This is a genomic window from Bacillus cereus group sp. BfR-BA-01382 (genome assembly GCF_022663475.1).
Lineage (GTDB): Bacteria > Bacillota > Bacilli > Bacillales > Bacillaceae_G > Bacillus_A > Bacillus_A thuringiensis_S.
This window is the reverse complement of the sequence record NZ_JAKUFQ010000003.1, coordinates 56,758-114,050: the sequence shown is the minus strand read 5'-3', so window position 1 is coordinate 114,050 and position 57,293 is coordinate 56,758. Positions and strand designations below refer to the sequence as shown.

Genomic DNA, 57,293 nt, shown 5'->3' with positions numbered 1-57,293 from the left:
TCGTTGTGAATCGTCATGCTAAAGCAGCTACTAATCCTAAATATTTATACTGGTTAAAAAAGACAGCTTTAGAGCGTTTGATTGCCGAAAAAAAAGCAATTAAAGAAGGATTACACTTTTCTAGAAACCCACGTTTTAGCCAACAACAATCTGATGTCCTTATACGTTTAGGCGATTATTTTTTCCACATCCCTCCTACGAAAGAAGATTTTCGAATTCTACCGCATCTTGGTCATCTTGAATCCTCCTATCGAAATCCGAAAACAACCTTATCTTTAACAGTAGCAAAAAAAACACTTCAAGATTATATTGGGCCTGAAGCATTGAAACAAGAAAAAAAATTAAGTGAACCGGTTCCATGGTATAGTCGTACTTATACAAAAAAATAAAACAGTTTGGCCAAGTGTAGGCCAAACTGTTTTATTTTTTCTCTTCTTTAATTTTAATATTTGCTTGTTTATAAAAAGCTACTTTTTCTGTATTATAAGACTTTGTGAACTCATTAAATTTATCTTTTTCTGACTCAATATCCTTATAAGATTGATTTACTACTTTTACTTTTTCACTAATATCTTTTAATTTAGTACCTTTATCTTGTAACATTGTATATAACTCTTTTTCTTGTTTTAAAGATTTATTATAGCTGTCATACATTTTATTAAATGAATCGTGTCGTTTCTCATACATGCTTTTCACTTTATCAGCTTGATCTTTCAACTTATTATCTTCAATTTTCTTCACATACTTATCAGCTGACTTCACTTCTTCTTGCGCTTTATTTAAGGCCTCTTTTTCTTTTGTAAGTACTTTTTCTCGTTCAGTTGTATTCTTTGCTGCTTGATTCAGTTTTTCTTTAACAGTTTGATTATTATCTTTTCCTTCTTGCACAATCTGGTTATATAATTCTTGTCCTTCTTTCTCTAAAGTCTCAAGTTTTTTTGCATCTTCAAACATTGTTTTTTCTTGTTTAGCAGCGTTTTCAAACGCTACATATAATTCTTCTTCTGGTTTCGGTCCAAAACAACCGGCTAATAAAGTCATTGATAATGCAGTTATAATTGCTAATTTACTATATTTCAACATCTCTTCCTCCTACTTATAAACGACCATCGTGTAATATAAAAAAGTTATAAAATATGTAATTGTTCTATACACTCGCATCTTTTTTACGAAGATCATTAATATTGTTTGTACAAATTATTACTTAATATTACATTATTCTTTTTGAAGTATTTAGCAGTTCCATATCCATCTTTAAGTATAGTACTTCGTGTTCTTTAAAATCTGTTCACACTATGTATTACCTTAATGGCCACAGAATTTCACCTCAGTCTTAATAAGACTATAATAGTTCACCTGATAAAAGGTGATTGTTCCGCTCTCACGTCTATCATTCCCTTTCCAGCTTTCTATCAAATAATCTCTTTGTTCATTTTACACAGTACAATCGATATCTCGCAACAACTTACAAATATTCTTTTCATTTCCTAAAAAGGAAAAGTGTAGAGCTTGCTTTCCTCTACACTTTTAAAATAAAACACATTGTGCAAATTGCATTGACACTACCATCATAATTATATGCTTATTTCATATATTTTTAAAGACTTTTATTACAAAAGCAGCGTTTTTTTGTAATAAAAGTCAAAAAAATGTTACAAATAAAACTTCTTCCTATCAAATATCTTCAAATCAAAGCTTCACTCATTTTCTTGCAAATTTCTATACTGGTACAATTGATTTTGCGACTTTCTCAACAGTTCTTCAAACGTTTTTCCTTCTACTGGATAGCTAGCTGCTCCAAATAAAAGAGTGACACTGAGTAAATCACCTTCTATTTCACTTTCAATATTTTTCATTAATCTGTTTGTTATTGTTGATGTTTCATGACCATTATCAATTGCTACAATAACATACTTATTTTCATCCCACTTTGTAACAACATCTCCCTTCCGAATTGACTTTACAATGGTACTCTCTAATTTTTGTACTAACACTCCCAATTTTTTTTCTTGCAACGTGTCTTTTAATCCTTCCCATTCTTTTACAGAAAGAATGTAAACTGTAATATTACGGGAAGCTCTTTCAGATAAAGCGGCTACTTTCCCAAAAAAATCAACAACAAAATCGTTGCTTGCCATTCCTCCTACTTCTTCATTCATACGCTTGTTCGCTCTTTTATCGTACCAATGTCCAAAATAATAACTTAGTATCATTTGCAATATATAAATAATAAAGACGGTATAAAATGATCGTGAATCCAGTTTTGCAATTACATCCTGAAGTGCAATCCATTCTGTAACTGCCACTGTATTTCCAAATAATAATCCACTAATTTTCCCTTTATGTTTCATACTTCTCCCCCTTTTATACCAATATATGTTTCTATATCAATAATGTTTTTCTACCAAATAAAAAATGTACATATCCAATGTACATTTCTGCTTAAGCTTGTATACCTTTTCTACTCTATTTCATATATATAATATATAACTTTTATAGAAAGGAGTAATCTATATGCTACAAAAAGAGAATCTATCAGATGCTATGCGGTTACTAGCTGGTTTTCTATTATCATTAAAATTATTATTTACCTCTTTCGGCATACACTTTATTACAAACGATCAAATTGACGCTATTGTTAATGTTGTTTCATTTTTATTTATTCTATACTTTGGCTACAAAAATAACTATGTAGGAAAAAAAGGAATAGAGCAAAAGAAAATACTCAAAAAACACAACCTTCACTAAAAAAAGGAACCTTTTGTACAGGTTCCTTTTTATTATTGACGCACAACAACTTCATTTGTTTGCAGTGGACCATATGATATCTCTTTATCTTGAAATGTATATGTAGCCTGAAAGAATGCTTGTTTAAGAGCTTTATCTTTATTAGCTTTTATTTTACAACGTAGTTCCACCTTTTCATTCGGTAACAAATCATCAATTCGCCACCTTACAAGCTGGAATAAAAACTCACTTATCCCCTTATCAACTTTTAAAGAATTAGGAATATAAGCAAAGTAATCTCGAATCATATGACTTACAATAACTCTCGAAATCATTTCTACCCCTTTATTTTCCACTTCAATTCTCATAATAAGTATGTCGTTTACATCGTAGGTCAATTCATACGAAAATTGTTCTGTATACATACTACCAATTTTTAATGTAACGGCTACTTGAGGAAATTCATTTTCCTTTTTCGATCCGTCAATCCACAATACTGGTTGTAGCGGTATTGAATACTTTCCTGTATCCGAAATTCGTCCCCATATTTTCATAATATATATTCACCTCATTTCAGATGTATCATACACACAATGAATTCCCCAAATTACTAAAGCTTACTACAAGCAATGTTTAATATTTCTCTTCCTTTTATCCTATTCGACAATATGAAGAAAAAACCATTTTTCATCTATTAACAGAAGGTGTTCTTAATGAAATTTTTTTACAATTTACTTTATGGCAATATTCAATATGGCTCACTCGTTCTCTACTCATACGAAAGAATATTTTGACGGAAGAAAAAGTTTGCCTTATAGTCAAATTTGACTATAATATTCTTTATGGCATATCAGTGCACTTATGGAAAAGAAATTAAAATCACCTATACATTTAAATTTTTTATCCACTGCACTCAAAACTTAATATAGTTTACTTATTTCTAAAGGAGGGTTATATTTGGAAACTCAACCATTAAAAAAAGACGCCAACAAGACAAAATTTGTTGTTGCTGGTTTACTGCTTGGTATATTAATGGCCGCAATGGACAATACAATCGTTGCAACCGCAATGGCAACAATTGTTGGAGACTTAGGAGGATTTGATAAGTTTGTTTGGGTCACATCAGCTTATATGGTAGCAACAATGGCAGGGATGCCTATCTTCGGGAAACTTTCTGATATGTACGGGCGGAAACGTTTTTATATTGGTGGCCTCATTCTTTTCTTATTCGGTTCTGCGCTCTGCGGAACAGCTTCAAGTATTGAGCAATTAAGTATTTATAGAGCTATTCAAGGTATCGGTGGTGGTGCCCTTATGCCTATCGCCTTCACAATTATGTACGATATCTTCCCACCAGAAAAACGTGGGAAGATGACAGGACTATTCGGTGCTGTTTTCGGGACCTCTAGTGTATTCGGTCCTTTATTAGGCGCTTATATTACAGACTATATAAGTTGGCATTGGGTCTTCTATATCAATATTCCATTAGGACTTATCTCCTTTTTCTTCATTACTAAATACTACAGTGAGTCTCTAGAATTTAGAAAACAAAAAATTGATTGGGCTGGTGCTATTACACTTGTCATAAGTATCGTTTGCTTAATGTTCGCATTAGAACTTGGTGGTAAGGAATATGCCTGGAATTCCACTGTAATTATTGGCTTATTTACAACAGTAGTTATTACGCTTATTATTTTCTTCTTTGTAGAACGAAAAGCAACCGAGCCTATTATTTCGTTCCATCTATTTAAAAAACCTTTATTCGCAGCTAGTCAAGGAGTTGCCTTTTTCTATGGTGCCGCTTTTATTATCTGTACAGTTTATATTCCAATCTTCATTCAAGGCGTTCTTGGAGGTTCCGCCTCTAATGCCGGATTAATTTTAACACCAATGATGGTTGGTTCTGTAATTGGAAGTCAAACAGGAGGACAATTAGCTTCTCGAACAAGCTATCGTAACATTATGATGGTATCTGGCGTCTTCTTCGTTCTTGGTATTTATTTATTAAGTACTTTAACAATGGATACACCTCGTTTACTCGTAACACTATTTATGATTCTCGCTGGGCTTGGTGTTGGCTTCTCATTCTCAGTATTAAGTATGTCTTCTATTCACAAATTAGAAATGCGAGACCGTGGTTCGGCAACATCAACAAACTCATTCTTCCGATCACTCGGTATGACTCTTGGTGTAACGATTTTCGGTACAATTCAAAATCATATTTTTACAGATAAACTAAACTCTGTGTTCCCCCCTGAACTAGCAAAATTAGCTCCAAAAGGTGGAGACACAAGTTTCTTATTATCGCCAGGCGCTACCGCAAAAATTCCTGCTGAAATATTAGCGGGTATTAAAGAAGCTCTCGCTACATCTATTGCGAACACATTCTTCTGGGCACTTATTCCGGCTGTACTAAGTATTATTTGTATTTTACTTATGGGAAATGAACGCCTCTTTACAGGCCCTAAAAAGAAAGAAAAACAAAAGCAAGTCAGTTAATATAAAAAAGAAGCGGCATATCCCTTTATGAAAAAGGATATGCCGTTTATAATATGTATAAAGTTAATCTTTAATCAGTGGCGGTTTTGTTCATCCCCCACTGATTATTAATTGAACCAATCGGGCTTTTACGGACAGCCCGCCCCCCACCTAACTTCTTTGGTTCCGCTGAATTTTTGGATGGGTGTCTTACTGCCCGTTAATGCCGGATAAAGTTTTTATATACAGGAGTTGAGACAGCATGAGCATGAAATTAGTCATTCTCGGCTTGCTACTCGAAGGAGATAAACATCCATATGAAGTGCAGCATATTATGAAAGAACGACAAATGGATTGTTACATTAAATATGCTAAAGGATCACTTTATTACGCCTTCGAGCAATTAGAAAAGCAAGGCGCAATTCATATTACAAATGTAATTAGAGACACAAATCGACCTGACAAAACGATTTTTCATATAACAGAAGAAGGCAAAAAACTATTCCACACTTTACTATTAAAACAATTCGAAGCAAAAAACCAAATATATAAACCTATTTATTCAGCCTTATCTTTCGCTCACTTTAGCAATGATCACGAATTAGTTCCTATTTTAGAAAAAAAGAAAAACGATACTCTTCAATATTTATATACTATGCAAACGATATATGATTGTAATAAAGGAAAAGTTCCACGTGCACAACTATATATTTTACAAAGTGTAATTGAGCATATTACAGTTGAACTACAATGGCTAAACACCCTCCTTAAAGATGCTATAGCAGGCCGGCTTTCAGAAGTTGCTATAGATGAAAATTGAGCTATGAAAGAAGACATCCCTACTTCTTTCATAGCTCAATTTCTCTTTTTATAATGTAATATTATTAGTTACTTCAGAATGTAAAAGTCAGAATAATAAGAAATAAAAACTTTGGAATTTTCTTATTTTAAAACAGTAGACAAAATTCCAAAAATTGTGTTAGAATTTGTTTCAATATCATATCGCTTGTTAAATTCCTTTCAAAAGGAAAATAGGTACACGAAAGTTTCGTTTCGTGTTTAAAAGGGAAGCTTGGTGAAACTCCAACACGGTCCCGCCACTGTAAATGCTGAGATTTCTTTTTAGTGCCACTGTGAAAACGGGAAGGTGAAAGAAATTATATGAAGCATAAGTCAGGAGACCTGCCTGTTTTAACAACACTGATAGATTCACGGATGATGATGAGGTGTTAAAACAAAAAGGAAGGCTTATTTTCTATGTCTTTGTACTTTTTGTTATAGGTATTTCCTAGTAAACGGAAATGCTTACTTTCAATTAGGGAGGAATTTAAAATGGCAATTCAAACAAGTAACTTAGGTTATCCACGTATCGGACTACAACGAGAGTGGAAAAAAACATTGGAAGCTTTTTGGTCCAATAAAATCGATGAAGAACAATTTTTAACAACAATGAAAGAAATTCGCCTTCAACACGTAAAAGTACAGCAAGAAAAAGGGATTGAACTCATTCCAATTGGCGACTTTACATATTATGATCACGTTTTGGATACTGCTTATATGCTAGGATTTATCCCATCACGTTTTTCTGAGTTTACATCTTACCTTGATGTATATTTCGCAATGGCGCGTGGCTCTAAAGATCACGTAGCTTCTGAAATGACAAAATGGTTTAACACAAACTATCATTATATCGTTCCTGAATATGAAGAGGGATTACAAATCTCTTTAAAAGATAATCGTCCACTTCGCTTATACGAAGAGGCAAAACAAGAATTAGGAGTAGATGGAAAACCTGTTATTTTAGGACCATATACTTTCTTAAAATTAGCTAAAGGTTATACACAAGAACAATTCGCTACGATTTTAAAACAATTAGTTGCACCATACGTACAACTGCTTTCAGAACTACATGCAGCTGGTGCACAAGTCATTCAAGTTGATGAACCGATTTTCGCTTCTTTAACGAAAGAAGAAGTTCAACAAGCAAAAGAAATTTATGAAGCTATTCGTAAAGAAGTTCCAAATGCGAACCTTCTTTTACAAACATATTTTGATAGTGTAGAAGAAAACTATGAAGAAATTATTACATTCCCTGTATCCGGTATTGGATTAGATTTCGTTCATGGTAAAGAAGGTAATCTACATGCTATTTCAAAATATGGATTCCCAGCTGATAAAACTTTAGCTGTCGGTTGTATAGATGGCCGTAACATTTGGAGAGCTGACCTTGATGAAGTTCTTACGTTATTTACAACGCTACAAAAACAAGTCCAAACGAAAGACTTCATTGTTCAGCCTTCTTGTAGCTTATTGCATACACCAATCGATAAAACAGAAGAAACTCACTTATCGACTGAGCTATTTGATGCGTTAGCATTTGCAAATCAAAAATTAGAAGAGTTAGTTCTTATTCATTCTGCTCTCACTAAAGGTACAGAAAGTATTAGTAATGAGCTGGAAACATATCGAAATGTACATCATACAATTCGTTCATCTGCTGTACGTAACCGTGAAGATGTCAAAGCAGCACGAACAGCACTAAAAGAAGAAGATTTTTCACGTCCTCTTCCATTTGAAAAGCGATACGAATTACAACAAGTTGCCCTAGAGTTACCATTGTTACCAACAACAACTATCGGTAGCTTCCCGCAAACAACTGAAGTTCGTCAAACGCGAAAAGAATGGCGTAACGGTGTTATTTCAAATGAACAATATGAAAAATTTATTGAAAAAGAGACAGAAAAATGGATTCGTTACCAAGAAGAAATTGGTCTTGATGTCCTTGTACATGGTGAGTTTGAAAGAACTGACATGGTCGAATATTTCGGTGAGCGTCTTGCTGGTTTCTCATTCACTAAAAACGGTTGGGTACAATCATACGGTTCCCGCTGCGTAAAACCACCTGTTATTTATGGTGATGTAGCCTTTATTAACGGAATGACTATTAAGGAAACTGTTTATGCACAAAGCTTAACAGAGAAAGTTGTAAAAGGAATGTTAACTGGACCTGTTACAATTTTAAATTGGTCCTTCGTTCGAAATGACATTCCAAGAAAAGAAGTTTCGTATCAAATTGCATTAGCTCTTCGTCACGAAATTGAACTACTTGAATCTTCCGGAATTCGAGTAATCCAAGTCGATGAGCCAGCACTTCGTGAAGGAATGCCACTAAAAGAAAAAGATTGGGACGCTTATATTACATGGGCAGTTCAATCCTTCCTTTTAGCAACTTCTTCTGTAGCAAATGAAACACAAATTCATACTCATATGTGTTACAGTAACTTCGAAGATATTGTTGATGCGATTCGCGCATTAGATGCAGATGTGATTTCTATCGAAACATCAAGAAGTCACGGTGAATTTATTGATACATTAAAACATACAACATATGAAAAAGGCATCGGTCTAGGTGTATATGATATTCATAGCCCACGTGTACCGAGTAAAGATGAAATGTATAAAATCGTAGAACAATCTTTAGAAGTATGCGATCCTAAATATTTCTGGATTAATCCTGATTGTGGTTTAAAAACGAGAAGAACAGAAGAAGTTATTCCAGCTTTAGAGCACATGGTGCAAGCAGCAAAAGATGCTCGCTCCCTGCTAAAAACAAACGCATAACGAAAATGGGTTATCCTTATTGAGGATAACCCATTTTTTATTCTTTACTTTCAAAAAAGAATTCGTATTGTATTTTATATAATTCATCATCCGTTGGCTCTTCAAGAGGAATTGCTTGTAAGACCACTGTATACTCACCATTTGGAATAGGTATTTGAAATTTATTTGAAAGAATACTCGTTATAACGATACTTTCATTTTCAACTGTAAAAGGAACCGTAATCGTTCTAATCACTTCTTCTTTTTCAATATGTTTCCCTGGGGTCACTTTCACTTCACAAGTATAATCAGAAAGTGCTTCAAAAATAACAGTTCCCTCTGCCTCAGCATAACCTCTTTCAAAATCTTCATCCGTCCAGTCTACATAAGGCTGCTCACCGTCATAGTTCATCAACATTAATTGCGAATAAGAAATTGTTAACTCCATAGTTCCCGTTCTCCTTCATTATGAAATGTACAACTACTACTTCACTTCAAATTTCACACGCGTACCATCTGGATATTTATCTAACTTATTCCCTACCCAAGAGCCTGCTCCGCGGTTATCCGCCGGACTTATATATTCAATATGTGCTCCTTTTCCGCCTTCCTTGCACATCGCCATTGGCCATTCATCACGATCATACCCTTTTTTTGAAGGATATGGTGCTAACGACAATTTCCTTCTATCTGCAGCACCACCACGATCGATTGTACAAACTTCTGAATGCCCTTCTTTTATAGCATCCGTAATATGTTTTCCTGTCTCTGGATAACGTTCTTTCGGAAATTCTAACACTTGATCATACGTATTCGTTTTCTTTACACTTGTTTCCTCTGGCACAAGTACTTCATAAACTGCTACTAAAATAGACAGAATTGCGATAATTGAAATGATAATACCTTTTAATTGCTTCATGTATACCTCCATGTTTCTACCAGTTTCTTTTTTCCTCCGTTATTATAACAAACTTCTCCTGTATATGTTTTCAGACATTATTTTAGTTATTCCTTGCCATTCCGCCAAAAACTTTCATTTTTTCACTAATGCTGTAGAAAACTAATAGCCTTCCGACATTCTTTTTCAAAGGAAGTCCTCATAAAAGATTGAAATGATATATACGATACTTTTTGGGGAGGAAATATCATGGAAGCTACCTATAAAACGAAAGATGTCACGAATAAAACAGGCATCCCAAAACATATAGTCCGCAAATATAGTCAACTGTTAGAGGAACATGGCTATATGATTTCTAAAACAGCTGATGCTCGTATTTATAAACTTGATGATTTAAAACTATTGAAATCTATACATGAAAGAGCTGCTACATTACAAGAAGATATTTCAGAAACGATACCGATTATTTTAAAAGAAAAAGAGGCCCCACCTGTACCAGTTATACAAGATAAGCAAGAGATACAACCGAAAGAAAAGGAAGATGGACGTAACTTTGAGGAATTCATGTTGAAACTTGAAATGCTAGCTCAATTAAATGAAGCAATTATTCATCAAAATTCTACTCTAATTACACAAAATCGTTTAAAGGATGAGAAACTAGATGAATTGATGCAACAAGTTTATGTAAAAGAAGGCTCTCAAGAAAAAATGCTTCAAGAGTTAGTCGAGCACGCCGCTCAAACAGATGCATTACAAAAAGAAAAGATGGACTTATTAATGAATCATATGTATAAACGAGAATCCAAACAGGAAGAAAAAATGAATAAACTTGTTAGTCAAATTTATAACAAGGACAGTAATCGTGATGCACAGCTTATGCAAGTTATTCGAGAAATTCAAGAAACAAAAAGAATGGTTGCTGCCTCAAAAGAGCAAAGTGTCTTTCAAACATTTAAAAGTTTATTTAGCCGAGCAAAACAAGAAAAAACAAATGAATAAGCAATATAAAATAAAAAGTTACCTTCCATCGGTAACTTTTATTCCTTATTTTGTACAGCTGGTAATATAATAATTGCTTCAGTGCCTTTTCCACTTTCACTCTTATATTCCAATGTACCATTATGCGCTTGTAAAATACTAAATGTTACCATAAGCCCTAATCCTGTCCCTTTTTCTTTTAAAGAATAATATGGTTGCCCCAGCCTTGCTAACTGTTCTTTCGTCATACCAACACCACTATCTTTAACTCTTATTATGATTGTTTCGTCTTTTTGAATGGCTGTTACTTTTAAATATCCTTTATTTCCTTGAATTGCTTCAATACCATTTTTAACAACATTCATAATAGCTTGCTTCAACTTTGTCTTATCACCAATCGTATAAAGACTTTCTGAAATTTCAACTTGTAAATATACACCTTGCATCGCTGCAAATGACGACATGAGAGTGGTCATTTCTATTAATTGGGCTGATAAACAAATGTGTTCTTTTTTCTCAATTTGCGGCCTTGCTAAATTCAAGTAATCTGAAATAATTTGTTCCGCCCGATCCAATTCAGCTAATACGAGGCGCATATAATCCTTATTCTTCACATCTTCCGTACTTTCTAACAATTGGATAAATCCACGAACAACAGTAAGTGGATTTCGAACTTCATGTGCCACACTTGCTGCTAACTCACTTACAATATTAAGCTTTTCTGATTTTTGCATCTCTGTACGTAGCAATGCATTTTCGTTTAAATATTCAGTTAAATACACCTGAAATACCATTGTCATGACCATGATAAGCGAGGCAAATATAAATCCGCTATATATTTGCGAAATATACGGTGTAAATCCTGTTTCCAAAAGAACATTAATCATGCCTAATACTAAAGAAACAAGCACATAAAATGATGAAATCATAAATGCTAAAATTAATTTCTTATCCCTTGAAAAAAGAGACCATTTCTTTGATAAAAACAGCGGAACTATCAATAAAAATATTACTTCTAAAACTGGAAGAAAGCTCATTCCCTTTAGTAACCATTCATATGCAACAAAAATAACCGCTGGGATTAAACCAACAATCCCACCATATAAAAAACCACTGACAATTGGAATGGGGTGAAAGTTATACCCACACACATTGCCAAAACAAATAGAGTATGTCATGGAGAGAACGAGCGTAACGCTAGATAAAAACATAATAAAGTAACGATTTGGCTTCGGAGGCATTTCTTGATAGCGATTTAAACGAATCGCTTCATATAAAAATAGTGGCAAAATTATGATGGCAATTTGAATCAATAAATCACGGATAAGCTCCATAACCTCTCATCCCCTATATGTATTTTGATATGATTATATCATTTTATAGGTGTATTTGTTTTAAAATTTTGATTTTTCTTAACATATTTGTTAATTCTTTGTTAACAACTCATCATAATTGTTACAGATTTTCGAAATGATTGTAAACCCTGTACCAAATTTCCTTCGTGCAGTATACAATGAATACGGATTACAAAGAAAATATAAAAATACTTTTTTAGACGGACAACTATAGCAAAATACAGCATATAATCCATACTATCTATGTTTACAAATAAGTGATCATTACTTTAGTAGGAGGAAGATAAATATGGCGGGTACTACGCTTGTTTTAAAAGAAGAAAATTTGGTTGTTCTAGAAAATGTTGAAAAATCAGTATATGAAGAATTACAGCATAAAGCAGGAGATGAAAATTGCACATGTGCTGTAAACGAATCAGTTGTTCACCTTGGCAAGGTATCCTCTGTACTCTGGAATGAAGATGAAATAGATTGGGAATACGGATATTAAAAAGTCGCTTATAGCGGCTTTTTTCTCTTTTCTCTCTCTTTCTAAATTACATATAAAAAGCGCGATCATAGAAAATATGATAAAATGAACTTAATTTTCAAACGGAAGAAAGGGAGATACAATGGAACAATTCATTAACCCTAGAGTGAAGGACATCCAAATTTCTGGAATCCGTCAATTCTCTAACATGATTCAAAACTATGATAATTTGATTTCTTTAACAATCGGACAACCCGATTTCCCTACACCTTCTCTCGTAAAAGAAGCTGCAAAACGGGCTATTACAGAAAACTATACAAGCTATACACATAACGCTGGTTTACTAGAATTACGCAAGGCAGCTTGTAACTTCGTAAAAGATAACTACGATTTACATTACTCACCTGAAAACGAAACCATCGTTACAATCGGTGCTAGCGAAGCAATTGATGTTACATTTCGAACGATTTTAGAGCCAGGAACAGAAGTAATTTTACCTGCTCCTATTTATCCAGGTTACGAACCTATTATTCGATTATGCGGTGCAACACCTATTTTTGTAGATGTTCGTAAAACTGGATTCCGTTTAACAGCTGAAGCGCTTAAAAATGCTATTACAGAAAAAACAAGATGTATCGTACTACCGTATCCTTCTAACCCGACCGGTGTAACTTTATCAACAGAAGAACTAAAAGATATTGTAGATGTTTTAAAAGACAAAAATATTTTCGTCCTTTCAGATGAAATTTATAGCGAGCTGGTATATGAACAAAAGCACACATCTATCGCTCATTTCCCAGAAATGCGTGAAAAGACAATTGTCATTAACGGTTTATCTAAATCACATTCTATGACTGGCTGGCGTGTTGGACTTTTATTTGCACCAAGCTATTTAGCTGGACACATATTAAAAGTTCATCAATACAATGTAACGTGTGCTACTTCAATCGCTCAATACGCTGCAATTGAAGCATTAACAGCAGCTAAAGACGCACCCAAAATGATGCGCCACCAATATAAAAAACGCCGTGATTACGTATATAATAGACTCACTCAAATGGGATTAACAGTTGAAAAGCCAACAGGTGCATTTTACTTATTCCCATATGTTGGTCATTTGACATCTTCATCATTTGATTTTGCACTTGATCTTGTCAAAGAAGCTGGACTAGCTGTAGTTCCTGGAACAGCATTCTCTGAATACGGTGAAGGCTACCTTCGCTTGTCCTATGCGTATAGTATTGAAACTTTAAAAGAAGGCTGCGACCGATTAGAAGCCTTTCTAAAGAAAAAAGCTAAGAGTTAAACTCTTAGCTTTTTTATGCATAATGATCACAAGTTTGACGTTTTAGTAATTTATGAGGAATAATGATACACTTTGCAGTGGATTCTGCATTCTCTACTTTATCAACTAAAGCTTTTGCTCCCTCATATCCCAGCTGATAAATATTCACATCAACTGTCGAAAGTGGAGGGCTCGCAATTTCTGATAATAAAGCATTATTAAAGCTTACAATAGAAACATCCTTCGGTACAACGAATCCTTTTTTAGAAAGAGCACTTAACACACCAAGTCCAATTAAGTCATCCGTTGCCATAATTGCCGTCGGCGGTTGCTGCAGTCCCATTAATTCCTCAACCGCTTGTTGACCACTTTCCCTCGAAAAATCAAAATGTAAAATATATTCTTTTGGTAATACAATGTCTGCTAATTTCAAGGCATCACTCATACCAGCTAAACGATCTCTCGTTACAAGTAAATCTGAACCACCACCAATGAACGCGATTTGCTTATGCCCTAATGAAATTAAATATTCTGCCACTTCTCTTGCAGCTGTATAATTGTCATTATCTACATATGTAATTTCATCTTTTCGATCATATGGTTTTCCTATTAAAACAAACGGGAAATTTTGTTCATGTAAATATTGAATAATCCGATCATTCTCTCTTGAATATAAAAGAATAATGCCACCAATTTGGCGTCCCTGTACCATCTTTACAACACCATTAAAAATTTCTTCTTCCGTTTCACCTGTCGACATGTAAAGCGCATAACCTTCTACGTGTGCAAATGAACTAATCCCTCTTATAACTTCTGGGAAAAATGGATTTTGAAAAGCTTTACTTGCAGAACTTGGCATAACAAGACCAAGTGTTTTCGTCGTTTGGTTCGCAAGATTTCTCGCATTTAAATTAGGATGATACCCTAATTCACTCATTACTTTCCTAACACGGCGCTTTGTCTTTTCACTTATACTTGGATTATCAGCAATTACACGAGAAACTGTTGATGGTGCAACATTCGCTTGCTTCGCCACATCTTTAATTGTAACTGTCATAAAAATCCCCCTCCTCTCATTTCTCTGCCATTTTTCATATATTTTATCTCGCACTCATTGCAAGTCATAAACTTTTATTTCTTATATCTTGCAAAACTAATCCTATTCTCCCTCTTCATGTATTGTAAGGGATATAGCTATTTTTTCCTATACTATAATATACTATTTATTTGACATCTTTTCACATGTGATGTCAAATCTCTTTTCATCTCCCTATAAAGTTATTTATAGGGAGATGAAAAGAAAAATGGGACGTAATGTCCCATTTTTCATCCTTTCGTACCTCCAGCTGTTAAACCGGAAACAAAATATTTTTGTAGTGATAGGAATAAAATTGAAATCGGGATCGCAATTAACACAGAACCCGCTGCAAACGTTGTAAATTCATTACCGAATTTCTTCGCAACCATTTCATATAATCCAACTGCCAAAGTATAATTTTCTGGTGTTCGCAAAATAATACTCGCTAAAATGAAATCTGTAAATGGACCAATGAAAGTAAATAACGCTACAACCGCTACGATTGGCTTTGCAAGTGGCATAATGATTTGCCAGAAAATACGGAAATGCCCTGCTCCATCCATTCGAGCTGATTCATCCAACTCTTTCGGAATCGTATCAAAATACCCTTTCATAAGCCATGTATTCATCGGAATTGCTCCGCCCACATAAATTAAAATTAATGCAAGATGTGTATCAAGTAATCCTGTTAACTGAGCTAATATATATAGTGCGATTAACGCTGCAAAATTCGGGATCATTTGCAAAATTAAAAATGTTAATAAACCATTCTTTCTTCCAACAAAACGATATCTCGAAAATGCATAAGCAGTAAAACTAATGGCTAGTACAGAGAAAATCATCGTCATTACGCTAACTTTCAAAGTATTTTTATACCAAAGTAAGTAATTACTTGAATCGAGATCAAGTAGCTTGCGATAATGATCTAATGTGGCATTTTTCGGAATAATACTTGACCCAGATAAACTATCCCCTGGATTAAACGATGAGCCAATTATCCATAGTAATGGATAGAAAATAATCGCACACATTATGAAGATAACTAAATAACTTAATGAAAGACGTAGCATCTTTTGTCGTTTAATATTCATTTACATCATATCCTCTTCTTGGAATGATTTTGTTCTCTTAAATTGCCATAACGCAACTGTAATAACAATTAACGATAAAATCATTGTAAGAGCTGCTGCTTTTCCGTACTGAGCCGAAGTCATCGTTAACTTATAGATCCATGAAATTAAAATATCCGTTCCACCTGCATTTTGTCCAGACACAGCAGGTCCTCCGTTATTAAATAGATAAATAATACTAAAATTATTAAAGTTAAACGTATATTGCGTAATTAATATTGGCGCTGTTGCATATAACACAAGTGGCAATGTAATTTTGCGGAACTGTTGCCAAGCAGTTGCTCCATCTACTGTAGCCGCTTCATATAATTCTCCTGGAATCGATTGCAATATACCTGTTGTCATTGCAAAGACGAACGGGAAACCAAGCCATGTTTGAATCATAATTAAAGCAATCTTTGACCAAAACGGGTCTGTCATCCAAGCAATCTTTTCAATCCCGAATAAAGCTAATACTTGGTTATTAATTGCTCCAAATGTTTCATTAAACATACCAGCAAATACAAGAATAGATACGAATGCTGGAACAGCCCACGGTAAAATAAAGATTGTTCGAATAATTGCCTTACCTTTAATACCAGGCTGATTTACGATAATCGCTAAAAAAATACCAAGTGCAACTTGTAATGTTGTTGCAACGAATGTCCAAATGACAGTCCAAGAAAATACACTTAAAAATGTATCTCTCCACATCGGTAATGTGAAAATATCAATAAAGTTTTTAAAACCCACCCAATCTACTAATTTAGCTGGAGGAGAATGATATAAATCATAGTTTGTAAATCCAATTAAAATTACGAAGATGATTGGAAATACGACAACAAAGATAAGTAGTAGAAAACCTGGTGAAACCATTAAATAAGGAAAGCCTTGATCTAACAAATTACGGTATTGCTCTTTTACAGAATTTAACGGTGTTCCTATATCACGTTTCTTTCCATTTTGATATGCATCATATAAGTTAAATGCATATATGCCGAGCCCAAACGCGATAACGATAAGTGCCAAGATCCCTTCTACTAATAGAAAGACAGAATGGTCACGTGGAACTTCTGTACCGAGCGTTACAATGCCCCATAATCCCATATTTAATAAATCAGCAAAGGCTACAATAAATGAACCTGTTAATACTAGAAAAATAAGACCTTTTACAAATTGTTTATTATATATTTGGCCCATGCCCGGAATGATTGATAACACGGTTGCCATTTTCCTATGCTTTGAATGGTTTAACCCCTTTGCAGGTTCCATAGATGTTTGCATGTTCCTTCCCCCTTTTTTCTTCCCACATGGAAGGGAGAGAATTCGTGCCCCTCATATTAGAGGCACGAATTTCACCTTATTTTTTCTTACTATGATTTGCCTCAATATTACCTTTAATTTGTTTCACTGCACTATCAAGTGCGGATTTTGGTGCTTCTTTATCTGATACAACTAATTGAAGCGCATCCCCAGCTGGTTTCCAAACTTCCTGCATTTCTGGAATATTCGGCATTGGAATTCCATTTTCCGATTGCGTCGCAACCGCTTTTGCAGCCTCATTTTCTTTAATGATTGGATCTTCCATTACTGATTTTACTGGTGGAATTTCTTTCGTTTTCTCAAAGCGAATTTTAGCATTTTCTTCATTTGTAACCCACTCAGTAAATTTTGTAGCTAAATCATTTTGTTTAGAGAAGCTTGTTACATGCCATCCTTTTACACCAACGAACGTTTTCATCGGTTGACCATTTGGTAATTTCGGCATTGGAGCAACACCATAATCTATTCCAGCCTTTTCCATCGCTTGGAATGCCCATGGACCATTCATAATAGATGCTGCTTTTCCTTCATTAAACAATCCATCTGCAGCTGAACCACCAGATTCACCGATAATACCTTTCGGGAATAACTTTTCTTTGTACCATTTTTGAATATATTCAGCACCTTGTACCGCACCGCTATTATTTAATCCAATATCATTTGCATTTGGCTTTCCATCTTTTTCACCAAATACATAACCACCCATACCTGCCATAAATGCATTAGCAAAGTAGAAGTTATCTCCTAATGCTAAAAATCCGTATTTTCCATCTTTCGTAAAGTCTTTTGAGAAGTTAAACAGTTCATCCATCGTTTCGGGTGCTTTTTGCATCATTTTTTTATTATAAATAAAGATTGGTGTTTCAATCGCTTTTGGTAAACCGTATATTTTTCCGTTATATGTTTGTGCTTCTATTGATAAATCTGTAAATTTACTTTTTACTGTATCATCTACTTTCACTTCTGAAAGTAGCCCTTCTGTTACCGCATTACCAATATGATCATGTGGCAATGTTACAACATCTGGCCCTGTGCCAGCTGGACCGTCGAGACGAAGTTTTTCTATTTGTTTCGTCATCTGAACCTCTTCAACTTTTACTTTCACATTATATTTCTTTTCAAAACTTTTCACCGCTGGCTCTAGACCCACACCTTTTTTCTCATCTTCCCAAACAAGAAGGTCATAGTCTTTTTTCGCTTTACTTTCCTCTTTTTTCCCTGAATCTTTCGGTCCACATGCAGATAACATACCAATAGATAATGCTGAAACCGTTAATAATGATAATGCTTTCTTCATCCCAAAAACCTCCCTAAATTGTCTATGTACCTCAGTAACTGAAAACGTTTGCATTTAATAGTTTAATTGAAGCGCAAACAATATCCCAAGTCTATGAAAACGTTTGCGCTATTTGTCTATCATTATACATTCTTTTATTCATTTTGCAAATATTAATTTAAAAATTATGTCATTATACTCTTTATACATTGACTTTATATGAAATGAATACTACTCTTATAAGCAATATTAAAGCTACGAGAAAGGCAATCGTTTGCAATATAGGCTTTATTATTACACTTAAGGGAATACTATGTATAGAGATATTGAAGGGGGATTTTCTATATGTTTAAAGAAGCCATTTATCATAGGCCGAAAGATAATTATGCATACGCTTATGATGAACAAACAATTCACATCCGAGTACGTACTAAGAGAGATGATATTCAAAGCGCCGATCTTATTTACGGTGATCCTTACGAATGGAAAGACGGGAAATGGATATCATCAAGTACACCCATGAAAAAAACGGGTTCTACTGCATTATTTGATTATTGGTCCATTTCAATCGAACCCAAATTTAAGCGCTTACGTTATGGGTTTGAATTAAAATCTGAAACAGACACTCTTATTTATACAGAGCGAGGATTCTTTTCTAACATTCCAAATGATGATGTTGGTAACTTTTTCTGTTTTCCATTTATTCATGCAGATGATGTATTCAAAGCACCATCTTGGATTAAAGACACCATTTGGTATCAGATTTTCCCTGAGCGATTCGCTAATGGCGATAGTACGCTGAATCCAGAAAACACCCTTCCTTGGGGAAGTGCGAATCCAACTCCAACTAATTTTTTCGGCGGAGATTTTTCTGGTGTTATTCAAAACCTTGATTACCTTGTTAAGCTTGGCATTTCCGGAATATATTTCACACCTATTTTCAAAGCTCATTCAAACCATAAATATGACACAATTGACTATATGGAAATTGATCCACAATTTGGGACGAAAGAAACTTTCAAAGAGCTCGTTGAAGAATGTCATAAGCACGGTATAAAAGTAATGCTCGATGCTGTGTTTAATCATAGTGGATACTTTTTCGAGAAATTTCAAGACGTACTAGAGAACGGTGAGAAGTCCGCATATAAAGAGTGGTTCCACATTCATGAATTCCCAATTATAACCGAGCCACTTCCAAATTATGATACTTTCGCCTTTACACCGTATATGCCTAAATTAAATACAGCTCATCCAGATGTAAAAGAATACTTACTTGAAGTAGGACGTTATTGGGTACGAGAATTTAATATAGATGGCTGGCGCCTTGATGTCGCAAATGAAGTCGATCACAATTTTTGGAGAGAATTCCGAACTGAAATAAAGACATTAAATCCTGAAGTATATATTTTGGGAGAAATTTGGCACGATGCCCTTCCATGGCTACAAGGCGATCAATTTGATGCTGTCATGAGCTACCCTGTTACAAACGCTCTACTTTCTTACTTTGCTAACGATTCCATTAAAGCAAGTGAGTTCATGAAGCAAATTACAGAATCTCTACATTCCTACTCTATGAATGTAAATGAAGCAGCCTTTCATTTATTAGATAGCCATGATACTCCAAGAATTTTAACAACATGCAACGGAGATAAAAATAAGTTGAAATTGCTCTATGTATTCCATCTTTCTTTCATCGGTTCTCCATGCATTTATTACGGAGATGAAATCGGCATGGATGGTGGTATGGACCCCGATTGCCGTAAATGTATGATTTGGGATACTAAAGAACAAGATCATGCATTATTTACACATATACAAACATTGATTTCATTACGAAAACAACATGAAGCTTTTGGAGGACATGGTACTTTTCAATTCATCGAAGCAAATGATGAACATAATTATATTTCTTATACGAAAACATATGAGGATGAAACTATCTTTTTCGTTTTAAACCCTACTAATAGTGAAGTTACAGTTTCACTCCCTCTTCATGTTACTGGTAAGAAAATAATTAACATTTATACAAATGAAGAATTTTCAGCGGAAGCAAGTGTATTACAAGTTACACTTCCTCCATATGGATTCTCCATATTAAAATGGTAATCCAAAAAATCCTTATGCCAAGGTGGCATAAGGATTTTTCTTATTTCAATTTGAATACTATCGCTTCATACGGACGTAATGTAATGTTATCTATCGATCCGATTTCTACATCGTAATTGTGTATAAATAATTCTGATTCACTATAACTAATATCCTCAGGCATTTCAAATACACTTTCATCCGCAGTAAAGTTTGCAATAACAAGTAGTTTTTGGTCTCCATATGTTCTTACATAAGCAAAAACAGAAGGATTATTCTCTAATATTAAATCATATGATCCATATACAACTATTTCATTATTTTTGCGTAGCTCAATTAATTTCTTATAGTAATAAAAAATTGAACCTTCATCTTGGATTGCTTGTTTCACATTAATCTCTTTATAGTTAGGATTTACAGTAATCCAAGGTTCACCTGTTGTAAATCCAGCGTGATTCTGATCATCCCACTGCATCGGAGTTCTAGCATTATCACGACCCTTTATATAAATAGACTCCATTACTTTTTCTATATCTTCACCATGGTCTATCACTTTTTCTTTATACATATTTAACGTTTCAATATCTCGATATTCATCAATTGATTGGAATCGAACGTTCGTCATTCCGATTTCTTCACCTTGATAAATATATGGCGTTCCCTTCATCATATGAAGAACTGTCGCTAACATTTTTGCTGATTCAATGCGATACATTCCATCGTTACCAAAACGAGATACAACGCGAGGCTGATCATGGTTATTCCAATAAAGGCTATTCCATCCGGTATGCTCTAATGCTTTTTGCCACTTTGTCAAATTCTCTTTTAAAGTAAGAAGTGAGCATGGTTTTACATCCCACTTTCCACCTTCTCCTGAATCTAAATCCATATGTTCAAATTGGAATACCATTTGCAACTCTTTTCGTTCTTCTCCAGTATACAATTTGGCTTCTTCTGTCGTTACACCTGGCATCTCACCAACCGTCATAATATCATAATGCGATAATACTTCCTCATTCATTTCATGCAAATATTTATGAATGTTTGGACCGTTCATAAAATGTTTATGACCTGAAACATAGCCATCTTCATCTGTTTCAACAGTTGGTAATCCTTCTTCTTTAGAAATAAAATTGATCACATCCATGCGGAATCCATCAATTCCTTTTTCTAACCAAAACTTCATCATCTCATAAACATCTTGTCTTACCTTTTCATTATCCCAGTTTAAATCCGGCTGTTTTTTAGAAAACAGATGTAAATAATATTCATCCGTCATTTCATCGTACTTCCATGCAGACCCACTAAAAGCAGCTCCCCAGTTGTTCGGTTCTTTCCCTTCTTTTCCAGGACGCCATATATAGTAATCTCTATATTTATTATCTTTTGATTTACGTGATTCAATAAACCACTTATGTTCATCAGATGTATGATTAACAACTAAATCCATCATCAATTTCATATTACGTTCATGCATTTCATGTAATAGCTCATCCCAATCTTCCATTGTTCCGAACTCGTTCATAATCTTACAATAATCGCTTATATCATAACCATTATCATCATTTGGAGATTCATAGACTGGTGATAACCAAATCACATCAATCCCTAACTCTTTTAAATAATCTAGCTTTGAAATAATCCCTTGAAGATCTCCTATACCATCACCGTTACTATCCATAAAGCTACGAGGATAAATTTGATATACTACGCTTTCTTTCCACCATTGTTTTTCCATTATGCTACCCCATTTCATTCATAATTCATTTTTCTCTTTTTTAAGGCGCAAACGTTTTCATTAATGAATGATAACAGATTCTATCTCAATTTAAAATAGCGCTTACAATTTTTATTGTTCTTTTTCTAAGAAAACATACGAAAATTACTAATAACTCTTCAATAAATGAAAACGTTTTATTTTTTTATTTATTTTTTGAATCTATTCGTTTATAATGAACTCAAAGAAAACGTTTGCATAATTATTTCTAGGGGGAAATACCATGGCAGAACTTAAATTAGAAAATATTTATAAGATATATGATAATAACGTAACAGCTGTAACCGATTTTAATTTACACATTCAAGATAAAGAATTTATCGTATTTGTCGGTCCTTCTGGATGCGGAAAATCTACAACATTACGAATGGTAGCTGGACTCGAAGATATTTCAAAAGGCGAGTTTTCAATTGATGGTAAACTAATGAATGATGTTCCTCCAAAAGATCGAGATATCGCAATGGTCTTCCAAAACTACGCTCTTTATCCACATATGAGTGTATATGATAATATGGCATTTGGATTAAAACTTCGAAAAATACCAAAAGATGAAATCGATCGTCGTGTGAAAGATGCAGCAAAAATTTTAGGGCTTGAACAATATTTAGATAGAAAACCGAAAGCATTATCAGGTGGACAACGCCAACGTGTTGCGTTAGGTAGAGCAATCGTTCGAGATGCAAAAGTTTTCTTAATGGATGAACCATTATCAAACTTAGATGCTAAACTCCGTGTTGCAATGCGCTCAGAAATTTCTAAGCTACATCATCGCCTTGGAACAACAACAATTTATGTAACACATGACCAAACAGAAGCAATGACTATGGCTTCGCGTCTTGTCGTTATGAAGGATGGAAAGATTCAACAAATTGGAACTCCAAAAGAAGTATATGAAACACCAGAAAACATTTTCGTGGGTGGATTTATCGGGTCACCAGCGATGAACTTCTTTCGTGGTAAATTGACTGAAACCGATTTCGTTATAGACAATACCATAAAAATCAAAGTATCTGAAGGAAAAATGAAGATGCTACGTGAACAAGGCTATGTAAATAAGGAAATTGTTTTAGGTATTCGCCCGGAGGACATTCATGATGAACTACTATTTTTAGAAGCTTCACAATCTACTACTTTCACAACAAAAATTGAAGTTGCTGAATTGTTAGGTGCTGAATCTATTTTATATATGAAACTTGGAAATCAAGATTTTGCAGCACGTGTTGATGCACGACATATATTCTCACCTGGAGATCAAATTAAATTGGCATTTGATTTAAATAAAGCGCATTTCTTTGACAGCCAAACAGAACAACGTATTCGCTAAAGAAATTTCCTTCTATATAACATACAAAAAAACCGTCCACATATATTGAGGGCGGTTTTCATTATTATACTAGGGCTTCTACTGTATGAAATGATTGTCCTTTCGTGCTAATAATACCGAAAATCGGTAAATCACTAAGCACCACTTCTTCTTGCTGTTTCATAAAAGATGACGTTAATTGTTTTATCTCTATCCAAACGTCATTAATACAAAGTACATTGGAATCGTTCTCTTGTTGGCGAGAAAAAATAGAATCTATTTTATATAAACCACCATTTTGAAAAAGCATATCAATGCGACTGAATGCATTCAAAGTAATGCTAATAACGCGTTGCCAATCTCCTTGCTTTCCCATATCATAGGATACAAAAAGTGCCTCTCCGCCTAGATTCATAATTTCCTCCACTGTTGCTTGTCCACTCTCTTGATCAATGTCCGTCACAATAACTTTTGCGCCTTGTTTAGCCAACAAAAGAGCTGTATTACGTCCAATACCGATGCCACCGCCAGTTACGATAGCAACTTTTCCTGCAAGCTTCATTTTCATTACCCCTTCTATAAGTCTTACCGTCATTCAGTATACTCCTTTATAAGATTAATCTGCAAGCAAGAAAAATTGCTCATTCGTTTGTAAGCGATTACTTTTTTACTCCTTCTTTTTTCCTACTATTACGCTGATCGAAAACTAAACCGATGAAAATTAAAATCCCCCAAAAGATTACACTACCTCCAGTCATTTCAATTTCCCCCTTATTATATAAAGATATTATTTTAATCATTATAACATTTTCTTAATTTTCAATCTATTAAAACCCGAAATGATATTATTACATAAATTGTAGTATAACAAAAAAAGACCTTCTTATTTTATGTATAAAAAGGTCTTTTTTCATTATACAAGACTTATTACTTTCGTCTTTGTAATTAAGTCCTGAAAACCGCAATTGTCTTTGCGGAACAACATCATATATACGTTACATATTAATGGAATTCCTAATAGCAATACGTTCGGCAATAACAATACAAAAAATCTTATAATTAATGTTTGCAACGTTAGCTTTTCACTCTTCAATGAAATTAATTTTATTCTCGTTACCTTTTTGCCAAGTGTAACACCGTTCCAAATAAAGGGTAACACAATAAAATATATCGCCATTAATATGAAAACTACTGCGAAATCATATCTAAAATCACCTAAACTTATATTAAAGCGCTTAAACATAGCACTATAGTTTCCGGTCATAATAGCTACTACTGCACCATACATAACCGAGATTAAAAACATGTCAATTAGGGAAGCACCTATGCGATTCATTACAAGCGCTGGACGATGCATCTTTAACTTCATTTTATGTCGACTCCTTCATATCCTTCTTTACCCGTCTCATCGTACCACTTCTAAAAAACATTGTAAACTAGCGTTTCTCTTACTTTTCTTGTACAATTTGTTACAATAGCATTATAAAGGAGGTTCCCATATTGAAAAAATGGATAATCCTATTCGTCGCCTTCCTATTAACTGGTTGTACAGGAAACACAAGTCACTTAACTTATACGGTTAACGATGAATACGAGCTCATACGTACTTCTGGAAATGCATTTGAACTTTTCCCCTCGCAAGATGCTGTATATGCCACACAATACATCCCTGCAAAAATTACAGACATTGCTTGGGATGATAAATACATTATTGCAAAACAAACTGAGGAAAAATCAGATCCAAATAACCCTGACGCAGCAATTGCAAATAAAAAAAGTGAACATTATTGGATTATTGACGTAAAGCACAATAAACGTTTCGGTCCCTATAATGAAAAGCAATTTAATAAACAAAAAGATGCGTTTAAAATTAAGGTACCTTTTCAAAATGTAGATTCATACATAAAAGAAATAAAAAAACAGTCAGCATAATCTTTTGAGTGCTGACTGTTTTGTCTTACATTATTTTAAAAACACATTACTCCGAAAGTGAGATATTAAACGTTTGTGGCTCTTTTACAACATCTTGTGTTTCTGAATCTCCTGCAAGTAAATCATCAGTTATAAACTGAATATCCTTTACCTTGTCTTTTCCATCGTCAAGTATTAAACCAATAATCCCATCTCTTGTTTCACCAGGCTTATAGTCTTCTCTTGATACATTTTTTGTACCAACTAACGTATCTTCGTCATATAAAAAGTTTTGAGTCGCTACTTTAAAATGTTGCTTACCATTAATTATAACATCATTCATAGAGAAAAATTGCATATTTTTATTTCCGCTATTCTCCACTTTATATGTAATCTCAACGTAACGAATTGTATTACTAATCTCTGTTCCACTTAGCGATGCATATAATTCTGCATCTTCTTGGCTTACTTTATCCCCTAATCTACGTTTTACTTCTTCAGGAGTTAGTGCCGTGTATACTTTCAATGTATTTTTTGCCTTTTCACTCATCTGTGATAAAGAGATTACTTTCACATCTTGTACGTGAATTTTCATTGGCGCTACTTCAAATGTTTGATTCACAGAATGCATCTGCTCTAACATGAAAGTACCCCAGCCTGTTTCTTTCACTTTTTGTCCTACTTTTTTCAGCTCACGCCCACCATATTCTTTTGTTTCAGGAATAGATTCTTTCTTCTTCGGTTCAGCTTTCTTTTCTTCTTGATGGAAGCAACCACTTAACATAAGAAGAAAACTACATAAAACAAAAATACTTTTCCATGCTTTCATCATTTCATTTCTCCTAACGCTATCATTCATGAATATAAAATTAATCCCTTGCTTTGTAAACTATAGAAACAATGAAAAGTCCACAAAATGAACTTGTCAGTCCAGATACTATTATACCTCCAATTTGGAAAATATGAAAATAGGGATCTAGGAACACATACACGATAAATATAATAGTTGCCACAACAATTACTGAAATCCAATACTTTCTTTTTTCCGAAGCTAAAATAAAGTCTTTACCCATTTCATTTCTATGCTTCCATAAAACGTATGCTAATAATAGAAAACCAATACATGTACTTCCATGTTGCATATATTTATAAACAGAGATACCGTACCATTCTCTTTGCAATAATGGTATTTTCATAACAAAATAGCCTGTCTTATGAGTGAATGCATCCCAAACAACATGCGTTAACATACCGAATAATGCTGAATAACAAAATACAAAAAGATCCTTCCATGTATGAAGACCCCACCCCTTGTCTACTGCATATGTATAGTAGCCAGCAAATGGCTTAGGTAAATGTGTTATAAAAGACTTTTTTAAAATGTAATGATATATGTATGCTAATAAGAAGACAAGTGGTAAATTTAAATATAAGAACCCCAGCCACGTATGCCCAATTACACCATACGGTCTAAAGTGTAAGAAATATTCAAAGTCAGGCGACATACTACCTAATATAAGAGCCGTTACTGAAATATGTTTAGAATACTTTTTCGTAAAAGGGAGAACTGCTGCTGGATGTGCAAATGTAAACGGCATACTTTAACTCCTTCTCACATTTTCAGTAGAATACCATATATCATAACGAGAGAATGGAACTTCATGCAATATTTATTTTCACATTGGAATATGATAGTTTAAATGATATAATCCACATAAATATTCAGAAAACAAGAAGGGATTCAGGTGTTATTAACACTTGTATTTGCTGCCTTTTTAGATTCAAAATCCGTTATGAATTGAGGTTTATATATTGATTGACGTACCCTTTTTACAAAATGTCACATTAAAAAAAGAAAATATCCCTAGTTTTTCCGCATATCCTTACTGCTTACCCGCTATCCGAACATTACAATCACTAGCTTTCCATCCAAATGTAACATTCATTATTGGAGAAAACGGAACGGGTAAATCAACATTACTTGAAGGAATTGCAATTGCGTTAGGTTTTAATGCAGAAGGTGGAACGAAGAATTTCCGCTTTAGCACAAACGATTCACATTCATCTTTACATGAATACCTTCGAATTTCAAAAAGTTTCAATACACCAAACGACGGTTTCTTTCTTCGCGCTGAATCATTTTATAACGTTGCTTCTTATATTGATGAAATAGATGCTATAAAATCTTACGGCGGCGTTTCACTACACGAACAATCACACGGTGAATCATTCTTTTCCTTATTTATGAATCGTTTTTCAGGACAAGGTTTATACATTTTAGATGAGCCTGAGGCAGCTCTATCACCGATGAGACAACTTTCCATGCTCATTCGAATGCACGAACTAGCTGAACAAGGTTCACAATTTGTTATTGCGACGCATTCTCCTATTTTAATGGCTTACCCTGAATCTACTATATACTCTTTAACACAAGAGGGGATTCACGAATCCACATTAGAAGAAACCGAGCATTATCAAACGACGAAACTTTTCTTTGAAAATCGCGATCGATTATTCCATCATCTATTTGAGTCATAAAAAAAGAAGCAGCAATAGCTGCTTCTTTTTTATAGTGCTTCTATAAATAAGGCAACCCCGATACCGCCACCAACGCATAAAGAGGCAATTCCTTTTTCTAAACCACGTCTTTTTAATTCGTGAATTAAACTTACTGTAATACGAGCCCCTGTACAACCAATTGGATGCCCAAGTCCTACGCCACTACCGTTTACGTTCACTTTTTCACGGTCTAAGCCTAACTCTTTCTCTACAGCTAAATATTGAGCCGCGAAAGCTTCATTAATTTCCAGTAAATCTGCATCTTCTAATGACCAATCTACTTTCTCTAATCCTTTTCGGATTGCTGGTGCTGGTCCAATACCCATAATTTTCGGGTCTACTCCAGCTACTGAATATCCAACAATTCTAGCTAACGGTTGTAAGCCTTTTTCTTTTGCTTTTTCTTCGCTCATTAATACTAGAACTGCACTTCCGTCATTCAGGCCAGATGCATTACCTGCAGTTACAGACCCATCTTTACGGAATGCTGGTTTTAACCCTGCTAATTTTTCCGCTGTAATATCTGCACGTGGATGCTCATCCTTCGAAAATACTACTTCTTTTCTACGTTCTTTTATTGTAATAGGAACAATTTGATCGTCAAAGTGTCCAGACTCGATTGCCTTCAGTGCCAATGTATGACTGCGAAGAGCAACTTCATCTTGTTCCTCTCTTGTAATTTCATATTGTTCAACTAAATTTTCCGCTGTTTCACCCATCATAATATGGTGAATCGGATCTTCTAACACTTCCCACACCGTATCACGAATTTCTCCGTGCTGTAGACGTTGTCCCCAGCGGTGCTGTTTCAATGCATAAGGGCTCGAACTCATCGCTTCTACTCCACCTGCAACAACAACATCACTTACACCTAATTGGATTTGCATTGCAGCTGACATAATTGCTTGCATACCTGAAGAACATTGACGTTGGATTGTATATCCCGTAACTGTGTCAGGAAATCCTGCCGCTAATGCAGCTGTTCTCGCCGTATTTGCTTCATCAGTTCTTTGAATACAATGACCTAAAATTACTTCATCAACTTCATGTGGTTCTACCCCGCCTCGTTTTACAGCTTCCTGAAGTACAGGAACAGCTAATTCTACTGGCGTTACATTTTTTAGCGCTCCTCCAAAAGTTCCAATTGGCGAACGAACTGCAGCTGTAATAACAACATTATGCATTTTGTACTTGCCCCTCTCTTATGTACCCTAGTAAGTTTTTAGGTGAAATTCCATAAGATGTATATCTATAACTATCATACTATAAACATACTAAAAAATCAAAATATTTCATATAATAAAAATAGAAGGAATTAACCTTCTATTCTGTCAGTGCATATAAAAACTTTTGCAAAATTTTCTCTGTCGTTTCATTCAATTTTGGCAACTTATCTACTGGAAAATATTGAAGTTTCAACCCTTCATGATCGAGCTTTAATTCCCCGCTCACATGATGTGCCTGATACAGATGAATGACATTGAAAATTTCATCGCCATTCGGATAACGGAAATATACTTCTTTTCCTGATAGAACACCAAGAAATTGCATTATTTTTGCAGTTAACCCCGTTTCCTCAAATAACTCTCTACGTGCCGTTTCTTCTGTCGTTTCACCTAGTTCCATCGCCCCGCCAGGTACACCCCAATCATATGTATCTGAACGATATTGAAGCAATACTTCTTGTTTATCATTTAATATAATGATTGCTGATCCTACGAGAATAAGCGGTCTTGTACCAACGACTTTTCGTAACTCTTCAATATACCCCATATGTAAATTCCCCTTTCCCTAACCTCCCTTATCATAACAAAATTTCTCTCTTTTTGTTCATGTAATTTTAAAGAAAAAAAGGAAGCTTTCGCCTCCATTTTTTCATCTTTATTTCTTAAAACTTTCATATTTTACAGCTTCAAAAGCTTCCTCAATTTCATCATTACGATAATGGACATATGTAAAACGACCCAATTCTACTAATCTTGCTATTTCCTGTAACGCTTTATGCTGCTCATATGTTTCTTTCAGCTTAATATGTACATAAAACTTCATTAAAGGATGTTCATATAAAGGTTCTCCCACCTCTACATATACATCTTCAACCCCTTGTACAACTCTTACATAACTCGCAAATTGATAAAGTGCTTCTCTGTCTGAAACGATTTTTAATGTATACATATATTCTCCCCCTTTCCTTTACTATATCAAAAAGACGACCATACCATGTTATAGAACTATGAAATTTTTTCGACTTGTCATCTATATATTCAATAAAGAAGGCGTTTATCCATACATGACATCTTTTCCCCACATATATTATAGGAAGAACTTTTTTTCATTTGAGGTGTTCCTTATGGATCCATACGTCAATATATGTATTTGCATTACTCCCGGCGCCGATATTTCTGATGACCGTATCGCAAAAGACTTAGCTGTTGCAGAATCAATTTGGCACCCCATTACATTTCAAATTCAAGAAGTAATTGTATTAAATGAACTTTTCCGTTTTTTTGACCGTGAAATCAGTTATAAAAATTCCATTCAAAGTCAAGAAAAGTTGGCATCCTTTTTCCAAACATGTGTAAATGAAGCTCCTGAATGCGACCTTTATATTTGTTATATTGGCAGTGATTATTTCAAAGAAACAGCAGTAATTGCCTGCGCTTATTCTTTAGCAAAACAACAGCAACTTACTGGCTATATCGTTTTAACAAATTCGGCTGCCCCTATGAAAAATATATATACGCTCGCTCACGAAATCGGTCATATTTTATTTACAAGACGTATTCATGGAAAACTTACTCATGCAGATCCTCATTCTCCAACCGGCTCGGAGCACCACCCTTCTCCAACAAATCTTATGTATCCGATAGTCCCTCGTCCAGAAAACGTTCATATTCATTCCTTATTAACAACAGAACAAAAAGCGCTCTCTTTACAAAGCTCTTTACTACAAAGAAAAAAACAGTAACCCTCATGTTACTGTTTAAAACAACTTGTTCCAATCAACAAACCAAATCCCGGCTGCTAGAAATAAAAATAGACAACTAAATGTAATCCCTCTAAAAATCCCTATATAATATTTCTTTGGAAATAATTTTTTGCATATCCAGAGCAGCCGCTTTCCTATTAAACCGAAAAACAGAATATATCCTGATGTGTAATCTAATATATTAATAAAATAGTCAACATATATCCTTTTTATAAAAGAGTTATTGTTAGGTTAACCTTAGAAAACTACTACTCAATTTACCTATAAATAATACTGTCTCTCTTTTTATTCGTATACTTTCCTTTTTCTAATTTTATATGAATTTTCAAAAGCATATAAATAACAATGAAAAGAATTATTTGTTGTACATACATTCCAATAATACTTGATAAATCTATCATTACGAATACATATTCCAATGCAATTGGAACTAGTAAATACGCCAAAGTAAACCAACCACCAAATTTAATATTTACAATAGCTGCAAATAGAACTACTATTCCAACAAGAATGAAGCTTTCTGTCGCAGTAAATTTAATAAATGTTGTACCATAAAAATTATTTAATAATGCAATACTGAAAATTGATAAAAACCATATCGCACCTGTTATATACATAATTAAAAATTCAGTTCTTTTACGCTTAAATGAGGCTGTTCTCATGCCCCATATTAATACACTAATTCCTACAAAAATCATAATCGGATATCCGATTAATTCAATTAAAGAATAAGACAAACGATGGTCGGCTTCACTAAAAAATACACTCTTCATCATCGTGAATGCTAATAAATTTATAATAAAGTAAAGCAATAATTTATAATTCCCTTTTTTATCAACTTCCATCTCTTTGGCAAGTTGATTTGCATACTCTTTTGGAGCATGACCGAATATATCATTTACACTCTTTCCTCTCTTTTCTCCTTCTATTAAATGAACTTCCGCATCTTCTATAAAGGAAATAATATCAGCTTCTCTAATGCCCTTCGTTCGTAAATACCCTTGAGTATCATCTAAAAACTTTTGCCCTTCATTCGATAGCACTTTTATCACTCCCTTATTTAACCATTTCTCTTCTATTCGTCTTCATCATAATTTCAAGGAAATTTAAAATAAACAAACTTCCGTATAAACATATAATTTGAAATAACATTGGCATAAGATCTTCAGATGTAAATGTTTTAAACATTAACATAATAGAAAGCGGAATGATTAAATATAAGTTTTTAAACCACCCTTCAAAATATATATTTATAGCTACTGTGATGATAAAAATCCCACCAGCTAATATATAACTTTGGACTTCGGTGAATGTGAGCATTTTTGTAGGATATATCACATCTAATATCGTAACAGCTCCTAATAAAAACAATGGAGCAATCATAACTAAAGACCACATAGAAAACCATGTTTTTGTAAAGCTTGTGACGAAGGTCATTTTGCGAAGTAGAAAATTAGGACCCATAACAACTAAAATCAATGAAAAACTGTAACCGATACACTGAATAAGTGAAATCTGTAACATTCCATTACTCACTATTAAGATAGAAGCAATAATCCAAAAAGATACGATATTCATTACTGTAAAACCAATTTGCTTCCACGTTTCCTGTCTATCTCTTTCCATCACTTTTACAAGTTCATTTGCATATTCTTTCGGTGAGCTTCCGAAAATATCTTCCACACTCTTCCCCTCACTCTCACCTTCTATTAAATGAAGTTCTGCGTCTTCTAAAAAGTTTTCAATATCACTTTCTTTCACACTCTTTGCCGTCAAAAATAATCTCATATCTAACAAAAACTTTTGTGCTTCACTTGATAACATTATTTTCTCCTTCCCTTCCCTTCAAGTAAACGTTCTACACTACTTTGCATCGCTTCCCAGCGATCCATAAATTCATCAAGTGCTTCCTCGCCTTTTTCTGTTAATGTGTAATATTTTCTCTTTGGACCAGATGGAGATTCCTTCATTACGCTTGTTATTAATCCTTCTTTTTGCATTCGTATTAATAACGGATAAATACTTCCCTCACTCGCCATTGTAAAACCATACTTTGCTAGCTTCTCACTCATTTCATAACCGTATATTTCGCCTTCAGAAATAATAGCAAGTAAGCATCCTTCTAAGATCCCTTTCAGCATTTGACTTGTCGACATAATTCAAATCCTCCTACTATCTTGTTTTACAAGATAGATAAGCGTAAGTATCTTGCTTTACAAAATAGTATAGCAAAGACTATTTTGCAAAACAAGATAGCTAACGATATTTTTTCCAAATGTTTGCAGGAATTTCATTATAACCTCTCTAAATAGAGCACTATGAAAACTTTATTATGAAGGGATGTTTTTCATCATGGTTACAAATCGAGTTGTCTTTTTAACAGGTGCTGCGAGTGGTATTGGATATGAAGTGGGAAGTACTTTTGCAAAAGAAGGTGCAAAAGTTGTGATTACTGATCGTCTTGAAGAACGTGCGAAAGAAGCTGCTGAACAATTACAAAATGAAGGTTTTCAAGCTATCGGTTTAAAATGTGACGTTACATCTGAAGAGGAAATTACAGCAGCAATTTCTCAAACAGTTGATCATTTCGGTTCATTAGATATATTAATTAACAACGCAGGAATGCAACACGTTTCACCCATTGAAGACTTTCCAACTGAAAAGTTCGAGCTGCTAATTCAAATTATGCAAATTGCTCCGTTTATCGCAATTAAGCATGCCTTTCCGATTATGAAACAACAAAAATATGGTCGTATTATTAATGTCGCTTCTATTAACGGCCTGGTCGGGTTTGCTGGAAAAGCTGCCTATAATAGTGCAAAACATGGCGTAATTGGATTAACAAAAGTTGCCGCTTTAGAAGGTGCTACGCATGGTATTACTGTTAATGCCCTTTGCCCTGGTTATGTCGATACCCCTCTTGTACGTAATCAACTACAAGACTTAGCTACTACACGAAATGTACCACTTGAAAATGTTTTAGAAGATGTCATTTATCCACTTGTACCACAGAAGCGTTTGCTACAAGTACAAGAAATCGCTGATTATGCTATGTTTTTAGCGAGTGAAAAAGCGAAAGGTATAACTGGTCAAGCTGTCGTTATCGATGGTGGCTATACTGCTCAATAAAAAATAAAGTTTGCTCAAGAAGAGCAAACTTTATTTTTTATCGCGAGGATCTTCGTACTTTAGTAATTGCCGCGGGAGCTTCTCAATTGCAACAATTACCCCCTCTAATTTACTTTCAATACGGTGGAGTAAATATAATGTTACAACAATTGGAAACCCTACATTACCTATCATCTTGATCCACTCTTCCATCCTCTTCCCCTCCTTTCATTATATAAGTAAGAGAAAACAATGCATTTAGGCATAAAAAAACAAGCTATTATGTATTAGCCTGTTTTTCAAATAATGATGCAATTTCTCGTTTATAATCCCCGCTTATAATACCTTTCTCAGTAATAATTCCTGTAATTAATTCGTTCGGTGTTACGTCAAATGCAGGGTTATAAACATTCGTTCCGATTGGTGCTACTTGTTTTCCAAAGATTTTCGTAACTTCTGTTTCATCTCTTTCTTCAATAATTATTTCGGTGCCAGTTTCTTTCGTAACATCAAATGTTGACAGTGGCGCAGCAACATAAAATGGGATATCAAAGTACTTTGCTAAAATAGCTAAATTCATTGTCCCTATTTTATTTGCCGTATCTCCATTTGCGACAATTCGATCCGCCCCTACAATAATTGCATCTATTTCTTTCGTTTGAATAGCATGAGCTGCAGTATTATCTGTAATAAGGGTCACATTAATATTTGCTTGCTTCAATTCCCACGTCGTTAAGCGACCACCTTGTAAAACTGGTCTCGTTTCACACGCATATGCATGTAAACGCACACCTTTCTCTTTTCCAATATAAAAGGGAGCTAATGCAGTTCCATATCTGGCAGTTGCGATACTTCCAGCGTTACAGATTGTTAAAATATTATCGCCATCTTTAAAACATGTTAACGCATATTCCCCAATATTTCGGCACACCTCTTCATCTTCCTGCTGAATGCGAAGCGCTTCTTCTTCTAATGTTTTTTGTGCTCCTTTTATTGTAGTAATCCCTCGAATAGATTCTCTCATACGATCAATTGCCCAAAATAAATTGACCGCTGTCGGGCGTGACGTCCCCAAATAATTACAATCTCTATTAAACTTCTTTTGAAATTCTTCAATATGTACAGTGTTATATTTTTTTGATGCAAGCGCCAAGCCAAATGCAGCTACAATTCCAATTGCAGGCGCTCCTCGTACTTCTAACATTACGATGCTTTTCCAAACCTCTTCAATAGTCGTCAATGTTTTATATTCTGTGCTATGCGGCAATTTCGTTTGATTTAATACCGCAATTGCATCACCTTTCCAACTTACAGATCTCGGAACAGTAACAATTGTACTCACGCTTTTACGCCCCCTGAAACTGTCTGTTGAAATAATGTTCGAAACAGTTGAATATCCGCACTTTTAGATTCATATTTTATTAGTTCTTTACCTAAGGATAGCGCTTGTTTCTTAGCTTGAATTCTTGTTTCTTTATTTTCTATTTCATCTAAATCTGCTACATGAGCTAAACCAATTGTTCTACGAACCAGTTCACATCCTGCAAATCCAACAGCATCAGTAAAGATATTTTGCAAAATAATTGGTAACCATTGTTTTTCTTTCGTATATGCTTCTACACCTTCTCCAATCCATAACTTTGTAAAAGTCTCTACAAAATAACTCCACGTCTTTTCTATATGGAAAAATAGTACACTTCTTTTTTCTTCTTCTCTAAATAAAGCATTTAATACTAGATTTGCAATAAATTGACCTATGTCAAATCCAAATGGGCCATAGGTCGCAAATTCTGGATCAATCACTTTCGTTTCAGAAGGTGACGAAAAAATACTACCAGTATGTAAATCACCATGAATAAGAGTTTCTTTTCTTGTTAAGAACTTATATTTATATTGTGCTACTTTTAGTTTTAAAGTTTTATCACTCCAAAGTTCATCAACCACGAGCTGTAAATCTGGCTCATAATCATTTGTATCATAATGTCCAAACGGATCTGTAAACACTAAATCCTCTGTAATTTTACAAAGATCCGGATTTACAAAGGTACCTTCTAGTACCCTCTTCTCTTCTGATTGTAAACCAAAATCTGAAGTGTAAAATAAAACATGTGCTAGAAAACGGCCGATATGCTGGGATAAAAGCGGATATTCTTCTCCGCCTATTAATCCTTTTCTTGTAATTGTTAGTCTTGATAAGTCTTCTATTACCGTTATCGCTAACTCTTCATCATGACTGTACACTGCTGGAACATAATCCGGTACATACTGCGCAAAAATTTGTAAGGCCTTACTTTCAATCGTTGCTCTTTTTATAGACAATGGCCAGCTTTCACCAACTACTTTCGCATAGGGCAGTGCTTGTTTTATTATAATTGATTTCTCTCCATCATCTAATTTGAACACGTAATTTAAGTTTCCGTCTCCAATTTCATGACAAACGACATTTGCCTTCGCTTCAAAATAGCCATGATCTTTCGCATATTGTACAGCTGTTATTTCTGTTAATGAATAATATCCCATCGTCTTCTCCCCCTTTTTAAATTCAGAGGTTTTTCTAACATAGAAAAACCTCTTTCCACTAAGAAAGAGGTTTGAAGTTTATCTTCTCCCCTCTTATCTGCCAGAAAGTTTTACTTTCTGCTGGAATTAGCACCGTGCCTTTGGGCGTAATAAACGCCCCATTTCACAATGGTATTACGGTCGGTTGCTGGGCTTCATCGGGCCAAATCCCTCCACCTGCTCTTGATAAGAGTTGTATAATTTTTTGAATTTTTAACTTTATGTTGAAGACTATACCAAGAATAAAAATCACTTGTCAACATTTTATTTGTATAATTCTGGACGACGATCCGCAAAAACTGGAATTCCTTTACGTACTTCTTTAATTTTCTCGAATACAAGCTCTCCAAATAAAATTGATTCTTCTTCATTTGCTTCTACAACAACCTCGCCCCAAGGATCGACAATTAAAGAATGACCGGCAAACTCATTATTCGGATCCTTTCCTGCCCTATTACAGGCAACAACATAACATTGATTTTCAACTGCTCTTGCTTGCAATAGCAAACGCCAATGTGCTAAACGAACTAATGGCCATTCTGCTACAACAAATAAAACTTTTGAACCTTTTGCAGTATGAACGCGCATCCACTCTGGAAAACGAATGTCATAACAAATTGTGCCGGCGCACTCTACATCATCTAACTTAAATTCACCTGTACTATTTCCAGCGATTAAATATTTATGTTCATCCATAAGCTGAAATAAATGCACTTTACTATATTCATTGACTAGTTCTCCTTCCTTGTTTACCACATACATTGTATTTGTAACACCTTGCTCTGTTTGCTTCGCTATGGAACCACCAACAATATGTACACCATATTGTTTCGACCATTCTTTCAACTTTTCTTTCGTTTCCAATCCATCCCTATCTGCAATTTCAGAAAGTCTTGCTAAATCATATCCTGTTGTCCATAATTCTGGTAAGACAATAACATCCGGTCTCTCCTTCATCGCTTCGCTTATTTTATTTTTAGCATTCTCAATATTTTTTTCTACATCTCCAAAAACAATATCCATTTGAATACATGCGACTTTCATTTTTTCAGCCCCATTCTTATTTTTCTCTTTACAAAATACTGGAAAGATTATATCATTTGTCACTAGAATTGTAACAACTTTCAAAAGAGGTGGAAAGTATGAAATTATTTCAACCTTCTGAGATAGTAACATCATTGCCAACACAATTTTTCGCTTCACTTGTTGCAAAAGTTAACAAATTCGTTGCAGCTGGTCACGATGTTATTAATCTAGGTCAAGGTAATCCAGATCAACCAACACCGCAGCATATCGTAAAAGCTTTACAAGATGCTGCAGAAAAGACCATTCATCATAAATATCCGCCATTTCGCGGACATGAAAGTTTAAAAGAAGCCGTGGCAACATTCTATCAACGTGAATATGATGTAGTAGTAAATCCGAAAACTGAAGTTGCTATATTGTTTGGTGGAAAGGCTGGATTAGTAGAATTACCAGTTTGTTTTACAAACCCTGGTGATTCGATTCTCGTTCCAGATCCAGGCTATCCAGATTATTTATCAGGAGTTGCTTTAGCAAAAGCACAATTTGAAACAATGCCGCTTATTGCAGAAAATAACTTTTTACCAGATTACACAAAAATTAATAACTCTATTGCCGAGCGTGCAAAATTAATGTTTTTAAACTATCCAAATAATCCTACAGGTGCTACTGCATCAAAAGATTTTTTTGATGCAACTATTCATTTTGCTAATAAACATAATATATTAGTGGTTCATGATTTTGCTTACGGTGCGATTGGATTCGATGGTCAAAAACCTGTTAGTTTCTTGCAAGCAGACGGTGCTAAAAATACAGGTATTGAAATTTACACTCTATCGAAAACTTTCAATATGGCTGGATGGCGTATTGCTTTTGCAGTAGGGAATGAAAGTGTCATTGAAACCATTAACTTATTACAAGATCATATGTATGTTAGTATTTTTGGTGCAGTTCAAGATGCTGCCCGCGAAGCACTATTAAGTTCACAGTCTTGCGTAATAGACCTTGTAAATAGTTACGAATCTCGACGAAACGCTCTTATTTCGGCTTGTCAATCAATTGGTTGGAATGTAGACATTCCAACAGGGTCATTCTTTGCATGGCTTCCTGTTCCAAAAGGATATACCTCTGAGCAATTTGCTGATATTTTACTAGAAAAAGCACATGTTGCAGTTGCTCCTGGTGTTGGATTTGGTGAACATGGCGAAGGGTATATCCGTGTTGGTCTCTTGCATACAGAAGATAGATTACGGGAAGCCATTAATCGAATTGATAAATTAAATTTTTTCAAAAAGTAATTGACAACATGAAAAATATCTGACAAAATTCAGTTATCTTAAAAATTTAAACATTTCTAAATACTTCTTATCAAGAGCAGGTGGAGGGACGAGCCCGACGAAACCCGGCAACCGATCTACAATTGTAGACACGGTGCTAATTCTCGCAGCATTACGCTGACAGATAAGGAGCTGGTTGTAAAAAAACCTCTCCTTAGCTGAGAGGTTTTTTTATTTAACTAGGAGGTTATAACAATGAGCGGAATTATAGCGACGTATTTAATCCATGATGATTCACATAACTTAGAAAAAAAGGCTGAGCAAATTGCACTTGGTTTAACAATTGGCTCTTGGACTCATTTGCCACAATTATTGCAAGAACAATTAAAGCAACATAAAGGCAACGTCATTCATATTGTGGAATTAGCTGAACATGAACATACAAATTCGTATTTACGTAAAAAAGTAAAACGCGGAATTATTAAAATCGAATATCCGTTATTAAACTTCAGTCCAGATTTACCAGCAATTTTAACGACTACATTTGGAAAGCTATCCCTTGATGGCGAAGTAAAATTAATTGACTTAACTTTTTCAGACGAGTTAAAAAAACATTTTCCTGGGCCAAAATTCGGGATAGATGGTATTCGAAATCTTTTACAAGTGCATGATCGTCCCCTTTTAATGAGTATTTTTAAAGGAATGATTGGACGAAATATTGGGTATTTAAAAACGCAATTACGCGATCAAGCAATTGGTGGTGTAGATATAGTAAAAGATGATGAAATATTATTTGAAAATGCATTAACACCACTTACGAAACGCATTGTATCTGGAAAAGAAGTTTTACAATCCGTATATGAAACATACGGACATAAAACGTTATATGCCGTAAATTTAACAGGACGAACTTTTGATTTAAAAGAAAATGCGAAACGTGCAGTGCAAGCTGGAGCTGATATTCTATTATTTAACGTATTTGCTTACGGACTAGATGTACTACAATCACTTGCAGAAGATGATGAAATCCCAGTTCCTATTATGGCACACCCTGCTGTAAGTGGTGCTTATTCAGCATCTAAGTTATATGGAATTTCATCTCCATTATTACTCGGAAAGCTACTACGCTATGCTGGGGCTGACTTTTCATTATTCCCATCTCCATACGGAAGTGTTGCGCTAGAAAAAGAGGAAGCTCTTGCTATCTCAAAATATTTAACTGAAGACGATGCATTTTTCAAGAAGAGCTTTTCTGTTCCATCTGCTGGTATTCACCCTGGTTTCGTTCCCTTTATTGTACGAGATTTCGGTAAAGATGTTGTTATTAATGCTGGCGGCGGGATACATGGACATCCAAATGGAGCGCAAGGCGGTGGTAAAGCATTCCGTACTGCAATTGAGGCTACTTTGCAAAATAAACCACTCCATGAAGTAGATGACATAAATTTGCATAGTGCACTACAAATATGGGGAAATCCCTCTCATGAGGTGAAATTATGAGTATTCAAGTATTTTGTGATTTCGATGGCACGATTACAAATAATGATAACATTATGTCCATTATGGAAAAATTCGCACCACCAGAAGCTGAAGAAGTAAAGAATAGAATTTTATCACAAGAGCTATCTATTCAAGAAGGTGTTTCTCAATTATTTCGATTAATACCTACTCATCTGCACGATGAAATTATTCAATTTTTAATAGAAACTGCTGAACTTCGTAATGGTTTTCATGAATTTATACAATTTGTAAATGAAAATAACATTTCTTTTTACGTTATATCAGGTGGAATGGATTTCTTCGTCTATCCACTCTTACAAGGACTCATTCCAAAAGAGCAAATTTACTGTAATGAAACAGATTTTTCAAATGAATACATTACGGTGAATTGGCCTCATCCTTGTGATCATCATTGTCAAAATCATTGCGGATTATGTAAATCATCTCTCATCCGTAAATTGAGTGATACGAATGACTTCCATATTGTGATTGGAGATTCAATTACTGATTTACAAGCTGCGAAACAAGCAGATAAAGTATTTGCTCGTGACTTCCTTATTACAAAGTGTGCAGAGAATTATATTGCTTATACACCGTTTGAAACATTCCATGATATTCAAAATGAATTAAAACATTTGTTGGAGGTGAAATCATGAAACAACTTTTTCGTCAATGGTATGACTTAAGCGAGATAAAAAAAGAATTAACAACTCGAAATTGGTTCCCAGCAACAAGTGGTAATATTTCTATAAAAGTTAGTCATGAGCCACTTACTTTTCTCATTACAGCAAGCGGTAAAGATAAAACAAAAACCACTCCAGATGATTTTCTATTAGTAGATCATGTAGGAGTTCCTGTTTTAGAGACTGAATTACGCCCTTCAGCAGAAACAATATTGCATACACATATTTATAACAATACGAATGCCGGGTGCGTACTTCATGTTCATACAACTGATAATAATGTCATCACAAATTTATATAGTGATGCAGTTACCCTTCAAAATCAAGAAATTATTAAAGCTCTCGATATTTGGGAAGAAGGTGCAACAATTCACATTCCTATTATCGAAAACCATGCCCATATCCCAACGCTTGGAGAAAACTTCCGAAAGCATATAAAAGGTGATTCAGGAGCAGTATTAATCCGTAACCACGGTATTACCGTATGGGGCCGAGATAGCTTTGATGCAAAGAAAAGATTAGAAGCTTATGAGTTTTTATTCCAATTTCATATAAAACTATTATCAATTCAAGGAGGCGTTTCTAATGGCGCAAATTCGTATTCATGAAGTAAATACTCGCATTGAAAATGAAGTGGAAGTATCTAAATTTCTACAAGAGGAAGGCGTTTTATATGAGAAATGGAACATTTCTAAACTTCCTACTCATTTAAATGAAAATTATTCGTTAACAGATGAAAACAAAGCTGAAATATTAGCTGTTTTTTCAAAAGAAATCGCTGATGTTTCAGCAAGTCGAGGTTATAAAGCACATGATGTAATTTCACTTTCAAATAGCACACCTAACCTTGACGAATTATTAATTAATTTCCAAAAAGAACATCATCATACAGATGACGAAGTTCGCTTTATCGTCAGTGGTCATGGCATTTTCGCTATTGAAGGCAAAGATGGGAAATTCTTTGATGTTGAACTTGAGCCAGGCGATCTCATATCTGTTCCTGAAAATGCAAGACATTATTTTACCTTGCAAGATGATCGTCAAGTTGTAGCTATTCGTATTTTTGTGACAACTGAAGGCTGGGTTCCAATCTATTAAGGTAGTTAGTTGAATAAAAGGACTTGGACCCCCTTTTCCAAACTTTTATTCACTCTACATATATACATCCTCCTATGGAACAGGCTTATTTCATTTTTGAAATAAGCCTGATTTTTTATTTACTCAAAAGTACCACTTCATCACAAATTTAACACCTTGATTTTTCAAGTATATTTTTTGAACATTTTTTGAATATTTATTGAATTTTTTCTGAAAATTCTGTTTTGTATATGATATACTACAATTAATTAAGAAGGAAAATAATATCGCAAACAGAGGGGGATAATCATGAGCTTACTTATCGCACTTATACTTGGGGTTACATGTGGAGCATTTCCAGTTATTTTAGGAGCTATTATGGAAGAGTTAGAAATTGGTGTTTTAGGATTTGTCGCATCTTGTGTAAGCGCTTTATTGTTTGGTTTATTCGGCGCTATTCCTGTTTCAATTCTGTGTGCTTTTTATATAATACGCCATGCTCGTACAAAACAATTGGGTCCTAATCACATCGCACAAATTATCCCATTCCCGGTTGAACGATGCCGCCGCGCTTCTAACTTATAATTATAAAAATTAAAGATGACTAAATAAATAAAAGTCCTCAAATGAGGACTTTTATTTATTTTCTTCTAGAAATTGAAACAATTCTTGTAGATGTAGGGCATCTTCACCATAGCTAACAGATACATGAAATATACCGTCAATCTCAGCTTGCATATAAAGATCCACTCCATCACGATCATATTTCAATGCCAAATAAAACTCCATTTCTTCTAACATCTTTTTAGAGGTTCGAATTACATAATGCCCCTTCTCATCTCTTCCATATTCAAAGTCTGGTTCAAAATCATATTTTTGTTTAAAAGCTTCTTTTTGTTTTTCATTAATTTGCATACAAGTAGCTCGCTGTACAGTATCAATCATCTCATCAAACTTTTGAAGGTCCACCTCGTTTACCCCCTTATATATTTTTTATATAATACTTGTGTTCCACTATTTTCTTCGCCATCCTTAATTAACTCTTCATACAATTCTTTCGCCAAACTTAAGCCTGGGACTGGTAATTGTAATTTTTCTGCTTCCTCTAAAGCAATCTTCATATCTTTCATAAAATGCTTTACATAAAATCCTGGCTCAAAGTCTCCTTTTAACATTCGAGGAGCTAAATTACTTAATGACCAACTACCTGCTGCCCCTGTTGAAATACTCTCTAACACTTTATCTGGATTCAATCCAGCCTTCTTCGCGTAAGCAACAGCCTCACATACTCCAATCATATTGGAAGCAATCGCAATTTGATTGCACATTTTTGTATGTTGTCCACTCCCAGCTGGTCCTTGTAATTGAATGTTTGTTCCTAACTTTTCAAGTAAAGGTAAGCATCTATCATATATTTCTTTCTCTCCACCTACCATAATTGCGAGTTTTGCTTCTTTCGCACCAACATCTCCTCCTGAGACAGGTGCATCTAACGTATATATATTTTTGCTTTTTGCAACTTCATTAATACGTTTTGCTAAAGTAGGTGTAGATGTCGTAAAGTCAATTGCTATCGTACCTTCTTTTGCATGTTCTATAATTCCTTCTATACCAAAATACACTTCTTCTACATCATGTGGATATCCAACCATTGTCATTACAATATCAACTTGCTTCACTAACTCTTTTGGCGTATCACACCATTGTGCACCATCTTGCACTAAAGAATCTGTTTTTGCTTTCGTTCTATTATATACATATACTTTATGACCATCTTGCATTAAGTGATAAACCATACTTTTTCCCATTACGCCAATACCAATGAAACCTATTGATAAAGTTTTATGTTCCATTTTCTCATCCCCTTTGTTCTAATAAATCATTTACCATCTTTCGGAACTCTTTATTAAAGTCATCATCCATACTATTTTTTACATTTGAAAATAACATAACAAAAATTCCTTTTTCTTTATTAAAATTATTGAAAGTGTTCCAACCAGATAATACACCATGATTATGAAAATAATCTGCATATATATAAAAACTAAATGCATATTTCCGTTCTGCTGAAGGTGAAAACATTGCTTGTATACTTTGTTCAGAAAGAAGTTTTCCATTTATAATTGCTTCGTCTAACTTCTTCATATCTCCAACTGTCGTATACATCTCACCACAACCATATAGCCAATCCATGCCTAACTTCTGCGCTGGTACAAGCTCTTGATTTTTTTTCACATAACCCTTTGTAAAATTTTTATCGCCAGGTACCATATTTCCCATACCGGATTCATGCATATCTGCTTTTACAAATATGTTTTCTTTTATGTAATCTCCTAAAGGTTTTTTCGAGATATGTTCTATTATATAAGCAAGAACCATATAATTATAATCTGTATATCTCCAACCTGTTCCTGCAGGAAATTCTAAATTTTGACGTCCGATCCAATTAATTAACTGTAAACGGGAAGCAGCATTAACATTGCCTTTTGCGTGTTCAGGTAAACCAGAGGTATGGGTTAACAAATGATATAGTGTAATATTTTTATTCTCCGGAAATGAAGGAATATATTTATTTACATTATCTTGAATATTCAATTTACCTTGTTCTTGCAACTGTAAAATAGATGTGGCAACAACTGTTTTCGTAATAGAACCGATACGATATTTTGTTTGAGGCGTATTTTCTATTTTATTTTGAACATCAGCATACCCATATCCTTTATTCAATATAACATGCTCTTTATCTGTTACCAAAACTGTTCCATTAAATTGCTTTCCGACTAAATATTGATCTAATTTTTGAGATATGCTAGCATAATCAATTTGTTGCTCTTCTTTTCCTTCTATATTCCCTTGCACTTCTGGTTCAATAGTAGGATTCACCTTAGTTGTTAATACTGTGTTTTCCTTTATATTGGGGCTAACAAGAAAATAGTATACTCCGCCGCCAACTATAGCAGACAGTGAAGCCATTATCATTACTTTTTTTATCATGTCGATCCTCCATAATTCCTTCGCTAAAAATTGTCCCCCTATTCTATTATCAAACAATAAAAAAAAATCGCAACAATTTGTTGCGAAAAATTACATTTTTTCTTTTCTGTACACACATACTTGATTCTTTCCATTTTTTTTCGCTTCATATAAAGCAATGTCCGCTCGTTGCATTAATTCTTCTCTTGTAGTTCCTTGTTCATATAACGCAACTCCAAAGCTAGCTGTTAGCTTCGAAATTCCAGTGAATTGCTTTGTTTCAATGAAGAATCGTAATGACTCCGCAACTTGAAATGCTTCCTTTTCTACTGTATTTGTCACTAATATAATGAATTCTTCTCCTCCCCATCTTGCAAATACGTGTTGCTGCTCCACTTTAGATTTCATAAGCTCTGCAAGTTGTATTAATGCCAAATCACCAAAATCATGACCATATGTGTCATTAACTGTTTTAAAATTATCTATATCAAATAAAATGATTGCTATTTTCTCATCACTACGTATTACCTTTTCCCACTCTACCTCTAGTATTTGTTGAAACTTTAAACGATTATAAATCTCTGTCAATGAATCTACCATAGCAAGTCTTTCTTGTTCTTGATAGATTTCATCTAATTCTGTAATTTCCGTACATTTTACAATAAATCTTGATAAATCTTCTGGCAATGGTGTCGCACGTAATAGAAAAGTAGATAATTCCCCTTCATAATTTGACATCTTAATTCTTCTACCACTTGATAAAGTATCGTCTAGCCATGTTATATCATGCGTCGTCGAGTAGTATCCATTTTCTCTAATAAAATGTTCAGCAAATACTAAATGTTGCTCACGATAGGCAAACAAATTTTCATATCCGAAAAAAGTTAAAAAATTTGTATTACAATCAACAATTTCATCATCTTCTACTATAAATAATAAATCATTTTGAAAATCAAACATCGTTTGAAGCAGTTCCTGTTGCAAACTAACTTGCCTTACTAAAGAAAGTTGATACAAACTCTTATTCACTTCTTCTAATACTGCTTGTGGAGTTACAGGGGCTATTACAATATTACGTATTCCTAATGCAAGTACATCTGTAAATTCTTTTGTTATTTGTTGATCCCAAATGACAATGAATGTACTTTGCGGGGTATACATATTCTTTATATATTTGATTTGAGAATAATCTGTTACATACATAATAATAATGTGCGGTTTCGTTCTTTGAAATAATAGTTCGCCCTCTTCAAAATTATTTGCTATAAACATACATTTTGGATGGATATTTTCTATCGTTTGTTGATGCTTACATCCATTTTCTATATAAAGGACATTTAACTGCAAATCTTGTAACACATTTTGGAAAACCGTATTCTCTAATAAAAAATGTAGTATGTTCATCACTAGTCTTCACTCACTTCATATATCTTGTTCTACTGAATTCCTCACAAACATTTTTAAAAGACTGTTCTCTAATAAACTTTAATTTGCGAGAGATACATATTAACAAGCTAATTGAGAATGTTATCTTCCCTTTTCACTCTATAAATTCCTTTTTTAGTGTATGATTATAGGAATTATATCGTTTGTATGAATGCCCTAGCTTATTTCTTAAAACTTGACAATTAAAATAAAGATATTATATTCTTAAATTCGACAACTTACAAAATGTAAGTAATATACATTGCGTTTTCTTGATAATTTTACATACAATTTGGAGGATATATAATGACAAACGACAACTTTTTTAACGTTTTATATGAACGCACATCTACACGTGCATTCAACCCAAATAAAGAAATCTCATCTACAGAATTGCATGAGATTTTAAAAGCCGCAGCACAAGCACCTTCCGCTTGGAACTTACAACACTGGAAATTCCTTGTTTTTCAAGGTGAAGATGTACAAAAACGATTACACCCAATAGCTTATAACCAACAACAAATTCTTGATGCTTCTGCAGTAGTCGCTATTTTAGGTGATTTAGAAGCTTATAAAAATGTTGAGCCAGTATATGGTCCAATTGTAGAACAAGGATTTATGAAAGAAGAAGCAAAAGAACGCTTAGCTAAAAATATTGAATCTGCATATGCTCGTGAACAATTCCCGAGAGATGCTGCCTTTTCAAATGCATCTTTAGCAGCAATGCAACTTATGCTTGCAGCTAAAGCAACTGGTTGGGATACTTGTGCTATTGGTGGCTTCAATCCACAAGCACTGACAGACGAATTTAACGTTTCATCTCGTTACGTTCCAATTATGCTTATTACAATTGGTGAATCAACTTTAAAAGGTCACCCTGCACCACGTATGAGCGTAGAGCAAGTGAGTGAGTGGGCAAAATAATAAAAAACGAAGGTAACTACATTACCTTCGTTTTTTATTTCCTGTCATACTTTTGTAATATTACTACAAATCATTCGACATTTATACTTATAGAAAAGTATATTCTATTCCTTTATCATAAATAAACGTGACGTTTTGTGTCGAATTTTGTTAAGGTATTGAAATATACCCGTGTGTTTTTATTACAATTGTGATACAATGATAACAAATAGATAACAAGAGAGGGATTTTCATTGAGTTCATACGGAAGCTTGATCGCAATTTTATGTTACATAGTAACTGTACTGCTTCTATATTTTATTGGTGATGCCGCAAACATCTCCATTTTACAATTCCCAAAAGAAGAAGCATTTCAATTAGAATCAGAAAAACATACTGCACGATCCATCGTACCACTACTCCTAGCTCTTCCTGTATATATCGTCGTTTTATATAAAAGTAAAAAAGTGTAAAGGCTACCCATTTCGTTTATTTTGGTGGTTTTTACATTTTTTTGTTATATTACCCCTATTTTAAACATCATTCCATACTAAACACCCAGCTAGTCATTTAAAATGAGAAAATCCCCTAGAAAAAATTCCACTCTCTGTCCAGTCACTAACTACCGAACTTACATAGATTATAAGTGTGAAGGGGGTGATGAGGATTATGTTTGGATCATTTGGATGCTGTGATAACTTTAGAGACTGTCATCATCGTGAAAGAGAGTGCGACCATCGTGACCATCGCGAGAAAGAGAGAGAGGTAAAACCACAACAACCAGCTGTATGTAACGTACTTGCTAGCATTTCAGTTGGAACAGAGCTTTCTCTTTTAAGCATTAAAGGTATCGGATCTTTCAACGATGTAATTTTTGAAGGTTTCGCTAACGGTGTTGCTCTTTTCTCCGCTTTAGCTCGTAACAATAATGATAAAGATAATAAAGACGACAACAAAGATGATAAGAACCGTCAACGTAATACTTTTAATGGTATTTTACGTGTATGCCCAACTGATATCGTTGCTATCGCTATCTAGTTCTGTGTCTTATCCTCTATAGTAAGAAAACAAGATTTACTTTTCTCATAGAAAAAACCTGAGACCGATTTCAAATCGACTCAGGTTTTTTTATTAATTATATGCTTTTAACTAGTTCAACAACTTCTTCAGCAGTTGACATCAATAATGCTTTTTCTGCTAATGTTTCCATTTCTGCTTTTGACAACTTGCTTAGTTGTGTTCTTGCAGGAAGAATAGATGTTGCACTCATACTGAACTCATCTAAACCTAATCCTAATAATAATGGGATAGCAAGTGAATCTCCCGCCATCTCACCACACATGCCAGCCCATTTGCCTTCTTTATGAGCAGCATCGATAACCATTTTTACAAGACGTAAAATAGATGGGTTATATGGTTGGTATAAGTATGATACTTGTTCGTTCATACGGTCTGCAGCCATTGTGTATTGGATTAAATCATTCGTTCCGATAGAGAAGAAATCAACTTCTTTCGCGAATTGATCTGCTAATACTGCTGAAGCTGGGATTTCAACCATCATACCAACTTCAATAGAATCAGAAACAGTTGTACCCGCTTCTACAAGTTTCGCTTTCTCTTCTAATAAAATCGCTTTCGCTTGACGGAACTCATCAAGAGTTGCAATCATTGGGAACATAATTTTTAAGTTGCCGTATACGCTAGCACGAAGTAATGCACGAAGTTGTGTACGGAACACATCTTGCTCATCAAGACATAAGCGAATTGCACGGTATCCTAAGAATGGGTTCATTTCTTTTGGTAAATGTAAGTATGGAAGCTCTTTATCTCCACCGATGTCAAGTGTACGAACAACGACTGGTTGACCTTCTTTTACACCTTCAAGAACTGCTTTATACGCTTCGAACTGCTCTTCTTCTGTTGGAAGATTGTCACGGCCCATGTATAAGAATTCTGTACGGTATAAACCAACGCCTTCTCCACCATTATCGATAATACCTTGTACATCATTTGGTGTTCCGATATTTGCAACAAGCTCAACGTGATGTCCATCACTTGTTACAGTAGCTTGGTCTTTTAATTTTGCCCATTCAGTTTTTTGCTCTTCAAATTTCGCTTTCTTTTCTTCAAACGAACGAAGAGTTTCTTCTGATGGGTTTACAATTACTTCTCCATCTAAACCGTCAATGATAACGATATCGCCGTTTTGGATTTTCTCCATAACAACTTTTGTACCAACAACAGCTGGAATTTCCATAGAACGAGCCATAATTGCAGAGTGAGATGTACGTCCACCGATATCAGTAGTGAAACCTTTTGCATACTTACGGTTTAACTGAGCTGTATCAGATGGTGTTAAATCTTCAGCAATGATGATTACCTCTTCAGAAATTGTACCAGGATTTGAGAAGTTAATTCCTAGTAAATGTGCAAGAACGCGTTTTGTTACGTCACGAATGTCTGCAGCACGTTCTTTCATATATTCGTTATCCATGTTTTCAAACATAGAAATAAACATTGATGCAACTTCATCCATTGCAAATTCAGCATTTACTTTTTCGCTATTCACTTTATCTTTTACTGGGTTTACTAGTTCTGGATCATTTAACACTAATAAATGTGCTTCAAAGATCGCAGCTTTGTCAGCACCTAGCTCAGCAAATGCGTGGTCTTTAATAGCTTCTAATTCAGTTTTTGCTTTCTCAAGCGCAGCGTCTAAGCGTGCAATTTCTGCAGCTTCGTTTGTAATTGATTTCTTTTCGATGTTAAATTCAGGATTTTCAAGTCTGAAAGCCTTTGCAATAGCAATCCCACTTGATGCAGCGATCCCTTGAATGTTAAGAGTCATTATTCTCCTAATCCTTCGTTTTTCATAGTTTCTTCGATAGCTGCTAGTGCTTGAGCTGCATCATCACCATTTGCAGTGATTTTAATTTCTGCGTTTTGTTGAATACCTAAAGACATTACGCCCATGATTGATTTTAAGTTAACGTTCTTTCCGTTATACTCTAAGTTAATGTCAGAACCGAATTTGCTTGCAGTGTTTACAAGTAGAGTTGCTGGACGAGCATGAATTCCTGAGTCGCTAGTTACTTTAAAGATTTTTTCCATGATAATTTATCTCCTTTAAATTACAGTATTTTTTTAGTTGTATAGACGTGAGTACTACATCATCTATTGTATATAATAGGCGATGTTCGGTCAACCACATCGCCTATTATAATTATAAACATTTTGCGTCAAATTCCTACTGAATGTCAATAATAGCGGTTTCGCCCTTCTTAACATTTCCATCTTTTTTCAATTCGACTTGTTGCCCTTGTTGTAAGTTTGTAAAGACAATTGGTGTAATGATAGATGGTGCATTTTCTTTTACAAATGCAAGATCTACTTTTAATAATGGTTGGCCTTGTTTCACCTTGTCGCCTTGTGCTACAAGCGCTTCAAAACCTTCACCATTTAATTTTACAGTATCAATACCGAAGTGGATCAAAATTTCTTTTCCGCCTTCAGATTGAATACCAATCGCATGTTTTGTAGGGAATACATTAACGATCTCACCGTTAACTGGAGAAACTACTGTTCCTTCAGTTGGCTCAATTGCAAATCCATCTCCCATCATTTTTCCTGAGAATACTTGGTCAGGTACTTCTGTAATTGGTAATATTTTCCCTTCAATTGGTGATACAATTGTTTCATTTTCATCAACTTTTTGAGGAGTTTCTTCCACTTTTACAGGTTCTTCTTTTTCAACATGAGGTGTACGACCTGACATAATATCATGAATTTGTGATTTTAACGTGTCAGATTTCGGTCCGAAAATAGCTTGAATGTTATTTCCAACTTCAAGTACACCAGCTGCTCCAAGTTCTTTTAAGCGGTCTTTGTTTACATTCTTTTGTTCGTTAACTTGAACACGTAAACGAGTAATACAAGCATCTAAAGAAGCAATGTTTTCTTTACCACCAAGTGCTACTAATACTTCACGAGGAAGTTCGCCTGCTTCTGCTTTTCCTGCACCGTCATTCGCATTTGCCTCTTCACGACCAGGTGTTTTTAGATTCCATTTACGGATTGCAAAGCGGAATCCGAAGTAGTAAATAACTGCTAGTACAAGACCAACAATAATTACCCACCACCATGCTGTACGGCCTGGTAATACACCGAATAATAGGAAGTCAATTAAACCACCAGAGAATGTCATACCAATTTTAACACCTAAAATTTGCATTGTCATAAATGATAGACCAGCAAATACAGCATGAATTCCGAATAATACTGGCGCTACGAATAAGAATGAAAATTCAAGTGGCTCTGTAATACCTGTTAAGAAAGATGTTAATGCTGCAGAACCTAAAATACCTGCTGCTAATTTTTTATTTTCTGGACGTGCTTCATGATACATTGCTAAAGCTGCTGCTGGAAGACCGAACATCATGAACGGATACTTACCAGTTGTAAATGTACCTGCCGTTAATTCTACACCGTCTTTTAACTGTGCCATAAAGATTTTTTGGTCACCACGGATTAATTCGCCAGCTGCATTTGTATACTGACCGAATTCGAACCAGAACGGTGAATAAAAAATGTGGTGTAGTCCAAATGGAATTAATGAACGTTCAATTAAACCGAATATAAATGCTGCGATTGTTCTATTCGCATCAATCATTTGATGTGAGAACGTGTTTAAGCCACCTTGAATGTATGGCCAAACGAAGCACATGATAATACCTACTATTAAAGAGAATGTTGCAGTTGCGATCGGTACGAAACGCTTACCTGCAAAGAAACCTAAGTATGATGGTAATTCAATGTTGAAGTATTTATTATAGCAATATGCCGCTACTATACCGACGATAATACCACCAAATACCCCTGTTTGTAGCGTCGGAATACCTAATACGTTTGCATACGCTGGATCTGCAAATCCAATTTTTACTGGGTCTGCTCCAGAACTTGTTACTTTCACTAGCTTATCTACTTCTAAGAACACACTCATCGTTTTGTTCATAATTAAGTAGCCGACGAATGCTGCTAAACCAGCTACTCCGTCTCCACCAGCTAAACCAATTGCTACCCCAACTGCGAATAATAATGCAAGGTTAGCGAAAATAATATCACCAGATTGTTCCATAATTTTTGCAACCATTACGAACCAATCTGCTTTTAAAGCAGGAATAACATTTGTTAACTGTGGATTTTGAAATGCATTACCAAATCCAAGTAAAATACCTGCCGCCGGTAAAATCGCTACTGGAAGCATTAACGCTTTTCCGACTTTTTGAAGAACACCAAAGATCTTCTTAAACATGGAAACCCTTCCTCTCTTATCTATATTGATACCTTCCGACAAACGCCAAAAAGACATGAGGAAAAAAAGATAGAACGATAGCTATACAAAGGGTAGTATATCCCTTTCTCTAGCTTACATTCCTTACTTTTCTCCACTCATGCCTGATCGAATCAGTAACACGTGTCAAAAATAGGTTTACGTATAAGTTCACTATAATTAAGGCAAACGTTTTCGTTACTCTCCTTAATCTGTTTGTCGAAATTTGTATAACTTTGCAATAGTTATTATACATAACTATTGTAAGCGATTCAATCATTTTTTTTAACGTTTTCATTTTAGACAAAAATATATGACTTTTTACACATGCTCTGCCTTTACTAAGCGTTGCAAGTGCATCGTTAAATAAATACTTTCAGCTTCATATACAGGTAGTTGCAACTCTTTTTGCATGACCTTAACTAGCTTCCAAGCCACGTTATAGCAAACTGGATACTCCGCCTTTAATAAATCAGCAAAACTTTGCGATTCCTCTACTTTTTCTCCTTTTTTCACCCTCTCAATAGCATATTGAAGATGACGAATAAGGCGTAAATAATGAATGCTCTCTTGATCTAATGTAATTTGTAAGTTTGTCTCAATTAAAGATACAAGTTGTGCAATGAGACGGGAGTTTTGATTAACTGAAGATAAATCAGAATTTGTAAGCGAACTGTAAATGTGAAGTGCAATAAAACCAATTTCTCCTTCTGGCAATGTAATTTGCAAACGAGAATTTAAAAGTTCTACAACACCTTCAGCAATTTCATATTCCTCTGGATAGAGCATTTTTGTTTCAACTAAAAAAGGATTATCAATTGTAAGTCCTTGTTTTAACCTTTTAATTGCAAATGAAATATGATCTGTTAACGCAATATGAATATGTTCATTTAGTGGAGATTTTGCTTTTTCTTGAATGTACAGCATAATATCGTTCATCAATTCAATTAATTTTTCACTAACATGCGGCACTAATAATTTATATTGTTCACGATCACGTTCATTTTTTAAGACAAACATTTTTTCGATTTGTTCTTGCTCCAATACATCTTTCGCTTTTTTCCCAAATCCAATTCCTTTACCAATCACTACTACTTCCTCGTGTTCAGGATGGCTAGCAATGATGACATTATTATTTAAAACTTTTTTAATTTCTAGATAATTATTCATATAACACCACCCTCGTACTTAAATAGCCTACTTTTATGTTACAGAATATTCTTCTTTGTCGTCAATGTAAAACATCTGCCATTTAATAAAAATTCATTTTTTAGACATGTTTATATATGATGCGTATAATGTAAGAGCAACTGTACATAGAAAGGAGATAACAACATGATTAAAATGTTTGTAAGTGATATCGATGGTACAATGATGCAACACGGAGGTCTTATTGATGAGCAAGATGTTGCGGCACTACGCAGCCTCGCCGAGCAAAATGTTATTCTTTGCTTCGCTTCCGGAAGACTTGATAATGAAATTGCAGACTTAATGAAAGCTGTAAATACAAATTTTCATCGTATTAGTGTAAATGGTGTTTTTGTATATACACATGAAAATAAACAACTATTATCTGCAACTTTTGATTCCAGCATACTTCCCGATTTGTTAGCTATGACGAATGAAAATCCTTATTTCCGTTATGTAAGTGATGAGCATAATTATTACATTGAAGAGAAAACACCTTTTATTCAAGAACTTGAACAACAAGTAACAATGACTTCTGTTGAAGAACCAAACTTACTACAGAAGATTGATGATACAATTTTCCCAAATAAAATTTCTGTCGGTGGAACAAAGGAGAGCTTACAACTCCTTCAGAAAAAAATTGATGAAAAATTCCACGGGAAAGTTAGTACTTTCATCTCAGCAGAACAATGTTTAGATGTAATGCCACCGAATGTTAGTAAAGGCTCTGCCATTTCTGTTTTATTAAATGAGTTTCAAATAAAACCTGAGGAAATTGCTTGTATAGGGGATTCTTACAATGATATTCCTATGTTTTCTTTAACTCCTCACAGTTTTGCTATGTCGCAAGCCGATGATGCAGTGAAAAAACACGCTCACTATGTAGTAAATCACGTCAAAGATGCTGTTAACCACGTAATTGCTCATAATAAAAATACGACTCATTCCTTATAAGGATGAGTCGTATTTTTATTTCTTTACATGTTATCCATTTTCATTTCCACTGTACTTCACAAACTGAAATATACTATTTGTTACGTGCAATATTCGTAATAAATTTATAACGATCTCCACGATAAATACATTTCACGTACTCTAGCGGTATCTCACCTTCTGAATATGACCATTGACGCATTACAAGTACAGGCGCCTTTTTAGGAATATGCAGATGTTCAGCTTCATTTTCCGTTGCAACAGAAGCTTCAATTGACTGAGTAGCGCTAACAAGTTTAAAGCCCAGTTTTTTCTCTAAATGTTCATATAAAGATTGTTGCAATATCTCTTCGTTAATATCTTTTACAAGAGCTGGCGACAAATATGTCGTCTCAAAAGCAATCGGTTCATCATCAGCTAAGCGAATACGCCTCACTTCATAAACCGATTCCCCCTCCTGTATTCTCAACCGGTCTGCTATTTTAGCAGTAGCTGGAACTAGGCGGAAACTAAGTAATTGACTACTTGGGTTCATCCCACGAGAAATCATGTCTTCTGTGAATCCCGTCATTCCTTGCAATTTTTGTTCCACTTTCGGAAGTTGGACAAATGTTCCAATTCCACGCTTCCGATATAAATAGCCTTGTTCCACTAAATTATTAATCGCCTGTCTGATTGTCATACGACTCACTTCGAACTTATCACAAAGTTCATTCTCAGATGGGATTTTATCTCCCGGCTTCCATTCGCCGTCCTCAATTAGCTGTTTCACCCACTCTTGAATCTGATAATAGATCGGAAATGGTGAATACTTGTCGATGTTCATCAGCAATCGCCTCACTGCATAAAGATAGAGCTTCTTGATCTGCGATTACGGTTACATTCGGATGACGTTGTAAAACTGTAGCCGGACACTCTTCACTATATTCACCTTGCAATAATTCTTTAACAGCTTCTGCCTTTTTAGCACCCATAGCTACAAGTAGAACTTGTTTCGCTTTCATAATGCTTCCAATTCCCATTGTAATCGCATGAGTTGGCACATCTTCTTCTTTTTCGAAGAAGCGAAGGTTTGCTTGGCGTGTAGATTCTGTTAATTCAACAATGTTCGTTGGAGAATTAAACGGTGTTCCTGGCTCGTTAAATCCGATGTGACCGTTTTCACCGATTCCAAGAATCTGTAGGTCAACTGGGTTAGCAGCTAGAATGCCCTCGTAACGTTTGCATTCTTCCTCTAAATCACTTGCCATCCCGTTTGGTACATAAGTTTGTTTAAATGGAAGATGATCAAACAACTGTTCTTGCATGAAATAGTGATAGCTGTTTTTATCTTCATGTGGTAAATTTACGTACTCATCTAAGTTTACAGTGGTTACACGGCTTGTATCAAGTTTATTTTTTCGCATTTCTGCATAAATACCTAATGGAGAGCTTCCTGTAGCCATTCCTAATGTTGGATTTTCTTTTGTTTTTACAACTTCTTCAATTAATTTATAACCTACTTCTGCTAGTTCTTCTGGAGTTTTTACAACAAGAATATTCATTTAATTACTTCCCTTCCTTCATATGAATTCCTAAACGAACCGTATCATATACATGTAAATCTTCATTCATCACAACAAAGTCTGCATCTTTTCCTACCGCTAATGCACCTTTATTATTTAATCCAAACTCTTCTGCTTGGTTAACTGATGTCATCAGTACTGCATCTTCGATTGAACAACCTGTAAATTCAATTACATTTCGGAAAGCTTGATCCATTTTTAGAATACTACCAGCTAACGTTCCATCTTCTAATCGAGCACTACCATCTTTTACATGTACTGGCTGTCCGCCAAGCTCATATAATCCATCTTCAAGACCTTTTGCGCGCATTGCGTCAGTAATAACACTTACTTTTTTCGGTCCTTTTAACTTATATGCTAATTTCACCATATCAGGGTGAATATGAATACCATCTGTAATTACTTCAACCATTACATCTGGATTTAATAACACATGACCAACAACTCCTGGCTCACGGTGATGTAATCCACGCATTTGATTGTATAAATGTGTCGCATGTGTAATCTTTCTATTTTTTAGTTGCGCATCAATTGCATCTGTATGCCCCAT

General features: G+C 34.6%; 61 protein-coding genes, 1 pseudogene and 3 riboswitches (2 of these 65 only partly in view). Of the genes and pseudogenes, 24 read left to right on the top strand and 38 right to left on the bottom strand.

Translation table 11 applies throughout. The features are described 5' to 3' along the window. Positions 1-389, top strand: the 3' portion of a protein-coding gene (locus MR160_RS02605; RefSeq protein WP_000804864.1) for a YkyB family protein. The gene continues 70 nt to the left of window position 1, outside the view; the window shows 389 of its 459 coding nt (coding positions 71-459); the start codon falls outside the window, past its left edge; its stop codon occupies positions 387-389. A 31-nt stretch (positions 390-420) separates the two neighbouring features. Here the strand turns inward: MR160_RS02605 and MR160_RS02600 are convergent, their stop codons facing one another. Further along, positions 421-1,083 (bottom strand): YkyA family protein, encoded by a 663-nt coding sequence (locus MR160_RS02600; RefSeq protein WP_000922470.1) that lies wholly within the window; start codon positions 1,081-1,083, stop codon positions 421-423. Positions 1,084-1,697: 614 nt separating this feature from the next. Continuing rightward, entirely contained in the window at positions 1,698-2,351 is a 654-nt protein-coding gene (locus MR160_RS02595) for a diguanylate cyclase domain-containing protein (RefSeq protein ID WP_098505688.1), read from the bottom strand. A gap of 163 nt (positions 2,352-2,514) precedes the next feature. Here MR160_RS02595 and MR160_RS02590 point away from each other — a divergent pair, with 163 nt between their 5' ends. Then, the gene (locus MR160_RS02590) at positions 2,515-2,748 is read left to right on the top strand and encodes an SPP1 phage holin family protein (RefSeq protein ID WP_000939446.1); all 234 of its coding nucleotides are present in this window, start codon (positions 2,515-2,517) and stop codon (positions 2,746-2,748) included. Positions 2,749-2,780: 32 nt separating this feature from the next. Here the strand turns inward: MR160_RS02590 and MR160_RS02585 are convergent, their stop codons facing one another. Further along, a complete protein-coding gene (locus MR160_RS02585) occupies positions 2,781-3,281 on the bottom strand; it encodes a hypothetical protein (protein ID WP_098505687.1) in 501 nt (166 codons plus the stop codon). Positions 3,282-3,684: 403 nt separating this feature from the next. On the opposite strand from MR160_RS02585, the gene MR160_RS02580 reads away from it, so the two are divergent. From MR160_RS02580 to metE, 3 genes are all read left to right on the top strand, one after another. Beyond that, entirely contained in the window at positions 3,685-5,226 is a 1,542-nt protein-coding gene (locus MR160_RS02580) for an MDR family MFS transporter (RefSeq protein ID WP_000449901.1), read from the top strand. Between the two features lie 241 nt (positions 5,227-5,467). Further along, positions 5,468-6,025 carry a PadR family transcriptional regulator gene (locus tag MR160_RS02575; RefSeq protein WP_000062064.1) on the top strand — a complete coding sequence of 186 codons (558 nt, stop codon included), beginning with the start codon at positions 5,468-5,470 and terminating at the stop codon, positions 6,023-6,025. A 196-nt stretch (positions 6,026-6,221) separates the two neighbouring features. Beyond that, positions 6,222-6,409, top strand: a riboswitch (cobalamin riboswitch). Positions 6,410-6,537: 128 nt separating this feature from the next. Next, entirely contained in the window at positions 6,538-8,826 is a 2,289-nt protein-coding gene (gene metE, locus MR160_RS02570; protein ID WP_001007602.1) for a 5-methyltetrahydropteroyltriglutamate--homocysteine S-methyltransferase, read from the top strand. Positions 8,827-8,863: 37 nt separating this feature from the next. Here the strand turns inward: metE and MR160_RS02565 are convergent, their stop codons facing one another. After that, positions 8,864-9,253 carry a competence protein ComJ gene (locus MR160_RS02565; RefSeq protein ID WP_000424022.1) on the bottom strand — a complete coding sequence of 130 codons (390 nt, stop codon included), beginning with the start codon at positions 9,251-9,253 and terminating at the stop codon, positions 8,864-8,866. Positions 9,254-9,289: 36 nt separating this feature from the next. Further along, positions 9,290-9,724: a DNA-entry nuclease gene (gene nucA, locus MR160_RS02560; RefSeq protein WP_000811494.1), complete on the bottom strand. Its 435-nt coding sequence runs from the start codon at positions 9,722-9,724 to the stop codon at positions 9,290-9,292. Positions 9,725-9,952: 228 nt separating this feature from the next. Between nucA and MR160_RS02555 the strand changes: the two genes are divergently transcribed. Then, entirely contained in the window at positions 9,953-10,702 is a 750-nt protein-coding gene (locus tag MR160_RS02555; protein ID WP_098832665.1) for a DUF3967 domain-containing protein, read from the top strand. Positions 10,703-10,740: 38 nt separating this feature from the next. On the opposite strand, the gene kinB is transcribed toward MR160_RS02555, so the two are convergent. Continuing rightward, positions 10,741-12,015: a sporulation sensor histidine kinase KinB gene (gene kinB, locus MR160_RS02550; protein ID WP_000420369.1), complete on the bottom strand. Its 1,275-nt coding sequence runs from the start codon at positions 12,013-12,015 to the stop codon at positions 10,741-10,743. Between the two features lie 310 nt (positions 12,016-12,325). Between kinB and MR160_RS02545 the strand changes: the two genes are divergently transcribed. Together MR160_RS02545 and MR160_RS02540 are read left to right on the top strand one after the other, a co-directional pair. Further along, on the top strand, positions 12,326-12,526 hold the full coding sequence (locus tag MR160_RS02545; RefSeq protein WP_000929277.1) for a hypothetical protein: 201 nt from the start codon (positions 12,326-12,328) through the stop codon (positions 12,524-12,526). Positions 12,527-12,647: 121 nt separating this feature from the next. Continuing rightward, positions 12,648-13,811, top strand: coding sequence for an aminotransferase A (locus MR160_RS02540; RefSeq protein WP_000434586.1), 1,164 nt, complete (start codon positions 12,648-12,650; stop codon positions 13,809-13,811). 13 nt (positions 13,812-13,824) lie between these two features. Here the strand turns inward: MR160_RS02540 and malR are convergent, their stop codons facing one another. From malR to MR160_RS02520, 4 genes are all read right to left on the bottom strand, one after another. Next, the gene (gene malR / locus MR160_RS02535) at positions 13,825-14,847 is read right to left on the bottom strand and encodes a maltose operon transcriptional repressor MalR (protein ID WP_000219054.1); all 1,023 of its coding nucleotides are present in this window, start codon (positions 14,845-14,847) and stop codon (positions 13,825-13,827) included. Between the two features lie 269 nt (positions 14,848-15,116). Then, positions 15,117-15,959: a maltosaccharide ABC transporter permease MalD gene (gene malD / locus MR160_RS02530; RefSeq protein ID WP_001022600.1), complete on the bottom strand. Its 843-nt coding sequence runs from the start codon at positions 15,957-15,959 to the stop codon at positions 15,117-15,119. Continuing rightward, positions 15,960-17,261: a maltosaccharide ABC transporter permease MalC gene (gene malC / locus MR160_RS02525; RefSeq protein ID WP_001194983.1), complete on the bottom strand. Its 1,302-nt coding sequence runs from the start codon at positions 17,259-17,261 to the stop codon at positions 15,960-15,962. Positions 17,262-17,337: 76 nt separating this feature from the next. Then, entirely contained in the window at positions 17,338-18,597 is a 1,260-nt protein-coding gene (locus MR160_RS02520; protein WP_000709931.1) for an extracellular solute-binding protein, read from the bottom strand. A gap of 324 nt (positions 18,598-18,921) precedes the next feature. On the opposite strand from MR160_RS02520, the gene MR160_RS02515 reads away from it, so the two are divergent. After that, on the top strand, positions 18,922-20,682 hold the full coding sequence (locus MR160_RS02515; protein ID WP_000471785.1) for an alpha-glycosidase: 1,761 nt from the start codon (positions 18,922-18,924) through the stop codon (positions 20,680-20,682). A gap of 40 nt (positions 20,683-20,722) precedes the next feature. Here MR160_RS02515 and malL read toward each other — a convergent pair whose 3' ends face one another. Next, complete coding sequence (gene malL / locus MR160_RS02510; RefSeq protein ID WP_000415169.1) at positions 20,723-22,399, bottom strand: oligo-1,6-glucosidase; 1,677 nt, start codon at positions 22,397-22,399, stop codon at positions 20,723-20,725. 262 nt (positions 22,400-22,661) lie between these two features. Here malL and MR160_RS02505 point away from each other — a divergent pair, with 262 nt between their 5' ends. Next, entirely contained in the window at positions 22,662-23,762 is a 1,101-nt protein-coding gene (locus MR160_RS02505; protein ID WP_000818934.1) for an ABC transporter ATP-binding protein, read from the top strand. Between the two features lie 64 nt (positions 23,763-23,826). Here the strand turns inward: MR160_RS02505 and MR160_RS02500 are convergent, their stop codons facing one another. The 3 genes from MR160_RS02500 to MR160_RS02490 all read right to left on the bottom strand — a co-directional run bounded on the left by MR160_RS02500 (position 23,827) and on the right by MR160_RS02490 (position 25,110). After that, a complete protein-coding gene (locus MR160_RS02500) occupies positions 23,827-24,336 on the bottom strand; it encodes an SDR family NAD(P)-dependent oxidoreductase (protein ID WP_000218411.1) in 510 nt (169 codons plus the stop codon). Between the two features lie 64 nt (positions 24,337-24,400). Beyond that, positions 24,401-24,499, bottom strand: a complete 99-nt coding sequence (locus tag MR160_RS02495; RefSeq protein WP_000145659.1) for a hypothetical protein — start codon at positions 24,497-24,499, stop codon at positions 24,401-24,403. Positions 24,500-24,654: 155 nt separating this feature from the next. Next, on the bottom strand, positions 24,655-25,110 hold the full coding sequence (locus MR160_RS02490; RefSeq protein WP_000769078.1) for an RDD family protein: 456 nt from the start codon (positions 25,108-25,110) through the stop codon (positions 24,655-24,657). Positions 25,111-25,241: 131 nt separating this feature from the next. On the opposite strand from MR160_RS02490, the gene MR160_RS02485 reads away from it, so the two are divergent. After that, positions 25,242-25,673: a DUF3997 domain-containing protein gene (locus MR160_RS02485; protein WP_000758794.1), complete on the top strand. Its 432-nt coding sequence runs from the start codon at positions 25,242-25,244 to the stop codon at positions 25,671-25,673. Positions 25,674-25,719: 46 nt separating this feature from the next. On the opposite strand, the gene MR160_RS02480 is transcribed toward MR160_RS02485, so the two are convergent. Further along, positions 25,720-26,484, bottom strand: coding sequence for a hypothetical protein (locus MR160_RS02480; RefSeq protein WP_000973902.1), 765 nt, complete (start codon positions 26,482-26,484; stop codon positions 25,720-25,722). Between the two features lie 37 nt (positions 26,485-26,521). Continuing rightward, positions 26,522-27,250 (bottom strand): DUF4184 family protein, encoded by a 729-nt coding sequence (locus MR160_RS02475; RefSeq protein WP_016077286.1) that lies wholly within the window; start codon positions 27,248-27,250, stop codon positions 26,522-26,524. A gap of 214 nt (positions 27,251-27,464) precedes the next feature. On the opposite strand from MR160_RS02475, the gene MR160_RS02470 reads away from it, so the two are divergent. Next, positions 27,465-28,190: an AAA family ATPase gene (locus tag MR160_RS02470; RefSeq protein ID WP_000568001.1), complete on the top strand. Its 726-nt coding sequence runs from the start codon at positions 27,465-27,467 to the stop codon at positions 28,188-28,190. A 29-nt stretch (positions 28,191-28,219) separates the two neighbouring features. Here the strand turns inward: MR160_RS02470 and MR160_RS02465 are convergent, their stop codons facing one another. From MR160_RS02465 to MR160_RS02455, 3 genes are all read right to left on the bottom strand, one after another. Continuing rightward, complete coding sequence (locus MR160_RS02465; RefSeq protein ID WP_000552075.1) at positions 28,220-29,395, bottom strand: acetyl-CoA C-acetyltransferase; 1,176 nt, start codon at positions 29,393-29,395, stop codon at positions 28,220-28,222. A gap of 139 nt (positions 29,396-29,534) precedes the next feature. Next, positions 29,535-29,984, bottom strand: a complete 450-nt coding sequence (locus tag MR160_RS02460) for an NUDIX hydrolase (protein ID WP_002005651.1) — start codon at positions 29,982-29,984, stop codon at positions 29,535-29,537. A 108-nt stretch (positions 29,985-30,092) separates the two neighbouring features. Further along, complete coding sequence (locus MR160_RS02455; protein WP_000288330.1) at positions 30,093-30,386, bottom strand: DUF3928 family protein; 294 nt, start codon at positions 30,384-30,386, stop codon at positions 30,093-30,095. Positions 30,387-30,561: 175 nt separating this feature from the next. Between MR160_RS02455 and MR160_RS02450 the strand changes: the two genes are divergently transcribed. After that, the gene (locus MR160_RS02450; RefSeq protein WP_000371606.1) at positions 30,562-31,179 is read left to right on the top strand and encodes an ImmA/IrrE family metallo-endopeptidase; all 618 of its coding nucleotides are present in this window, start codon (positions 30,562-30,564) and stop codon (positions 31,177-31,179) included. A 15-nt stretch (positions 31,180-31,194) separates the two neighbouring features. On the opposite strand, the pseudogene MR160_RS02445 reads toward MR160_RS02450, so the two are convergent. The 4 genes and pseudogenes from MR160_RS02445 to MR160_RS02430 form a co-directional block, all read right to left on the bottom strand. Further along, positions 31,195-31,401: pseudogene (locus tag MR160_RS02445) on the bottom strand (DNA-binding protein); the annotation flags it as partial. A gap of 56 nt (positions 31,402-31,457) precedes the next feature. Further along, entirely contained in the window at positions 31,458-32,243 is a 786-nt protein-coding gene (locus MR160_RS02440; protein ID WP_000950457.1) for a DUF1129 domain-containing protein, read from the bottom strand. A 13-nt stretch (positions 32,244-32,256) separates the two neighbouring features. Further along, entirely contained in the window at positions 32,257-33,024 is a 768-nt protein-coding gene (locus MR160_RS02435; RefSeq protein ID WP_242297050.1) for a DUF1129 domain-containing protein, read from the bottom strand. Next, complete coding sequence (locus tag MR160_RS02430; RefSeq protein ID WP_000107977.1) at positions 33,024-33,356, bottom strand: PadR family transcriptional regulator; 333 nt, start codon at positions 33,354-33,356, stop codon at positions 33,024-33,026. Before MR160_RS02430 ends, MR160_RS02435 begins: the two co-directional genes overlap by 1 nt. Positions 33,357-33,552: 196 nt before the next feature. On the opposite strand from MR160_RS02430, the gene MR160_RS02425 reads away from it, so the two are divergent. Continuing rightward, entirely contained in the window at positions 33,553-34,329 is a 777-nt protein-coding gene (locus MR160_RS02425) for a 3-hydroxybutyrate dehydrogenase (protein WP_000258453.1), read from the top strand. A 30-nt stretch (positions 34,330-34,359) separates the two neighbouring features. Here the strand turns inward: MR160_RS02425 and MR160_RS02420 are convergent, their stop codons facing one another. The 4 genes from MR160_RS02420 to MR160_RS02405 form a co-directional block, all read right to left on the bottom strand. Further along, complete coding sequence (locus tag MR160_RS02420; protein ID WP_000393336.1) at positions 34,360-34,521, bottom strand: YvrJ family protein; 162 nt, start codon at positions 34,519-34,521, stop codon at positions 34,360-34,362. A gap of 67 nt (positions 34,522-34,588) precedes the next feature. Beyond that, on the bottom strand, positions 34,589-35,650 hold the full coding sequence (mtnA, locus tag MR160_RS02415) for an S-methyl-5-thioribose-1-phosphate isomerase (RefSeq protein WP_098505686.1): 1,062 nt from the start codon (positions 35,648-35,650) through the stop codon (positions 34,589-34,591). Continuing rightward, the gene (gene mtnK, locus MR160_RS02410) at positions 35,647-36,828 is read right to left on the bottom strand and encodes an S-methyl-5-thioribose kinase (protein WP_063675651.1); all 1,182 of its coding nucleotides are present in this window, start codon (positions 36,826-36,828) and stop codon (positions 35,647-35,649) included. Before mtnK ends, mtnA begins: the two co-directional genes overlap by 4 nt. 90 nt (positions 36,829-36,918) lie before the next feature. Then, positions 36,919-37,060: riboswitch (SAM riboswitch) on the bottom strand. 71 nt (positions 37,061-37,131) lie between these two features. Next, complete coding sequence (locus MR160_RS02405) at positions 37,132-37,995, bottom strand: carbon-nitrogen family hydrolase (RefSeq protein WP_002162505.1); 864 nt, start codon at positions 37,993-37,995, stop codon at positions 37,132-37,134. Positions 37,996-38,009: 14 nt separating this feature from the next. Between MR160_RS02405 and MR160_RS02400 the strand changes: the two genes are divergently transcribed. The 6 genes from MR160_RS02400 (at position 38,010) to MR160_RS02375 (ending at position 43,012) form a co-directional block, all read left to right on the top strand. Then, the gene (locus MR160_RS02400) at positions 38,010-39,188 is read left to right on the top strand and encodes a pyridoxal phosphate-dependent aminotransferase (protein WP_000765506.1); all 1,179 of its coding nucleotides are present in this window, start codon (positions 38,010-38,012) and stop codon (positions 39,186-39,188) included. 64 nt (positions 39,189-39,252) lie between these two features. Beyond that, positions 39,253-39,358, top strand: a riboswitch (SAM riboswitch). 64 nt (positions 39,359-39,422) lie between these two features. Continuing rightward, positions 39,423-40,667: a 2,3-diketo-5-methylthiopentyl-1-phosphate enolase gene (mtnW, locus tag MR160_RS02395; protein ID WP_000014207.1), complete on the top strand. Its 1,245-nt coding sequence runs from the start codon at positions 39,423-39,425 to the stop codon at positions 40,665-40,667. After that, complete coding sequence (gene mtnX, locus MR160_RS02390; RefSeq protein WP_000027488.1) at positions 40,664-41,323, top strand: 2-hydroxy-3-keto-5-methylthiopentenyl-1-phosphate phosphatase; 660 nt, start codon at positions 40,664-40,666, stop codon at positions 41,321-41,323. Before mtnW ends, mtnX begins: the two co-directional genes overlap by 4 nt. Then, complete coding sequence (locus MR160_RS02385; protein WP_000811340.1) at positions 41,320-41,958, top strand: methylthioribulose 1-phosphate dehydratase; 639 nt, start codon at positions 41,320-41,322, stop codon at positions 41,956-41,958. The genes mtnX and MR160_RS02385 overlap by 4 nt, the downstream gene beginning before the upstream one ends. Beyond that, positions 41,936-42,448, top strand: coding sequence for a 1,2-dihydroxy-3-keto-5-methylthiopentene dioxygenase (locus MR160_RS02380; protein WP_000057322.1), 513 nt, complete (start codon positions 41,936-41,938; stop codon positions 42,446-42,448). Before MR160_RS02385 ends, MR160_RS02380 begins: the two co-directional genes overlap by 23 nt. Positions 42,449-42,736: 288 nt before the next feature. Beyond that, positions 42,737-43,012, top strand: coding sequence for a hypothetical protein (locus MR160_RS02375; protein ID WP_000054662.1), 276 nt, complete (start codon positions 42,737-42,739; stop codon positions 43,010-43,012). 51 nt (positions 43,013-43,063) lie between these two features. Here MR160_RS02375 and MR160_RS02370 read toward each other — a convergent pair whose 3' ends face one another. The 4 genes from MR160_RS02370 to MR160_RS02355 all read right to left on the bottom strand — a co-directional run bounded on the left by MR160_RS02370 (position 43,064) and on the right by MR160_RS02355 (position 46,804). Continuing rightward, a complete protein-coding gene (locus MR160_RS02370; protein WP_000365617.1) occupies positions 43,064-43,396 on the bottom strand; it encodes a DUF3909 family protein in 333 nt (110 codons plus the stop codon). Positions 43,397-43,401: 5 nt separating this feature from the next. After that, positions 43,402-44,280, bottom strand: a complete 879-nt coding sequence (locus tag MR160_RS02365) for an NAD(P)-dependent oxidoreductase (RefSeq protein ID WP_000400437.1) — start codon at positions 44,278-44,280, stop codon at positions 43,402-43,404. A 4-nt stretch (positions 44,281-44,284) separates the two neighbouring features. Next, positions 44,285-45,421, bottom strand: coding sequence for a serine hydrolase domain-containing protein (locus MR160_RS02360; protein WP_000592893.1), 1,137 nt, complete (start codon positions 45,419-45,421; stop codon positions 44,285-44,287). Between the two features lie 90 nt (positions 45,422-45,511). Further along, positions 45,512-46,804, bottom strand: coding sequence for a GGDEF domain-containing protein (locus tag MR160_RS02355; RefSeq protein WP_001023181.1), 1,293 nt, complete (start codon positions 46,802-46,804; stop codon positions 45,512-45,514). A gap of 327 nt (positions 46,805-47,131) precedes the next feature. Here MR160_RS02355 and MR160_RS02350 point away from each other — a divergent pair, with 327 nt between their 5' ends. The 3 genes from MR160_RS02350 (at position 47,132) to MR160_RS02340 (ending at position 48,766) form a co-directional block, all read left to right on the top strand. Then, the gene (locus MR160_RS02350) at positions 47,132-47,749 is read left to right on the top strand and encodes a nitroreductase family protein (protein ID WP_000180387.1); all 618 of its coding nucleotides are present in this window, start codon (positions 47,132-47,134) and stop codon (positions 47,747-47,749) included. Between the two features lie 233 nt (positions 47,750-47,982). Next, a complete protein-coding gene (locus MR160_RS02345) occupies positions 47,983-48,201 on the top strand; it encodes a hypothetical protein (RefSeq protein ID WP_242297049.1) in 219 nt (72 codons plus the stop codon). A gap of 196 nt (positions 48,202-48,397) precedes the next feature. Then, positions 48,398-48,766 carry a DUF3915 domain-containing protein gene (locus tag MR160_RS02340; RefSeq protein ID WP_000468031.1) on the top strand — a complete coding sequence of 123 codons (369 nt, stop codon included), beginning with the start codon at positions 48,398-48,400 and terminating at the stop codon, positions 48,764-48,766. A 97-nt stretch (positions 48,767-48,863) separates the two neighbouring features. Here the strand turns inward: MR160_RS02340 and ptsP are convergent, their stop codons facing one another. The 4 genes from ptsP to glcT all read right to left on the bottom strand — a co-directional run bounded on the left by ptsP (position 48,864) and on the right by glcT (position 54,227). Continuing rightward, positions 48,864-50,576 carry a phosphoenolpyruvate--protein phosphotransferase gene (gene ptsP / locus MR160_RS02335; protein ID WP_000174215.1) on the bottom strand — a complete coding sequence of 571 codons (1,713 nt, stop codon included), beginning with the start codon at positions 50,574-50,576 and terminating at the stop codon, positions 48,864-48,866. Then, positions 50,576-50,839 carry a phosphocarrier protein HPr gene (gene ptsH / locus MR160_RS02330; protein WP_000411080.1) on the bottom strand — a complete coding sequence of 88 codons (264 nt, stop codon included), beginning with the start codon at positions 50,837-50,839 and terminating at the stop codon, positions 50,576-50,578. Before ptsH ends, ptsP begins: the two co-directional genes overlap by 1 nt. 136 nt (positions 50,840-50,975) lie before the next feature. Beyond that, positions 50,976-53,039: a PTS glucose transporter subunit IIABC gene (gene ptsG / locus MR160_RS02325; RefSeq protein WP_000473176.1), complete on the bottom strand. Its 2,064-nt coding sequence runs from the start codon at positions 53,037-53,039 to the stop codon at positions 50,976-50,978. 339 nt (positions 53,040-53,378) lie between these two features. Continuing rightward, complete coding sequence (gene glcT, locus MR160_RS02320) at positions 53,379-54,227, bottom strand: glucose PTS transporter transcription antiterminator GlcT (protein WP_001067323.1); 849 nt, start codon at positions 54,225-54,227, stop codon at positions 53,379-53,381. A gap of 165 nt (positions 54,228-54,392) precedes the next feature. Between glcT and MR160_RS02315 the strand changes: the two genes are divergently transcribed. Next, on the top strand, positions 54,393-55,199 hold the full coding sequence (locus MR160_RS02315) for a Cof-type HAD-IIB family hydrolase (protein ID WP_000594250.1): 807 nt from the start codon (positions 54,393-54,395) through the stop codon (positions 55,197-55,199). Positions 55,200-55,272: 73 nt separating this feature from the next. Here MR160_RS02315 and MR160_RS02310 read toward each other — a convergent pair whose 3' ends face one another. The 3 genes in view from MR160_RS02310 to nagA are tightly spaced (at most 4 nt apart) and all read right to left on the bottom strand, a layout consistent with a single transcriptional unit that may run on beyond the window. After that, a complete protein-coding gene (locus MR160_RS02310) occupies positions 55,273-56,004 on the bottom strand; it encodes a GntR family transcriptional regulator (protein ID WP_014894892.1) in 732 nt (243 codons plus the stop codon). Further along, the gene (gene nagB, locus MR160_RS02300; RefSeq protein WP_001024215.1) at positions 55,934-56,722 is read right to left on the bottom strand and encodes a glucosamine-6-phosphate deaminase; all 789 of its coding nucleotides are present in this window, start codon (positions 56,720-56,722) and stop codon (positions 55,934-55,936) included. The genes MR160_RS02310 and nagB overlap by 71 nt, the downstream gene beginning before the upstream one ends. Positions 56,723-56,726: 4 nt before the next feature. Further along, positions 56,727-57,293 carry the 3' portion of an N-acetylglucosamine-6-phosphate deacetylase gene (nagA, locus tag MR160_RS02295; protein WP_002082222.1) on the bottom strand. 576 nt of this gene lie beyond the right edge of the window, so the window shows 567 of its 1,143 coding nt (coding positions 577-1,143); its start codon lies beyond the right edge, outside the window — the gene reads right to left on this strand; the stop codon is at positions 56,727-56,729.

What these genes read in the sequence shown, in the direction of transcription:
- ptsG (WP_000473176.1), bottom strand. Translation starts at nt 53,039, where the DNA reads ATGTTTAAGAAGATCTTTGGTGTTCTTCAAAAAGTCGGAAAAGCGTTA.
- MR160_RS02515 (WP_000471785.1), top strand. Translation starts at nt 18,922, where the DNA reads ATGTTTAAAGAAGCCATTTATCATAGGCCGAAAGATAATTATGCATAC.
- MR160_RS02540 (WP_000434586.1), top strand. Translation starts at nt 12,648, where the DNA reads ATGGAACAATTCATTAACCCTAGAGTGAAGGACATCCAAATTTCTGGA.
- ptsH (WP_000411080.1), bottom strand. Translation starts at nt 50,839, where the DNA reads ATGGAAAAAATCTTTAAAGTAACTAGCGACTCAGGAATTCATGCTCGT.
- MR160_RS02400 (WP_000765506.1), top strand. Translation starts at nt 38,010, where the DNA reads ATGAAATTATTTCAACCTTCTGAGATAGTAACATCATTGCCAACACAA.
- MR160_RS02360 (WP_000592893.1), bottom strand. Translation starts at nt 45,421, where the DNA reads ATGATAAAAAAAGTAATGATAATGGCTTCACTGTCTGCTATAGTTGGC.
- MR160_RS02425 (WP_000258453.1), top strand. Translation starts at nt 33,553, where the DNA reads ATGGTTACAAATCGAGTTGTCTTTTTAACAGGTGCTGCGAGTGGTATT.
- kinB (WP_000420369.1), bottom strand. Translation starts at nt 12,015, where the DNA reads ATGGAGCTTATCCGTGATTTATTGATTCAAATTGCCATCATAATTTTG.
- nagB (WP_001024215.1), bottom strand. Translation starts at nt 56,722, where the DNA reads ATGAATATTCTTGTTGTAAAAACTCCAGAAGAACTAGCAGAAGTAGGT.
- malC (WP_001194983.1), bottom strand. Translation starts at nt 17,261, where the DNA reads ATGCAAACATCTATGGAACCTGCAAAGGGGTTAAACCATTCAAAGCAT.
- mtnW (WP_000014207.1), top strand. Translation starts at nt 39,423, where the DNA reads ATGAGCGGAATTATAGCGACGTATTTAATCCATGATGATTCACATAAC.
- ptsP (WP_000174215.1), bottom strand. Translation starts at nt 50,576, where the DNA reads ATGACTCTTAACATTCAAGGGATCGCTGCATCAAGTGGGATTGCTATT.
- MR160_RS02575 (WP_000062064.1), top strand. Translation starts at nt 5,468, where the DNA reads ATGAGCATGAAATTAGTCATTCTCGGCTTGCTACTCGAAGGAGATAAA.
- MR160_RS02310 (WP_014894892.1), bottom strand. Translation starts at nt 56,004, where the DNA reads ATGAACATCGACAAGTATTCACCATTTCCGATCTATTATCAGATTCAA.
- MR160_RS02375 (WP_000054662.1), top strand. Translation starts at nt 42,737, where the DNA reads ATGAGCTTACTTATCGCACTTATACTTGGGGTTACATGTGGAGCATTT.
- MR160_RS02590 (WP_000939446.1), top strand. Translation starts at nt 2,515, where the DNA reads ATGCTACAAAAAGAGAATCTATCAGATGCTATGCGGTTACTAGCTGGT.
- MR160_RS02315 (WP_000594250.1), top strand. Translation starts at nt 54,393, where the DNA reads ATGATTAAAATGTTTGTAAGTGATATCGATGGTACAATGATGCAACAC.
- MR160_RS02380 (WP_000057322.1), top strand. Translation starts at nt 41,936, where the DNA reads ATGGCGCAAATTCGTATTCATGAAGTAAATACTCGCATTGAAAATGAA.
- MR160_RS02420 (WP_000393336.1), bottom strand. Translation starts at nt 34,521, where the DNA reads ATGGAAGAGTGGATCAAGATGATAGGTAATGTAGGGTTTCCAATTGTT.
- MR160_RS02585 (WP_098505687.1), bottom strand. Translation starts at nt 3,281, where the DNA reads ATGAAAATATGGGGACGAATTTCGGATACAGGAAAGTATTCAATACCG.
- MR160_RS02555 (WP_098832665.1), top strand. Translation starts at nt 9,953, where the DNA reads ATGGAAGCTACCTATAAAACGAAAGATGTCACGAATAAAACAGGCATC.
- MR160_RS02340 (WP_000468031.1), top strand. Translation starts at nt 48,398, where the DNA reads ATGTTTGGATCATTTGGATGCTGTGATAACTTTAGAGACTGTCATCAT.
- MR160_RS02565 (WP_000424022.1), bottom strand. Translation starts at nt 9,253, where the DNA reads ATGGAGTTAACAATTTCTTATTCGCAATTAATGTTGATGAACTATGAC.
- MR160_RS02455 (WP_000288330.1), bottom strand. Translation starts at nt 30,386, where the DNA reads ATGTATACATTAAAAATCGTTTCAGACAGAGAAGCACTTTATCAATTT.
- malD (WP_001022600.1), bottom strand. Translation starts at nt 15,959, where the DNA reads ATGAATATTAAACGACAAAAGATGCTACGTCTTTCATTAAGTTATTTA.
- MR160_RS02595 (WP_098505688.1), bottom strand. Translation starts at nt 2,351, where the DNA reads ATGAAACATAAAGGGAAAATTAGTGGATTATTATTTGGAAATACAGTG.
- MR160_RS02465 (WP_000552075.1), bottom strand. Translation starts at nt 29,395, where the DNA reads ATGCATAATGTTGTTATTACAGCTGCAGTTCGTTCGCCAATTGGAACT.
- MR160_RS02600 (WP_000922470.1), bottom strand. Translation starts at nt 1,083, where the DNA reads ATGTTGAAATATAGTAAATTAGCAATTATAACTGCATTATCAATGACT.
- MR160_RS02355 (WP_001023181.1), bottom strand. Translation starts at nt 46,804, where the DNA reads ATGAACATACTACATTTTTTATTAGAGAATACGGTTTTCCAAAATGTG.
- MR160_RS02385 (WP_000811340.1), top strand. Translation starts at nt 41,320, where the DNA reads ATGAAACAACTTTTTCGTCAATGGTATGACTTAAGCGAGATAAAAAAA.
- MR160_RS02505 (WP_000818934.1), top strand. Translation starts at nt 22,662, where the DNA reads ATGGCAGAACTTAAATTAGAAAATATTTATAAGATATATGATAATAAC.
- malR (WP_000219054.1), bottom strand. Translation starts at nt 14,847, where the DNA reads ATGACAGTTACAATTAAAGATGTGGCGAAGCAAGCGAATGTTGCACCA.
- MR160_RS02430 (WP_000107977.1), bottom strand. Translation starts at nt 33,356, where the DNA reads ATGTCGACAAGTCAAATGCTGAAAGGGATCTTAGAAGGATGCTTACTT.
- metE (WP_001007602.1), top strand. Translation starts at nt 6,538, where the DNA reads ATGGCAATTCAAACAAGTAACTTAGGTTATCCACGTATCGGACTACAA.
- mtnX (WP_000027488.1), top strand. Translation starts at nt 40,664, where the DNA reads ATGAGTATTCAAGTATTTTGTGATTTCGATGGCACGATTACAAATAAT.
- MR160_RS02480 (WP_000973902.1), bottom strand. Translation starts at nt 26,484, where the DNA reads ATGATGAAAGCATGGAAAAGTATTTTTGTTTTATGTAGTTTTCTTCTT.
- mtnK (WP_063675651.1), bottom strand. Translation starts at nt 36,828, where the DNA reads ATGGGATATTATTCATTAACAGAAATAACAGCTGTACAATATGCGAAA.
- MR160_RS02490 (WP_000769078.1), bottom strand. Translation starts at nt 25,110, where the DNA reads ATGAAGTTAAAGATGCATCGTCCAGCGCTTGTAATGAATCGCATAGGT.
- MR160_RS02365 (WP_000400437.1), bottom strand. Translation starts at nt 44,280, where the DNA reads ATGGAACATAAAACTTTATCAATAGGTTTCATTGGTATTGGCGTAATG.
- MR160_RS02520 (WP_000709931.1), bottom strand. Translation starts at nt 18,597, where the DNA reads ATGAAGAAAGCATTATCATTATTAACGGTTTCAGCATTATCTATTGGT.
- nucA (WP_000811494.1), bottom strand. Translation starts at nt 9,724, where the DNA reads ATGAAGCAATTAAAAGGTATTATCATTTCAATTATCGCAATTCTGTCT.
- MR160_RS02450 (WP_000371606.1), top strand. Translation starts at nt 30,562, where the DNA reads ATGGATCCATACGTCAATATATGTATTTGCATTACTCCCGGCGCCGAT.
- glcT (WP_001067323.1), bottom strand. Translation starts at nt 54,227, where the DNA reads ATGAATAATTATCTAGAAATTAAAAAAGTTTTAAATAATAATGTCATC.
- MR160_RS02545 (WP_000929277.1), top strand. Translation starts at nt 12,326, where the DNA reads ATGGCGGGTACTACGCTTGTTTTAAAAGAAGAAAATTTGGTTGTTCTA.
- malL (WP_000415169.1), bottom strand. Translation starts at nt 22,399, where the DNA reads ATGGAAAAACAATGGTGGAAAGAAAGCGTAGTATATCAAATTTATCCT.
- MR160_RS02435 (WP_242297050.1), bottom strand. Translation starts at nt 33,024, where the DNA reads ATGTTATCAAGTGAAGCACAAAAGTTTTTGTTAGATATGAGATTATTT.
- MR160_RS02350 (WP_000180387.1), top strand. Translation starts at nt 47,132, where the DNA reads ATGACAAACGACAACTTTTTTAACGTTTTATATGAACGCACATCTACA.
- MR160_RS02460 (WP_002005651.1), bottom strand. Translation starts at nt 29,984, where the DNA reads ATGGGGTATATTGAAGAGTTACGAAAAGTCGTTGGTACAAGACCGCTT.
- MR160_RS02495 (WP_000145659.1), bottom strand. Translation starts at nt 24,499, where the DNA reads ATGACTGGAGGTAGTGTAATCTTTTGGGGGATTTTAATTTTCATCGGT.
- MR160_RS02500 (WP_000218411.1), bottom strand. Translation starts at nt 24,336, where the DNA reads ATGACGGTAAGACTTATAGAAGGGGTAATGAAAATGAAGCTTGCAGGA.
- MR160_RS02475 (WP_016077286.1), bottom strand. Translation starts at nt 27,250, where the DNA reads ATGCCGTTTACATTTGCACATCCAGCAGCAGTTCTCCCTTTTACGAAA.